56 protein-coding genes and 1 other RNA gene (2 of these 57 running past the window's edge) are annotated in these 55632 nt (G+C 65.1%); 30 read left to right on the forward strand and 27 right to left on the reverse strand.

Annotated elements, in window-relative coordinates; all coding sequences use genetic code 11:
• Window positions 1-108: the end of a 23S rRNA (cytidine(2498)-2'-O)-methyltransferase RlmM gene (gene rlmM / locus ABQZ00_RS15795; protein WP_323538813.1), read on the forward strand. It extends 936 nt beyond the left edge of the window; 108 of the gene's 1044 nt are visible here — the last part of the coding sequence; the start codon falls outside the window, past its left edge; its stop codon occupies window positions 106-108.
• 413 nt (window positions 109-521) lie between these two features.
• On the opposite strand, the gene ABQZ00_RS15800 is transcribed toward rlmM, so the two are convergent.
• Complete coding sequence (locus ABQZ00_RS15800) at window positions 522-1631, reverse strand: Gfo/Idh/MocA family protein (RefSeq protein ID WP_115527161.1); 1110 nt, start codon at window positions 1629-1631, stop codon at window positions 522-524.
• Window positions 1632-1887: 256 nt separating this feature from the next.
• On the opposite strand from ABQZ00_RS15800, the gene ABQZ00_RS15805 reads away from it, so the two are divergent.
• From ABQZ00_RS15805 to ABQZ00_RS15835, 7 genes are all read left to right on the forward strand, one after another.
• Window positions 1888-2793 carry an SMP-30/gluconolactonase/LRE family protein gene (locus tag ABQZ00_RS15805; protein ID WP_323538812.1) on the forward strand — a complete coding sequence of 302 codons (906 nt, stop codon included), beginning with the start codon at window positions 1888-1890 and terminating at the stop codon, window positions 2791-2793.
• 82 nt (window positions 2794-2875) lie between these two features.
• The gene (locus ABQZ00_RS15810; RefSeq protein WP_115512455.1) at window positions 2876-3598 is read left to right on the forward strand and encodes a hypothetical protein; all 723 of its coding nucleotides are present in this window, start codon (window positions 2876-2878) and stop codon (window positions 3596-3598) included.
• Between the two features lie 187 nt (window positions 3599-3785).
• Complete coding sequence (locus ABQZ00_RS15815) at window positions 3786-4181, forward strand: EF-hand domain-containing protein (RefSeq protein WP_323538811.1); 396 nt, start codon at window positions 3786-3788, stop codon at window positions 4179-4181.
• A 141-nt stretch (window positions 4182-4322) separates the two neighbouring features.
• Window positions 4323-4796: a MarR family winged helix-turn-helix transcriptional regulator gene (locus ABQZ00_RS15820; RefSeq protein WP_323538810.1), complete on the forward strand. Its 474-nt coding sequence runs from the start codon at window positions 4323-4325 to the stop codon at window positions 4794-4796.
• Between the two features lie 32 nt (window positions 4797-4828).
• Window positions 4829-5656: a p-hydroxycinnamoyl CoA hydratase/lyase gene (locus ABQZ00_RS15825; RefSeq protein ID WP_055851179.1), complete on the forward strand. Its 828-nt coding sequence runs from the start codon at window positions 4829-4831 to the stop codon at window positions 5654-5656.
• An 83-nt stretch (window positions 5657-5739) separates the two neighbouring features.
• Complete coding sequence (locus ABQZ00_RS15830) at window positions 5740-7209, forward strand: aldehyde dehydrogenase (RefSeq protein WP_055851176.1); 1470 nt, start codon at window positions 5740-5742, stop codon at window positions 7207-7209.
• A 206-nt stretch (window positions 7210-7415) separates the two neighbouring features.
• Window positions 7416-8894 carry an AMP-binding protein gene (locus tag ABQZ00_RS15835; RefSeq protein WP_323538809.1) on the forward strand — a complete coding sequence of 493 codons (1479 nt, stop codon included), beginning with the start codon at window positions 7416-7418 and terminating at the stop codon, window positions 8892-8894.
• A 259-nt stretch (window positions 8895-9153) separates the two neighbouring features.
• On the opposite strand, the gene ABQZ00_RS15840 is transcribed toward ABQZ00_RS15835, so the two are convergent.
• From ABQZ00_RS15840 to ABQZ00_RS15850, 3 genes are all read right to left on the reverse strand, one after another.
• Entirely contained in the window at window positions 9154-10155 is a 1002-nt protein-coding gene (locus ABQZ00_RS15840; protein WP_055851169.1) for a LysR substrate-binding domain-containing protein, read from the reverse strand.
• 64 nt (window positions 10156-10219) lie between these two features.
• Window positions 10220-10579, reverse strand: coding sequence for a protocatechuate 3,4-dioxygenase (locus ABQZ00_RS15845; protein ID WP_115512460.1), 360 nt, complete (start codon window positions 10577-10579; stop codon window positions 10220-10222).
• Window positions 10580-10589: 10 nt separating this feature from the next.
• Entirely contained in the window at window positions 10590-11486 is an 897-nt protein-coding gene (locus ABQZ00_RS15850) for a gallate dioxygenase (protein ID WP_055851163.1), read from the reverse strand.
• Window positions 11487-11717: 231 nt separating this feature from the next.
• On the opposite strand from ABQZ00_RS15850, the gene ABQZ00_RS15855 reads away from it, so the two are divergent.
• Window positions 11718-12392: a GntR family transcriptional regulator gene (locus ABQZ00_RS15855; protein WP_055851160.1), complete on the forward strand. Its 675-nt coding sequence runs from the start codon at window positions 11718-11720 to the stop codon at window positions 12390-12392.
• Between the two features lie 170 nt (window positions 12393-12562).
• On the opposite strand, the gene ABQZ00_RS15860 is transcribed toward ABQZ00_RS15855, so the two are convergent.
• The 5 genes from ABQZ00_RS15860 to ubiH form a co-directional block, all read right to left on the reverse strand.
• A complete protein-coding gene (locus tag ABQZ00_RS15860; protein WP_238151781.1) occupies window positions 12563-13519 on the reverse strand; it encodes a SphA family protein in 957 nt (318 codons plus the stop codon).
• A 193-nt stretch (window positions 13520-13712) separates the two neighbouring features.
• A complete protein-coding gene (locus tag ABQZ00_RS15865) occupies window positions 13713-14144 on the reverse strand; it encodes a nuclear transport factor 2 family protein (RefSeq protein WP_323538808.1) in 432 nt (143 codons plus the stop codon).
• A gap of 108 nt (window positions 14145-14252) precedes the next feature.
• Window positions 14253-14969, reverse strand: a complete 717-nt coding sequence (locus ABQZ00_RS15870) for an alpha/beta fold hydrolase (protein WP_323538807.1) — start codon at window positions 14967-14969, stop codon at window positions 14253-14255.
• 126 nt (window positions 14970-15095) lie between these two features.
• Window positions 15096-16277: a UbiH/UbiF family hydroxylase gene (locus tag ABQZ00_RS15875; RefSeq protein WP_323538806.1), complete on the reverse strand. Its 1182-nt coding sequence runs from the start codon at window positions 16275-16277 to the stop codon at window positions 15096-15098.
• The gene (gene ubiH, locus ABQZ00_RS15880) at window positions 16274-17482 is read right to left on the reverse strand and encodes a 2-octaprenyl-6-methoxyphenyl hydroxylase (RefSeq protein ID WP_323538805.1); all 1209 of its coding nucleotides are present in this window, start codon (window positions 17480-17482) and stop codon (window positions 16274-16276) included. The genes ABQZ00_RS15875 and ubiH overlap by 4 nt, the downstream gene beginning before the upstream one ends.
• 182 nt (window positions 17483-17664) lie before the next feature.
• Here ubiH and ABQZ00_RS15885 point away from each other — a divergent pair, with 182 nt between their 5' ends.
• From ABQZ00_RS15885 to ABQZ00_RS15925, 9 genes are all read left to right on the forward strand, one after another.
• Window positions 17665-18243 (forward strand): hypothetical protein, encoded by a 579-nt coding sequence (locus ABQZ00_RS15885; RefSeq protein WP_055851139.1) that lies wholly within the window; start codon window positions 17665-17667, stop codon window positions 18241-18243.
• Window positions 18244-18246: 3 nt separating this feature from the next.
• Entirely contained in the window at window positions 18247-18804 is a 558-nt protein-coding gene (locus ABQZ00_RS15890) for a cob(I)yrinic acid a,c-diamide adenosyltransferase (RefSeq protein ID WP_115512465.1), read from the forward strand.
• Between the two features lie 38 nt (window positions 18805-18842).
• Window positions 18843-19751, forward strand: coding sequence for a histone deacetylase family protein (locus ABQZ00_RS15895; protein WP_055851131.1), 909 nt, complete (start codon window positions 18843-18845; stop codon window positions 19749-19751).
• A gap of 127 nt (window positions 19752-19878) precedes the next feature.
• The gene (lptD, locus tag ABQZ00_RS15900; protein ID WP_349775719.1) at window positions 19879-22308 is read left to right on the forward strand and encodes an LPS-assembly protein LptD; all 2430 of its coding nucleotides are present in this window, start codon (window positions 19879-19881) and stop codon (window positions 22306-22308) included.
• Window positions 22305-23696 (forward strand): peptidylprolyl isomerase, encoded by a 1392-nt coding sequence (locus ABQZ00_RS15905; protein WP_115512467.1) that lies wholly within the window; start codon window positions 22305-22307, stop codon window positions 23694-23696. Before lptD ends, ABQZ00_RS15905 begins: the two co-directional genes overlap by 4 nt.
• A 4-nt stretch (window positions 23697-23700) precedes the next feature.
• On the forward strand, window positions 23701-24672 hold the full coding sequence (gene pdxA, locus ABQZ00_RS15910; protein WP_323538803.1) for a 4-hydroxythreonine-4-phosphate dehydrogenase PdxA: 972 nt from the start codon (window positions 23701-23703) through the stop codon (window positions 24670-24672).
• 115 nt (window positions 24673-24787) lie between these two features.
• Window positions 24788-25576, forward strand: a complete 789-nt coding sequence (gene rsmA / locus ABQZ00_RS15915; protein WP_323538802.1) for a 16S rRNA (adenine(1518)-N(6)/adenine(1519)-N(6))-dimethyltransferase RsmA — start codon at window positions 24788-24790, stop codon at window positions 25574-25576.
• A gap of 36 nt (window positions 25577-25612) precedes the next feature.
• Window positions 25613-25996 carry a Co2+/Mg2+ efflux facilitator ApaG/CorD gene (gene apaG / locus ABQZ00_RS15920; protein ID WP_323538801.1) on the forward strand — a complete coding sequence of 128 codons (384 nt, stop codon included), beginning with the start codon at window positions 25613-25615 and terminating at the stop codon, window positions 25994-25996.
• Between the two features lie 28 nt (window positions 25997-26024).
• The gene (locus tag ABQZ00_RS15925) at window positions 26025-27029 is read left to right on the forward strand and encodes a symmetrical bis(5'-nucleosyl)-tetraphosphatase (protein WP_323538800.1); all 1005 of its coding nucleotides are present in this window, start codon (window positions 26025-26027) and stop codon (window positions 27027-27029) included.
• Window positions 27030-27217: 188 nt separating this feature from the next.
• On the opposite strand, the gene ABQZ00_RS15930 is transcribed toward ABQZ00_RS15925, so the two are convergent.
• The 9 genes from ABQZ00_RS15930 to ABQZ00_RS15970 form a co-directional block, all read right to left on the reverse strand.
• Window positions 27218-27712, reverse strand: coding sequence for a dihydrofolate reductase (locus tag ABQZ00_RS15930; protein ID WP_323538873.1), 495 nt, complete (start codon window positions 27710-27712; stop codon window positions 27218-27220).
• Between the two features lie 2 nt (window positions 27713-27714).
• Entirely contained in the window at window positions 27715-28263 is a 549-nt protein-coding gene (locus ABQZ00_RS15935) for a PLP-dependent aminotransferase family protein (RefSeq protein WP_323538799.1), read from the reverse strand.
• A 25-nt stretch (window positions 28264-28288) separates the two neighbouring features.
• Window positions 28289-29083, reverse strand: a complete 795-nt coding sequence (locus ABQZ00_RS15940) for a thymidylate synthase (protein ID WP_323538798.1) — start codon at window positions 29081-29083, stop codon at window positions 28289-28291.
• Window positions 29080-29970 (reverse strand): prolipoprotein diacylglyceryl transferase, encoded by an 891-nt coding sequence (gene lgt / locus ABQZ00_RS15945; protein WP_323538797.1) that lies wholly within the window; start codon window positions 29968-29970, stop codon window positions 29080-29082. The genes ABQZ00_RS15940 and lgt overlap by 4 nt, the downstream gene beginning before the upstream one ends.
• Window positions 29971-30024: 54 nt before the next feature.
• Window positions 30025-30516, reverse strand: a complete 492-nt coding sequence (locus ABQZ00_RS15950) for a TPM domain-containing protein (protein ID WP_323538796.1) — start codon at window positions 30514-30516, stop codon at window positions 30025-30027.
• Window positions 30516-31412, reverse strand: a complete 897-nt coding sequence (locus ABQZ00_RS15955) for a TPM domain-containing protein (protein ID WP_323538795.1) — start codon at window positions 31410-31412, stop codon at window positions 30516-30518. Before ABQZ00_RS15955 ends, ABQZ00_RS15950 begins: the two co-directional genes overlap by 1 nt.
• A gap of 51 nt (window positions 31413-31463) precedes the next feature.
• Window positions 31464-31540: non-coding RNA, sX9 sRNA (locus tag ABQZ00_RS15960), on the reverse strand.
• Window positions 31541-31863: 323 nt separating this feature from the next.
• Complete coding sequence (locus ABQZ00_RS15965) at window positions 31864-32505, reverse strand: LemA family protein (RefSeq protein WP_323538794.1); 642 nt, start codon at window positions 32503-32505, stop codon at window positions 31864-31866.
• Window positions 32506-32956: 451 nt separating this feature from the next.
• A complete protein-coding gene (locus ABQZ00_RS15970; protein WP_055851088.1) occupies window positions 32957-33337 on the reverse strand; it encodes a diacylglycerol kinase in 381 nt (126 codons plus the stop codon).
• A gap of 183 nt (window positions 33338-33520) precedes the next feature.
• Between ABQZ00_RS15970 and ABQZ00_RS15975 the strand changes: the two genes are divergently transcribed.
• A complete protein-coding gene (locus tag ABQZ00_RS15975) occupies window positions 33521-34231 on the forward strand; it encodes an SGNH/GDSL hydrolase family protein (protein WP_115527137.1) in 711 nt (236 codons plus the stop codon).
• Between the two features lie 81 nt (window positions 34232-34312).
• Here the strand turns inward: ABQZ00_RS15975 and ABQZ00_RS15980 are convergent, their stop codons facing one another.
• The 3 genes from ABQZ00_RS15980 to ABQZ00_RS15990 form a co-directional block, all read right to left on the reverse strand.
• Window positions 34313-35584 (reverse strand): sensor histidine kinase, encoded by a 1272-nt coding sequence (locus ABQZ00_RS15980; RefSeq protein WP_323538793.1) that lies wholly within the window; start codon window positions 35582-35584, stop codon window positions 34313-34315.
• 142 nt (window positions 35585-35726) lie between these two features.
• Window positions 35727-36440, reverse strand: a complete 714-nt coding sequence (locus ABQZ00_RS15985) for a response regulator transcription factor (RefSeq protein ID WP_002811889.1) — start codon at window positions 36438-36440, stop codon at window positions 35727-35729.
• A 91-nt stretch (window positions 36441-36531) separates the two neighbouring features.
• Window positions 36532-37200 (reverse strand): arylesterase, encoded by a 669-nt coding sequence (locus tag ABQZ00_RS15990; RefSeq protein WP_323538872.1) that lies wholly within the window; start codon window positions 37198-37200, stop codon window positions 36532-36534.
• Between the two features lie 109 nt (window positions 37201-37309).
• On the opposite strand from ABQZ00_RS15990, the gene ABQZ00_RS15995 reads away from it, so the two are divergent.
• From ABQZ00_RS15995 to ABQZ00_RS16025, 7 genes are all read left to right on the forward strand, one after another.
• Window positions 37310-37909, forward strand: coding sequence for an ABC transporter ATP-binding protein (locus ABQZ00_RS15995; RefSeq protein WP_055851076.1), 600 nt, complete (start codon window positions 37310-37312; stop codon window positions 37907-37909).
• Entirely contained in the window at window positions 37906-40389 is a 2484-nt protein-coding gene (locus ABQZ00_RS16000; RefSeq protein ID WP_323538792.1) for an ABC transporter permease, read from the forward strand. Before ABQZ00_RS15995 ends, ABQZ00_RS16000 begins: the two co-directional genes overlap by 4 nt.
• Before the next feature lie 249 nt (window positions 40390-40638).
• Window positions 40639-41556 (forward strand): TauD/TfdA dioxygenase family protein, encoded by a 918-nt coding sequence (locus tag ABQZ00_RS16005; protein WP_323538791.1) that lies wholly within the window; start codon window positions 40639-40641, stop codon window positions 41554-41556.
• A gap of 43 nt (window positions 41557-41599) precedes the next feature.
• Window positions 41600-42646, forward strand: coding sequence for an ABC transporter substrate-binding protein (locus ABQZ00_RS16010; protein ID WP_323538790.1), 1047 nt, complete (start codon window positions 41600-41602; stop codon window positions 42644-42646).
• A 3-nt stretch (window positions 42647-42649) separates the two neighbouring features.
• Entirely contained in the window at window positions 42650-43483 is an 834-nt protein-coding gene (locus tag ABQZ00_RS16015) for an ABC transporter ATP-binding protein (protein WP_115512479.1), read from the forward strand.
• Window positions 43480-44364, forward strand: coding sequence for an ABC transporter permease (locus ABQZ00_RS16020; RefSeq protein WP_316690572.1), 885 nt, complete (start codon window positions 43480-43482; stop codon window positions 44362-44364). Before ABQZ00_RS16015 ends, ABQZ00_RS16020 begins: the two co-directional genes overlap by 4 nt.
• Window positions 44365-44534: 170 nt before the next feature.
• Window positions 44535-44888 (forward strand): DMT family protein, encoded by a 354-nt coding sequence (locus ABQZ00_RS16025; RefSeq protein ID WP_055851451.1) that lies wholly within the window; start codon window positions 44535-44537, stop codon window positions 44886-44888.
• A 93-nt stretch (window positions 44889-44981) separates the two neighbouring features.
• Here ABQZ00_RS16025 and ABQZ00_RS16030 read toward each other — a convergent pair whose 3' ends face one another.
• From ABQZ00_RS16030 to ABQZ00_RS16050, 5 genes are all read right to left on the reverse strand, one after another.
• Entirely contained in the window at window positions 44982-45911 is a 930-nt protein-coding gene (locus ABQZ00_RS16030; protein WP_323538789.1) for a DUF6607 family protein, read from the reverse strand.
• 29 nt (window positions 45912-45940) lie between these two features.
• On the reverse strand, window positions 45941-46573 hold the full coding sequence (locus ABQZ00_RS16035; RefSeq protein WP_323538788.1) for a Hemin transport protein: 633 nt from the start codon (window positions 46571-46573) through the stop codon (window positions 45941-45943).
• Between the two features lie 5 nt (window positions 46574-46578).
• Entirely contained in the window at window positions 46579-48810 is a 2232-nt protein-coding gene (locus tag ABQZ00_RS16040; protein ID WP_323538787.1) for a TonB-dependent hemoglobin/transferrin/lactoferrin family receptor, read from the reverse strand.
• 269 nt (window positions 48811-49079) lie between these two features.
• On the reverse strand, window positions 49080-49319 hold the full coding sequence (gene hemP, locus ABQZ00_RS16045) for a hemin uptake protein HemP (protein WP_005991480.1): 240 nt from the start codon (window positions 49317-49319) through the stop codon (window positions 49080-49082).
• 100 nt (window positions 49320-49419) lie between these two features.
• Window positions 49420-50388 carry a potassium channel beta subunit family protein gene (locus tag ABQZ00_RS16050; protein ID WP_323538786.1) on the reverse strand — a complete coding sequence of 323 codons (969 nt, stop codon included), beginning with the start codon at window positions 50386-50388 and terminating at the stop codon, window positions 49420-49422.
• Between the two features lie 169 nt (window positions 50389-50557).
• On the opposite strand from ABQZ00_RS16050, the gene ABQZ00_RS16055 reads away from it, so the two are divergent.
• The 4 genes from ABQZ00_RS16055 to dusB all read left to right on the forward strand — a co-directional run bounded on the left by ABQZ00_RS16055 (window position 50558) and on the right by dusB (window position 54744).
• Entirely contained in the window at window positions 50558-51856 is a 1299-nt protein-coding gene (locus tag ABQZ00_RS16055; protein WP_055851040.1) for a NupC/NupG family nucleoside CNT transporter, read from the forward strand.
• A gap of 79 nt (window positions 51857-51935) precedes the next feature.
• Window positions 51936-52889, forward strand: coding sequence for a ribokinase (locus tag ABQZ00_RS16060; RefSeq protein ID WP_115512485.1), 954 nt, complete (start codon window positions 51936-51938; stop codon window positions 52887-52889).
• A gap of 104 nt (window positions 52890-52993) precedes the next feature.
• Window positions 52994-53596, forward strand: coding sequence for a DUF4893 domain-containing protein (locus ABQZ00_RS16065; protein WP_323538785.1), 603 nt, complete (start codon window positions 52994-52996; stop codon window positions 53594-53596).
• A gap of 149 nt (window positions 53597-53745) precedes the next feature.
• Complete coding sequence (gene dusB / locus ABQZ00_RS16070; RefSeq protein WP_323538784.1) at window positions 53746-54744, forward strand: tRNA dihydrouridine synthase DusB; 999 nt, start codon at window positions 53746-53748, stop codon at window positions 54742-54744.
• A gap of 214 nt (window positions 54745-54958) precedes the next feature.
• On the opposite strand, the gene ABQZ00_RS16075 is transcribed toward dusB, so the two are convergent.
• On the reverse strand, window positions 54959-55632 hold the 3' portion of the coding sequence (locus tag ABQZ00_RS16075) for a metal-dependent hydrolase (RefSeq protein WP_323538783.1). The gene runs 427 nt beyond the window's last position; only the last 674 of its 1101 coding nucleotides appear in the window; its start codon lies off the right edge, out of view; it ends in the stop codon at window positions 54959-54961.

A 55632-nucleotide genomic window follows, 5' to 3' on the forward strand; every position in this document is an offset into this window, starting at 1 on the left:
CTGTGCCTGGATCTGTTTGAACAGCAGGCCGAAAAATCGCTGACCGTGCGGGCCAAGCAGCTGTATCACGATCGCGAAGAGATCACCGTGCTGGCGATGCGTGACTGAGCTGAGCTGGGATTGGGGAGTCGGGATTAGGGAGTGGTAGAAGCGGTTGGTCGGCGCGTTGTTTGCACATGTTAGCCGTGGATTCCGGCAGTTATTGCGCAGTGAGCACTGCCTTTGTGATGCGCGTGCAGACGCTGGTGCGGATGCGGGGATGCGGGAGTTCGAGGCTCGGGATTCGCAGAAGCGGTTGATCGGCGCGTTGCCGGCACGTGTTCGCCATGAATTCCAGCAATCGTTGCGCGATGAGCTATGTGCCTAGCGTGCACAGGTGTTGGAATGGAATTGGAGCAGCGGTGGCTGGTGGTGGATCTTGAAGGGTACTGGAAGCTTCCACCCCCATGCTCCGGCCGCTAGTTGCCACGACTTGCTGCTTCATTGTTTCGGCGGCCCAGCGACCGCCGAAACCAGCCGACTTACAGCACGATGCGCTTGCTGCCTTCACGCGCGGAGCGGTAGATCGCATCGACGATACGGATATCCCGCAAACCTTCTTCGCCTGGCGCACGCAACGGCGTGCCATTGATGATCGCCAAGGCGTCTTCGTCCATCTGCAATGCCTGCTGATGCGGCACTTTGACATCGAAGACGCGGCCGTCGCTGGCCTTGCCGGTGACGCCTTGATAGCTCTGAAACGGCGACAGCTCGTACCAGCCACGCTCGCAGTCGGCGCGTAGCACGTTCATGTTGGCACCGAAGCTGGTCTTGCATGCCGCACGCACGGCATTGGGAAATTCCAGCGTGAAATCCATATGTTCGTCGACCTCGTCGAACAACTCGGGACGGTCGGTCCAGCGCTTGGCGGTCACCGCCAGGGGCTCGGCGCCCACGGTGTACCGCGCGGCATTGAGCGGATACACGCCCATGTCGTACATCGCACCGCCACCGAATTCCGAGCGTAGCCGCCACGGGCGATCGGCCTTGGTCGTATCGCGATAGCCGTTGTAGCCGGCCTCGGCACGCACGCGCTGCATCGCGCCGAACGGCTTCTCGCCGGCCATCGCGATCAGACGCCGCGTATTGGGTTCGTGCTGCATGCGGTAGCCGATCGTCAACGCCACCTTGTTGCGTTTGCAGGCCGCAATCATCGCCTCGCATTCGCCCGCATGCATCGCCATCGGCTTTTCGCACCACACGTGCTTGCCGGCCGCCGCCGCTCGCAATGCCAGCGGTGCATGCATGTGAGTCGGCGTGACGATATAGACCACATCGATGTCGTCGTTGTCGGCGATACGGTCGAAGTTGTCGTAGTTGTAGACGTTGCGATCGGCAATGCCGTACTTGGATTGCCACTGCCCAATCTTCGACGGCGTGCCGGTCACGATGCCCGCCAGCTTGCAGTGTTTGGTCAAAGCCAGGCCCGGCGCGAGTTGCTCGCTGGCATAACTTCCCAACCCTGCCAGTGCCACATTGAGCGGTTTTCCCGGCTTCTTTTTCGGCAACGCCCATGCAGGTGCGCCAAGCAGGATGCCGGCACTGCCGAAGGCGGCAAGCAAGCGGCGACGTGTCAAGGATTCCACGGACATGCAAACCTCCTTCTTAGAGAGAATAGCGACCAGCGTTTGCCAAGCGGCATCGTGCAGACAGCATTAGCGCAGCGGACGCTGCGATGCAGGCGCGACATGGCACGCATCGGCCACATCGGCTCGACGATACGCCGTCATGTATCGGCTGCTCCGATCCACTACTGCCCGCGCACCTTACTTGATCGCACGTGATCATCGCCATGGTCGCGCTGCACGGTCTGGCACACTGCCAACGATCATCTCTGGAGGATTCCGCATGACCGCTGCTGCCCGCCATCGTTTCCTGCCACTGGCGCTATTGTTGTCCAGCTCGCTCGCCATCGCTGCCGATCCGCCGTTCGTTGCGCGCGACCTGATTGGCGACGGCGCATTCACGCATAACGCCGAGGGCCCGGCAGCAGGCCCGGACGGCGCGCTGTATGCGGTGAATCTGGGCAAGGACGGCACCATTGCACGCATCGCGTTGCAAACAGACGGCAGCGCAACTGCCGAGGTGTTTGTCACCTTGCCTGCCGGCAGCACCGGCAACGGCATTCGCTTTCGCGACGGCGCAATGTACGTGGCCGATTACACCAGCCACAAGATCCTGCAAGTGAATTTGCCCACGCGCGCGGTGAGCACCTTCGCCTCGCTGCCCGATTCCGATGGTCCCAACGATCTGGCACTGGCACCCGATGGCAGTTTCTATGCCAGCGACCCGAACTGGAAAGACAACAGCGGCCGTTTGTGGCACATCGGTCGCGATGGCGCAGTGCGGCTGCTGGAATCGGGCATGACCACGCCGAATGGACTGGACGTCAGCCCGGACGGCAAGCACCTCTACGTCAACGAAAGCATGTCGCGCAAAGTGTGGGTGTACGACCGCCTGGACGATGGCAGCGTGCGCAACAAGCGTCTGCTGATCGCGTTTCCCGATTTCGGTATGGACGGCATGCGCTGCGATGCCGACGGCAATCTGTATATCGCCCGTTACGATGCCGGACAGATCGCGGTGGTGTCGCCGGCGGGCAAGTTGCTGCGCACGGTCGCGCTGAAAGGCCGCAAGGCCAGCAACGTCGCCTTCGGTGGCAGCGATGGCAAACAGGTGTTCGTCACTCTGCAGGATCGCGGCGCAGTTGAAACGTTCAGATCCGATCGCCCCGGGCGCGAAACCGGGCTCTGAAACTGCTGCGCGCGTCGCATTGGTTCTCAGGCCGCGCAACAGCATCCTGGCATCCTGCAGGTCACCCGCGGAGGACTCCCCCATGCAACCCATCGAACTCAAGGATGCGGCCGCCTTTGGCAGCGAATTCCTGCGACTGACCCTGTTGCAGGGGTTTCAGTCGCTGACCAAACGCGACCTGGAACTGTTGATCTTCGTGCTGCTGGAGCGCGATGGCGCCATCTCGCGCAATAGCTCCAACGCCCTTGTCGCACTGCAGCTACGTGTCACCTCGGCCAAGGTCAAGGCCTTGCGTCGCGATGGCTATGCGCGTTGGCGCGCGTTGGTGCCCGAAGAAGGCGACGCGGCGATGCAGCGCATCGTGGCCAACGTGCTGACCGAAGACAACCTGCGCTCCGGTGCCAAACACGTCAGCGAACGCAGCCGCAAGGAAGGTTTTCTGGCGGTGCGAATCGAACATCCCGACGACGCACAGCAATTCGAGCAAGCCATTCTCGATGTCGGCGCGTTGCCGGTATACGAACGCAATCGCGAAGTGGTGGCGGTGCGCTTCGACACGCTACTGAAAATCGCCGAACGCTGGGGCTATCTGCAGCAGGATCCGCAGGCGGCGGTACGCGAATTGCAAAAGCTCACGCCCACCGCCGAAGAAGTGGCGGATTTGCTGAAAAAGGACATTGCGCAGCTGCGCTGGGACGATGTGCGTCGCGCACTCAACAGTCTGGGCGCCAAAGCGGTGGCCAGCACCGCGGAAGGCGGCTTGAAGGGCTTGCTCAAGATCGTATTTCCCTTCATCCCCGGCTGAGTGACCTGCAAGGCGACGGCAACGTGCCGTCGCCCCGCTAGATCCAGCGTTGATGCCGACTGCCCCGCCCGCTGCGCCCAGCTTGCGCAAGGGATCTGGCGATGCGCCACATCCCACCCGCATGCCACCCACCGCAAGCTGCCCACACCCTCTATCCTTACCGGCTGTTCTACATCAGGGGGATCTGATGACCATCCGCCGTATCGCCACACTCACCGCACTGCTGCTCGTTTGCGGCATCGCCTCCGCCCAGCAGGCACCTACCCCGGCCAGCAGCATGCCGCTGATCGATGTGCCCAACGTCATCCGCACCCAACCGCTGTCCAGCGGTGAAATCACGCACCAGACCCAACTGGAACGCCCGCGCGGCGAATCGAGCGTGATCGTGCGCTCGATCCAGCCCAGCAGCGTGGTCGGCAGCTACCGCATCGATTTCCAGGCGATGGACGTGGATGGCGATGGCCGCATCAGCCGTGCCGAAGCCCAGGCCAACCCCGCGCTGGCCGATGAATTCGATGCGCTCGACACCCGCCACAGCGGCTATCTGACCCGCGAGCAGCTGGCCGGCTGGCTGACCCAGTAATCACGTCGCACACCTCCGCGGCACGCAGGCGCGCCGGCACTAAGCGGGCGCGCACCGCACTTCAGTTTTCAACGCATGCCCCTTGCAGCGCCCGCTTCGGTCGGCTAGATTGTATTTAACGGATACAATTTGGATGGATCGATGACCGCTCGCCTGGCACTTGCCAAAGACCTCGGCTACCAACTGCAACTGGCCACCTTGGCGTCCAGCCATGCCGCCCGCCAGGAACTGGCCGAGCTGCATCTCACCCCGGCACGCGTCACTGCGTTGATCCACATCCGCGACCAGCCCGGTTGCGACCAGACTGAACTCGGCAACCGCCTGCTGGTCAACCGCGCCGCCGGCATGAAGATCGCCAACGCGCTGGCCGAGCAAGGCCTGATCGAACGCCTGGCCGGCCGCGACCGTCGCAGTAAAGGCCTGTATCTGACCGAGCAGGGCCACCGCACGCTCGAGGTGGGACAGGCCTGCCTGGCGCGCGCCGTCGCGCGTACCTGTACCGGCCTGCAGGCCGCCGAGCAACAAACCCTGCTCCGCCTGCTCTGCAAATTGAACGCCAGCGCCACGCTGGAGCGGACAACCGTGGCAGAGACCGCGTTGGCCGAAGACCTCTGAACCCGCAGCCCCCGACTTGAAGGAGACGCCGCTTGAACGAGCATGACGTGGTATCGGTTCGCATCGAAAACCGCATTGCCTGGGTGAAGTTTGCACGCCCGGACAAGCGCAACGCGATGAGCCCGGCGCTCAACCGCCGCATGATGGATGTACTGGACGAGCTGGAATTCGACGACAGCGTCGGCGTGCTGGTACTCGGCGGCGAAGGCACTGCCTGGTCGGCCGGTATGGATCTGAAAGAGTACTTCCGCGAAACCGAAGCACAGGGCCTGCGCGGCGTACGCCGTTCACAACGCGAGTCCTACGGCTGGTTCCGGCGCCTGCGCTGGTATCAAAAGCCCACCATCGCGATGGTCAACGGCTGGTGTTTCGGTGGCGGCTTCGGCCCTTTGTTCGCCTGCGATCTGGCCATTGCCGCCGATGAAGCGCAGTTCGGCCTGTCGGAGATCAACTGGGGCATCCTGCCGGGCGGCGGCGTGACCAAGGTGGCGGTCGAACTGCTGTCCATGCGCGATGCGATGTGGATGACGCTGACCGGCGAAATGGTCGACGGCAAGAAAGCGGCCGAATGGCGCCTGGTCAACGAAAGCGTGCCGCTGGAGCGACTGGAAGCACGCACGCGCGAAGTGGCCGAGTTGTTGCTACGCAAGAACCCGATCGCGCTGAAGTACGCCAAAGACGCCGTGCGCCGCGTGGGCACCATGACCTACGACGAAGCCGAAGATTATCTGGTGCGCATGCAGGAAGCGGCCAACTCGTTCGACAACAACGCCCGCAAGGAAGGCATCCGTCAATTCATCGACGAGAAAAGCTACAAGCCTGGCCTGGGCGAATACGACCTCAAGAAAAACAGCGCCTAAGCACGTCCTACGGCGCCTGAAGCGATGCGTGCAACCCACGCATCGCTGGCGCTGCCAGTGGTTTTCTGCACCGAGGAGGGAGTATGGAAGCCTTATCCGCAACACTGCGCGGGATTGCCGCGCGTGGGCCGTTGGGCCTGTTCATCGACGGCCAGTGGCGCGCAAGCACCGGCGATCGCCATGTCGATGTGATCGCCCCGCATACCGAAGAACGCCTGCTGCGCTACACCGAACCATCGCATGCAGATACCGAAGCCGCGGTGGCTGCGGCACGTGCCGCCTTCGACACCGGCCCCTGGCCGCAGCTGTCGCCACCCGAGCGCGGGGTGATACTCAAGCGCGTCGCCGACCAGCTGCGCGCACGCATGCCGGAGCTGGCTGAAGCCTGGACCGGCCAGGTTGGCGCCACCATCGGTTTCAGCCGGCGCGCCTCGCAACAGGCGCCCGGCCTGTTCGACTACTACGGCGATCTGATCGCCATGCATCCGTTCGTCGAGCCGCGCGCACGCGCCAATGGCGGCCGCGTGCATGTGGTGCAGGAACCGGTCGGTGTGGTCGTGGCGATCACGCCCTGGAACGCGCCACTAGTCTTGCTCTGTTACAAGGTCGCCGCTGCGCTGGCCGCCGGATGCACGGTGGTGGCCAAGCCCTCGCCAGAGACCCCGATCGATGCGTACATCCTGGCCGAATGCATCAGCGCCGCAGGCGTGCCCGATGGAGTGTTCAATCTGTTGCCGGCCGGCCGCGAGGTCGGCGAACAGCTGATCCGGCACCCGCTGGTCGACAAGGTCAGCTTCACCGGCTCCACCCAGGCCGGGCGACTGATCGGCGTGGCCTGCGCAGAACGCCTGGCGAGGGTCGGCCTGGAGCTGGGCGGCAAGTCGGCCGCCATCGTGCTCGAAGACGCCGACCTCGCCAAAGTGCTGCCCAGCCTGGTGCCCTACTCCATGCCGATCACCGGGCAGGTATGTTTCGCACTGACCCGCGTACTGGTGCCGGCGCAGCGGCGCGACGAAGTTCTGCAGGCATATTGCGCGGCACTGAGCGCAGTTAAGCTCGGCGACCCGTTCGCCGCCGACACCGGCATGGGTCCGCTGGCGCTCGGCCGGCAACTGGAACGCGTGCAGTCCTACATCGCACAGGGCAGCGCCGAAGGTGCGCAGCTGGTGATGGGCGGCAACCGCCCGGCGCATTTGCCGCGTGGATTCTTCATCGAGCCGACGGTGTTCGCCAACGTCACGCCGGACATGACCATTGCCCGCGAAGAAATCTTCGGCCCGGTGGTGAGCTTCATCGACTATCACGACGAGGCCGACATGATCGCCAAGGCCAATGCAAGCGACTACGGCTTGCACGGCACCGTCTATAGCGAGGATGTTGATCGCGCGTATCGCATTGCACGACGCGTGCGCAGCGGCAGCCATTCGATCAATGGCATGTGGGTGGATATCGAGATGCCGTTCGGCGGGGTCAAGCATTCCGGAATTGGTCGCGAAGGCGGCATCGAAGGACTGCATGCATTTCTCGAAACCAAGACCGTCTATCTCGGTTGAGTTTTACGTCACCGGCTACGCGGCGAGCATGTCTGCGTAGCCGCAATGCAACGTGCCGTACACCACGGCACGTCATCTCCGCTGGTGTGTTGGCAACGTGTCTGTGAACGCGTAATGCGTGGTTGCGCGCACGCGTCAACCTTCCTGCCATCTCCGTCGCACTCACGCACGTCACTCCCCCATTCTGCATTCGGAAAGACAGCGCCATGACCATGCCGACCGACTCGATTTCCTTCCATGCCCGCCTCACACCGCACCGGCTTGCCGCGCGCGACCTGTTGCTGGAGCAGGAATGGACATATGCCGAACTGGACACCCTGATCGGCCAGCTCGCCGCCCTGCTGCAGACGCGCGGCTGTGTCGACGGCGAACGGCTGGCTGTGCTCGCCCGCAATTCGGTCTGGCAGGTCGCGCTGCACTTCGCCTGTGCACGGGTCGGCGCGATCTATGTGCCGCTCAACTGGCGGCTGAGCGGCGCCGAGCTGGACACCTTGCTGCAACGTGCGCAGCCGCATCTATTGCTGGGCGACGATGTCGCTGCCGGACGCGCGCATGCCGAAGCGCTATCGCGCTTCATCGACAGTGCCAAGGCGCTGGCACCCGCCGAAACGTCCTACATCCCGCCCGAGCGCGTGAGCCTGATCCTGTTCACCTCGGGCACGTCCGGCCAGCCCAAGGGCGTGATGTTGAATGAGCAAAACCTGCAGCAGGTGGCGCACAACTTCGGCGTGACCACACGTGTGGATGGCAACAGCAGTTTCCTGTGCGAAGCGCCGATGTTCCACATCATCGGCCTGGCGACCAATGTGCGGCCGGCGCTGGCGCTGGGCGGGTCGATCCAGGTGTCGAGCGGCTTCGAACCGAAGCGTACATTGAGCTGGCTCGGCAACCCGGCGCTGGGCATTACCCACTACGTCGGCGTGCCGCAGATGATGCAGGCGTTCCGCAGCCAGCCCGGTTTCGATCCGTCAACGCTGCGTCACCTCACCGCGCTGGTCAGCGGCGGCGCGCCGCATGCCAGCGACGATCTGCTCGGTTGGCTGGACGATGGCATCCCCATGGTCTGCGGCTTCGGCATGAGCGAAGCCGGCACGGTGTTCGGCATGTCGGTGGATTGCGACGTGATTCGTCGCAAGCTCGGTGCGGCGGGGATTTCGTCACCGGGCGTGCAAACGCGGGTGGTGGATGGCGATGGCAACGACTGCCTGGCGGGCATGCCTGGCGAACTGTTGTTGCGCGGCCCCAACCTCAGCCCCGGCTATTGGCGCGACCCGCAGGCCACTGCGGAGATGCGCGACGCACAGGGCTGGTTCCGCACCGGCGATATCGTCAAGCGCGATGCCGACGGCTTTTTCTGGGTGGTGGACCGCAAGAAGGACATGTTCATTTCCGGCGGCGAAAACGTGTATCCCGCCGAGATCGAAGCGGTACTGGCGGATCATCCGGACATCCGCGAATGCGCCGTGGTCGGCATCGCCGACCCACAATGGGGCGAGGTGGGCTACCTGGCGATCGTGCCAGCCGCTGAGGCGACGGATCTGGAGCAGATCCGCAGCTATCTGGTCGAGCGCCTGGCTAAGTACAAGGTCCCCAAACACCTACGCCTGGTCGAGGCCTTGCCACGTACGGCAACCGGCAAGCTGCAGAAGGCGCGGTTGAAGGATGCCTTGGCCAACGATGCCTGATAGCGGTAGCAACCGTGCGGCGTGGGCGTGCGTATTGCCGCCCACACTTGGACTTTGCTTACTCGGATCACCGCGATGAATACCGCTCGAGTACTCCGGCGCGGGACCAGCCGGGCACGATGCAGCGTTCAATCCAGCGCGCCTCGCATCCCTGCGCATTCCGCGAATACGGCCGAACAGTGCAACTCCCCAGGCCAGTGCTGCATCGCATCCGTCCCGGTCGACGATGCAGCTCCCGCTTGTGGGATTCCATCGTCGGTTATGCAGACGCATCCAGCAGGATATCGTGCTCGCCAATCTGGTCGTCCACCCACACCGCGCCTTGCTGGGCCATGAGCGCCAGCTGGTGTTCCAGCTCGCGCATCAACAAACGCACACCGGGTTTGAGGATGGCGCTGCTGTCGCGATAGATCACGCCACCTGCGCGCGCCTGCGACGGCTGCTGCAGCTGGAAGGCCCGCAACTCGCCGCGTGCGATGTCGCCGGCCACCATCATGCTTGGCATCACCGCAATGCTGTCGGTGCCGAGCAGAATCTCGCGCGTGAAGCTTGCAGAGCTGGAACGCAGTTGATCGCGTGTGGCCAGCCCATGTTCGCGCATGACCTGCGCCACGTCGCGCTCCACATGCTGACTCAAGGTCGGCAATACCTGTCGGTACGCGGCCGCTTCGGCGATGCGCACAGGACCATTGGCAAACAAGGGATGGTCGCTCCGCGCCACCAGCGCAATCGGATCCTGGTACAGCACCTTGCGGACCAACGCATCGTAGCGGGCCAGCGGATACAACCGGCCAACGACCAGATCCACCTCGTTTCCGGCGAGCTTGGGCAGCAATTCATCGGTACGGCCATGCAGCAGGCGCACACGCAGCGTGGGCTCGGCACGGTACAAGGCGGCCAGCACCGACGGTAGCAGGCCGCTCGCCGCCACCGGCAACGCGCCGACGGTGATAGTGAGCGCATCGTCCTGCAGCAGCCCTTCGAAGGTGTCCTGTGCGCGGCGCAGCTGGCCGAGCACGACGTGCGCGGTCTGCACCAGCACCTCGCCCATCGCATTGGGACGCACGCCACGCGAATGGCGTTCGAACAGGGGCGCACCGACGATCTCTTCGATCTCCTGCAAGGCACGCGTGAGTGCAGGCTGGGTGACGTTCAATACGCGTGAGGCGCGGAGCAGGCTTTTTTGCCGATCCAGCGCCTCAATGACACGTAGATGCCGGACCTTGATGCGGTGTTCGAAGAACACGGAGGACATGGTCATAGGGGGTGGGCCTTACGTTGGAAAGTCGGGTGGCAACGCCCGGCCAGTGACCGGGACGCGCAGCTCAGCGTGCCTCGGGCACACGCCGGGTCTGCATGAAGTCTTCGAACGACTCGCCGCGCATGATGGCGTAGACCTGCAGATTGGTCGTGCGCACCACGCGGGCGAACTTTTCGATCACAAAAAAATTGGCGCCGTACTGCACCAGTCCGAGCCAGTCGCGCGCACGGATCAGCGCTTTCTCGTGTTCGGTGAGCTCGGCTTCCTGCATCAACACTTCCGCGTCCTGCAAAAAGCGGTCGCGCCACGGGGCGCGGATCATATGCCAGAAAAAACGATTGAGGCGCAGTGCGCGATTGCTGGTGCGCAGATCGAACAGGTAGGTGCCGTCGATCTTGTCCATGCCGTGTACTTGCGGATTCATATGCAGGCCCTCATGCCGCGTTGGCGGTGCGCGCCAGCAGCTCTGCCGAGCGCGGCGCATCGGCGCGTTCTTCGCCCGGCTCGTACAGCACCACGGTCATCGCGGTCGTCGTCATCAGGTAGTAGTTCTGATGCAGTTTGCGGATCGGCCCATCCAACGCACCGCGCATGGCCAGCCACATGATCTGCTCCACGCTCTCGGCACCGCCCAGGCGCACATAGTCGGTATGGGTGAGATCGGTCAGCGTTTCCGGCGCATGCTGAAAGCGATCCAGAAACTCCATGTCCCAGTCGGTGTTGTTGAAACCGGTGCGCTCGCCATGGATCTGGTGCGACAACCCACCGGTACCGACCACCACCACTCTGAGATCTTCCGGGTATGACTCGATCGCACGGCGCACAGCCTGGCCCAGGCGAAAACAGCGGCGCGCGGTCGGCAGCGGGTATTGCAGGACGTTGATCGCAATCGGCACCACCGTGCCCGGCCAGTCCGGCACATGCGGCCACAGCAGCGGCAACGGCGCCGCGCAGCCGTGGTCGATCGGCTTGTCCTGAAACACGGTCAGGTCGAATTCGTCGTTGACCAGGCATTCGGCGATATGCGCCTGCAGCTGTACATCGCCACGGATCGGAGGCAGGTTGCGCAGCCCTGCGCCCTCGTCGGCGACCGGAAAGCGCTCGCCCACGCCCAGGGCGAAGGTCGGATAGAGGTCGAAGAAGAAGGTCGTGCAGTGGTCGTTGTAAAAAAACACCAGCACGTCGGCCCGTTGTTCGGCCAGCCACTCGGCCACCGGCGTGTAGCCGTCGAACAACGGCTTCCACACTGGATCCTGTTGCTTGCCCTTGTCGTAGGCCACCCCGATGGTGGGAACGTGCGAGGTTCCGATGCCGCCGATGATGCTAGCCATGCTTTGCTCCTGCTGCGCACCACTGCCAGGAGAGGCAGAGCGCACGTCATTGATTGGGTCAGGATCGACGATGCAATGGATCCCAACACGGACGACCAACCACTGCGGATCTCCAAAACGGTATCCTTGGGATCCAAAGTGCCATCAAGCGATCTCATCCGCAAGGTTTTTATACAAGTAATTGCTAGTTTCCCCTTCGAAGGAACGTGCGCTGCGGTACGGCGCGAGAGAATGGAGCCAATGGCGAACAACCACCGATTGCAAGCGGTCCAGCAGCTACGCGAATTGATCCTGTGCGGCGCCTTTGCCCCGGGCGAGCGCATCACCGAGGCGGCCCTGGCCGAGCGCCTGGCCATCTCGCGCACGCCTATTCGCCAGGCATTGCCGGCGTTGTGCCAGGAGGGCCTGCTGGTGCAGGTCGGCAACCGTGGCTATGCGGTACGGCGTTTCAGCCAACAGGAAAGCCTGGATGCACTGGAGGTGCGCGCACTGATGGAGGGCATGGCGGCACGTACGGTGGCCGAACAGGGCGCGTCGGCCGCATTGCTGTCCACCCTGCACGCCTGTCTGTGCGAAGGCGACCGGCTGTTTGCCAAGCGCAGCCTCGATGCCGGCGATGAGCAGACCTACGGCGCGATCAATGCCCGTTTCCATCGCGCCATCGTGGTGGCGGCGAACAAACCGATCCTCACCGAGACGGTAGACCGCTGCACGCTGGTGCCGTTCGTCAGCCCGGTCAACGTGGTGTTCGGTCAGCGCTCGGCCACCCTGGCTTACGACGATCTTTATTACGGCCACCGGCAGCATGGCGCGATCGTCTCTGCCATCGAACAACGCGATGGCGCGCGGGCGGAGTTGCTGTTCCGCGAACATGCCAATACGCAGCGGCACAGCATGGGCATGTGATGCCTCGTAGTTGCACGGGGCCGCGCGCCGAGCAGTGGCAATGGCATCGATGCGCGTGGAGCGGATGTCGGTCGTACCTGCGACGCAGGATCACGCATAGAGCAAAACGTGGCTACATTCGACCCTGCACGCCGACCAAGACGGTCGGTGCGCAGGGCAGCTTGCTTGCGCTATAGCGAGTGCACGAACATCAGGTTGAAGGTGTTTCCGGCCACCGAGTTTTTGACCTCGACCGGCAGGTAGACATTGAAATTGAGCACGTTCTTCGGATCCAACCGCCACGAGAGCCCTGGCCCCATGTAGAACTGCGTGCGTTTGCTGTCGGGCACGCGCTGGCCATTGGTCCGGTTGTCTTGCAGCTGCCGCAGGTAGAAGCCGTTGACACCGACCCGCAGCTGCTCGGTCACCTTGACCGAGCTGGCAAAATTCAGCCACGCCAGATCGCCTGCCTGGCCGTTGCGGAATTGGAAACCGGGAATTGGCGGCACTCCACCGGCACGGTCGGTGCGGAAGTTGTACATGTAATGCAGCCGCATGCTGACCTCCCAGTTATCGGTGGGCTGTACCGTGAATGCCCAATGCGGCGAGAACGACCAGTAGCCGGTGCTCTGGTTGATCGCGATGTCGCGATCGAACTTGCCCACCGGTGCAAATGCCACCAGGGCGAAGCGCTGAAACAGCAAGATCCGGTCGTTGCGCATCACCGGCGGCATCTGCAACGCCGCCCCGACCGCAATATCGCCAACGCCGAATCCGTTGTCGCTCAACCGCACCGGGCTGTCGGCGGCAAACGAGGCATTCTGGTTGACCAGCGGCACGATGGCATCGACAGAAATCGTGCCGCCCAACCATTTGTAGGGCGTCACGTAGATGAGCTGGGTCAGCGCTGCCGAGCTGCTGATCTTTGGATCACGAAACGCCGGCGAATCGTTGCCTTGCGCATCCAGCACGGCATTCAGGTGCGCATGGCGCAGATATTCGATCACCGTCCAGCCAGGTTGGGTGGAGCCAAAACCATCGAAAAAGCTGGTGCCCCCCAGGTTGATGCCTTGCGGCACCGGAACCGTGTCAGGCACGGCCTGTGCGAAGGCCGCCGCCGGCGCCAGCGCACCCAGTAGCAGAGTCAAGCTGCCGGCGCGCAGGCAATGCGACCGGAGCGATGAGCGACGACGACCAACAGACGAACATGCGCGTTCCACTAGGCGATTCTCCAACGAAGATGGGCGATTGAGGCAACGCGACTGGGGGGAGAGCAGTGTCGAGATGTCGCCTGTAAGGGCCGGCGGCATCGTTGAACAGACAGACAGCGATCAATCTCGGTCAGTGCGCCTCGACGCGCACCAGCAATGCGCCGAGGCGTTGCTTGAACAACCATTGGTTGTCCTGGTGCACCAGCACATCGTCGAAGGTGCCGATCAGTGCAGGCGCCTGCGCCGTCCAGGGGACAGACGCGTCGGCCTGCGGTGCGCTATAGAGCAGCACATGGCTCTGCGCGTGGGCCAGCGTGCTCGATTGGACGCTGACCAGCGTATTGAGCATCAAATGACAGGTGTTGCGTGGCGCGCGAGCGCGGAAGGCCTCCAAGATCGCTTCGCGCCCATGCACGGGCACGTCCGGCGCGCTCGGTCGTGCAAAGACGCCATCGGCAGTGAACAGCGCAGCCAATGCCTGGTGCTCATGGCGGTCGTTATGCAGGGCGAACCGGCGAATCAGCTGTTCGCACGCAACGATGATCGAAATATCTGCAGACACGCAGCAGCCTCCCTTGGCGATGGAATGACACAAACAAAGCGCTAGCGATACTTCAGCGCAGGGCAATGACCGAGACGACCGAACTGCCGCCGCCTGCGGTACGGGCGATCACGTGCTCAGCCACTCGCGCAGCGCGGTGCTGACTGCAGCAGGCGCTTCCACCGGCGCCATATGCCCGCAATCTTCGAATACGACCAGGCGCGCCTGCGAAATCTGACGCGCCATGTCCTGATGCCGTGCCAGCGGGCTCCAGGCATCCTGGCGCCCGACCCCTAGCAAGGTGGGGCAGCGAATCTGCGCAAGCACCGGCGCGGCATCCGGGCGCTCCAGCAACGCGTTGACCTGGCCAGCGAAACTCTGCGCGCTCTGCCGCTGCACCATTGCGCTGAGGTCTTGCATCAAACCGCTATCGGCGCTGCGTGCGGGGTGCAGCATCGGTGGTAACCAGGCCAGCGCCAGCGCATGCATGCCTTGCGTCTGCGCCAGATCCACCAGCGCCTGGCGCTCCTCGCGCTCGCCATCGCGACGCGGTGCAATGCCGGTATCGAGCAGTGCCAGCTGCGTCACCCTCTCGGGCGCCTGACGCATGATTTCCAGCGCAACCCGCCCGCCCATCGAATGCCCGGCCAACGCAAACTGTGGCGGTGCGCCAGCAAGCACGTGGGCCGCCATCTGCCCGATGCTGTCGAATCCGGGGAAATCCAGCACCTGCACATCGGCCAGATCCGCCAGCGCGTCGCGCTGTGGTTGCCAGATGGCGGCGTCGCAGAGCAGGCCGCAGAGCAGCAGCAAGGTAGGTCTGGAGGTGTGCGAAACGGAAGTCATGGCGCGACTGTAGCCACGCCGGCCGCATGCGTCGTATGGAAGATGCGGCCTACGCTATAATCCAATAGACATAGATCGTCAGCTATGCCGGCTAGCCACAGCGCAGGCCGGCAGACGCGAGGTGGCTTACGCGCCGCCGGAGGCGCGCTTCCACAGCACATCGACCAGCGGCGGCAACCTGCCGGCGAGGCCAAGCGCGGCACCGCGCAACAGGGTCAGGTGCATTTCGTCGTTGGAGAACACCGTATTGATCGCATCGAAGCCATAGGCGGCCACGGTATTGTCGCTGCGGCGGGTGCGCGCCCAGCGTTGCAGGCGATGCGGCGCGGCCCAGTCCGCACGTTTGGCGAGCGCGCCGCGCACTTCCTCGCGCAGCGCAGCGACATCGCGCAGACCGAGGTTGACGCCCTGCCCCGCCAATGGATGCACCACATGCGCAGCGTCGCCCAGGGTCAGCACGCGGCCACTGACGTACTGCTCCACCAACTGCCGTTGCAGCGGGAATGCAGCGCGTGCGGATGTCACACGCACCTCGCCCAGACGCGCGGCAAAGGCTTGGGTCAGCTCGCGCGCGAACGCCGCATCGTCGAGCGCCAACACGCGCTCGGCCTCGCGATCGGGCAAGGTCCAGACAATCGAACTGCGGCCTTCGGCAAACGGCAGGAATGCCAGCGGCCCGGTGGTCAGAAAGCGCTGCCAGGCCGTGGCCTGGTGCGGTTGTTCGGTCTCCACGAAGGCAACCACGCCGCGTTGTGCGTAGGCGTGCCGCGACACTGGCAAGCCGGTCAAGTCGCGCAAGGTGGACGACGCGCCGTCGGCGGCGATGGCAATCGCCGCTTCCAGCCGACTGCCATCGTCCAGACGCAGGCGCACGCTGTTGGTGTCCTGCTCCAGTTCGGCCACACGCGCCGGGCAATGCACTTCGATCCCCGCGCTATGCACGGCCGCCCACAGGCGATCAACCAGCAGCGCATGCTCGACGATCCAGCCGAGTTGCTCGCGGCCCAAGGTGTCGGCGTCGAAGCGCAGCTCGCCGCCACCGCCGGCATCCCAGACCCGCATGCGCCGATACGGCTGTACGCGCCCGGCGCGCACGCTGGCCCACACGCCAAGACTGTCGAGCAGCGCGGCGTTGTCGGCGGCGAAGGCATAGACCCGCAGGTCGGGCTGATCGGCATGCCAGCGCGCGGGCTCGCGCCCTTCCACCAGCGCAACGCTCAAACCCGCGTCGGCCAGCGCCAGCGCGCAGGCAGCACCAACCACGCCACCGCCGACGATCACCGCATCGCGCGTACCGCGGCGGCTCATGCGATCCCCCGGCACAGCTGCGGCACATCGCCACGGAAACCCATCGCCCCGCCGACCAGCATCGATTGCAGCGGCGCGGCCTGCGAGGTCGCGAGCAATCCCAGGCTGCGCAGCGGCCGCAGTAACGGTGCCGGATTGCCGGTCAGCCGCGCCAGCCCGCTGGAGAAGCCGATCGTCTGCTCGCGGTCCACGCGTCGACGCGCCACATAGTCGGCCAGCAGCGCGCCGGCCCCGGCATCGCTGCGATCGTGTTCGATCAGCTCTGCCAAGGTGATCGCGTCGCGCAATCCCAGATTGAAGCCCTGCGCACCGATGGGGTGCAGCGTCTGCGCGGCGTTGCCGAGCAACACCACGCGCTCGGCGATCAGGTTGTTGGCCAGCACCTGCACCAGCGGATATGCACTGCGTTCGCCGCTGGCGACAAAGCGCCCGGCGCGCCAGCCGGCCGCGCGCTGCAGCCGGGCCAGCCAGCCGGGCTCGTCGAGCGCGGCGACCGCATCGGCCTCGGCGCGCGCCACACAGTGGATTGCGCCGTAATGGCGGTCGCCCCGTGGCAACAGCGCGGTCGGACCGTGCTCGCCGAAGCGTTCCCACGCGGTGCCGTCCGGCGGCCTGGAGGCGCGCACGCGCGCCACGAACAAGGTCTGCAGGAAATCGTGCGTGTCGGTCTCGATATGCAGCAGTTCGCGCACTGCGCTGTGGCTGCCATCGGCACCGACCACCAGCCTGGCGCAGACGCGCTGCTCGCCGTCGTCGGTCGCCAGCCGTAGCGTGCGCACGCCATCCTGCACCGGCTCCACGCCGATGCAGCGCGCCGGGCGATACCGGCGCAGCTGCGTCAATTCGTCCAGGCGTGCCTGCAGGGCGTCGCCGAAGTCGCGGGCCACCACCACTTGCCCAAAGCTGTCGCGTCCGTAATCGGCGGCGTCCAGTTGCACGCGCCCGAAGTCGCCGGCGCGGCTGACGTGGATGCGCCGGATCGGCCCGGGCGGGCTACGCAACTTGGCCATGACGCCCAGCACGCCCAAGGCGTTGACGGTGGCGGCGGCGAAACTCAGATTGCGTTGATCGAACACGGCCGGCGGCGTGCCGGCTGGCGTGGCTTCCACCAGCCCGACATCCAGGCCGAGGCGGTCCAGCGCAATCGCCAGGCTGGAGCCGACCAGGCCGCCGCCAACGATCAAAACGTCATGTGGATGTGTCATTCGCCCATGATAAGCCCTCGCCCGCAGCGCATCGCGCGCGCCGGATGAGACACGTTGACGCGTCCAGCCGGTCTGCCGTTGTCATGCCTGCCGATGCCGGGCGCAGCGCAGGCCAGGCAGTGGCGCGGGCACGCCAGGTTCCACGCTACACTCCCGCACCTGTAATCCGGCAACCCCCGCGCATGACTTCTCGCTCGCACGACACCCTGATTTTGAGCCTGCTCGCCGTCCTGATGGCGGCCACACGGATCAATCACTTCGCGCCGGTCCCGGACGCGTCCTGGGCGGTGTTTTTCATCGGCGGGTTTCATCTGGCTGCGCGCAGCAAACTGGCGTTCCCGCTGCTGATGGGCCTGGCGGTCGCGGTGGACTGGCTGGTCATCACCCAGCAGGGCATGAGCTTCTGGCAGCACTACTGTGTGTCGCCGGCGTACTGGTGCCTGATCCCGGCGTACTTCGCGCTGTGGGCCGGTGGTGTGTGGCTGCGCCGGCACTATCACGGGGCCCAATGGACTGCGCTTGTCGCGCTGGTGCCTGCCCTGCTCATCGCGGTGGCGCTGTGTCAGCTGATCGCCCAGGGCAGCTTTTACTGGATCAGCGCCAGCGTGAGCGAACCCACCCTCGCCGGCTGGTTCAAGAACTACAGCGACTGGCTCTGGCCGTACCTGCGCAGCGCCGCGCTATACGTCGCGGCCGCAGCCGTCATCCAGGTGGTTGCCGAGCGTCTGGCTGCGCCCCATCGCCAGCGCCAGGCCGGCTGAGCCATGGGCAACCGGCTCTCACGTATCTATACGCGCACCGGCGACGACGGCAGCACCGGGTTGGGCGATGGCAGCCGGACCGGCAAGGACGCCTTGCGCGTCAATGCCTACGGCACCGTGGACGAGGCCAATTCGGCGCTCGGCATGCTGCTGGCCGCGCCCGGCGTGCCTACTGCGATTGCCGAGCTACTGACCACCGTGCAGCACCAGCTGTTCGACCTGGGCGGCGAGCTCTGCATCCCCGGCCATGCTGCCATCGAGGCGGCCGACATCCAGGCCCTGGAACACCACCTGGACCACTTCAACGACAGCTTGCCGCCGCTGCAGGAGTTCATCTTGCCGGCCGGTGGCGAAGCGGCCGCGCGCTGCCACCTGGCGCGGACCATCGTGCGCCGTGCCGAGCGCGAGACCGTGGCGCTGTCGCGCCAGGAGTCGGTGCGCAGCGAGGCGATCGGCTATCTCAACCGGCTCTCCGACCTGCTGTTCGTGCTGGCCCGCGTGCTGGCACGCGTGGATGGTCAGCAGGAAGTGCTGTGGCGGCACGACCGCCGGCGCGGTTGAGCATGTGCCTGGCGCGGCGGACAGGCTAAAGTCATCTCATGCTGGTCTTTACCCATCCCGCCTGTCTCGGTCACGACGCCGGCCCTGAGCACCCCGAAAGCCCTGCCCGCCTGGAGGCGGTCGTCGACGCCCTGCGTGCCGCCTTTCCGGACCTGGACTGGCGCGAGGCGCCGCTGGCCAAGCTGGGCGACCTGTGCCGCGTGCACGAGCGCGAGCAGGTGGACGCGGTGCTGGAGACCGCGTTCGAAGGCTATCGCCAACTGGATGTGGACACCCGCATGGTGCCGGCCTCGCGCGCGGCCGCACTGCGCGCCGCCGGTGCCGGCATCGCCGCCGTGGATGCGGTGATGCAGGACCTCACCCGCACCGCCTTTTGCGCTGTCCGCCCGCCCGGCCATCACGCCACCGCGCAGGTGTCGATGGGGTTCTGCCTGTTCAACAACATCGCCGTGGCCGCCGCTCATGCACGCGACCGCCATGGCCTGGAGCGCATCACCATCGTCGATTTCGACGTGCACCACGGCAACGGCACCCAGGCGATCTTCGAACGCGACCCGGCCGTGCAGTATCTGAGCACGCATCAGTCCGGGCTCTACCCGCACTCGGGCAGCGTCCATGAGCGCGGCGTTGGCAATATCCACAATCTGTTGCTGCCGCCCGGCAGCGATGGCTTGCGCTTCCGCAACGTGTGGGAAGACGAGATGCTGCCGCTGATCGATGCCTTCCGCCCGCAGCTGATCCTGATTTCGGCCGGCTTCGACGCGCATCTGCGCGATCCGCTGGCCGATCTGATGCTGGACGACGATGATTTCGCCTGGCTGACCGGCGCGCTACGCACCCTGGCCGAGCGGCATGCGCGGGGTCGGGTGGTGTCCATGCTGGAAGGCGGTTATGACCTGCAGGCCTTGCGCGAAAGCAGTGTTGCCCACGTCGCCGCACTGCGCTGACCCGCAGCGGCACGCCGGTCGCGCCACGGTTTGCGATGAACCTCGTCCTCTTCACGCTGGCGCTCTTCATTGCCCCTATGCGGGGTATGCGGCAAGCTAGTCTCCATTTTACTGGTTGAATCCACGCGTGCGCCGAGTTCTCCGCCTGCTGCCCCTGCCCTTGAGCATCGCCATCTGCCTTCCGGCCATGGCTGCCGACAAGCCGTTGAATTGGGGACTGTGCCCGGCCGTGGACCCGCTGCCTGGTTTCGATGGCGCGCCCGCCGCCGACCCCAAGGCCGCCGAAATGCGCCAGCAGCTGCCGACCGACATCGAAGGCGACCAGCTGTCCGGCACCAGCACCACTCCTCAGTACCAGGGCAACGTGGCGCTCAAGCGCGGCGACCAGTTCCTGGGCGCGGACAACCTGCGCATGGATACCGAGACCGGCAACTACATCGCCGAAGGCAATGTCCGCTACCAGGACACCTCCTTCCGCATGGTCGCCGACCGCGCCGAGGGTAATCAGGACACCGACGCCCACAAGGTCTCCAACATCCAGTATCAGATGGTGGACCGCCGCGGCAATGGCGTGGCGGAATCGGTGGACCTGCAAGGCCAGGTCGGCCAGATGCATCGCTCGACCTACACCACCTGCGATCCCTCGCAGCCGATCTGGCGGGTACGCGCGCCCGAGATCGACGTCGACAACGAAGAAGGCTTCGGTACCGCGCGTAACGCCGTGCTGCAGATCGGCAAGGTGCCGGTGCTGTACTTCCCGTGGTTCAAGTTCCCGATCGACGACCGTCGCCAGACCGGCCTGCTATTTCCGCAGTTCGGCCTGTCCGGGCGTAACGGGTTCGACTACCTGCAGCCGATCTACCTGAATCTGGCGCCCAATTACGATGCCACCTTGTTGCCGCGCTACATGAGCAAGCGTGGTTTCATGTTCGGCACCGAGTTCCGGTATCTGTACGACGGTGGTCGCGGCGAAATCACCGGCAACTACCTGCCCAACGACAAGTTGCGCGAGAAGGACCGTGGCAGCGTTTTCTATAGCGGCTACCACAACGTCAACAGCCATTGGCAGGCCCGCAGCAGCATTTCCTGGGTCAGCGACACCCGCTATGTTGAGGACTTCACCAGCCGCTTGAACGGCATGGGCTCGGCGTCCAGCCTGCAGAGCACCATCGGGATTTACGGCACCGGCGAAACCTGGACCGCCGGCCTGATGGCCGACCGCTGGCAGCTGACCGACTACACCCTGGACGAGCGAGCCCTGCCCTATAACCGGCAGCCGCGTGCCTTTTTCACCTGGGAAAAGCCGTTCGGCATTTTCGAAGCCGGTGTGTATGCCGAGGCGGTGCGGTTTACGCATGACGACTCATACCAGGTGAACGTCGTCCAGAACACCAACGGCAACAACAACAACGGCGACGAATACGTCCGGACCAATATCCGTAACTTTGACTATGGCAGCGGCTCGCGCCTGGACGTCAAACCCTATATCTCGATGCCGTTGTCGGGTGCGGCCTGGTTCGTGACGCCGACGGTGGCCTGGCGTTACACCGCCTACCAGTTGGACTCGACCTTGGCCAACACGGCGCCGCTGACCGGTGACCGTTCGCCCACGCGCAGCCTGCCGATCGCTTCGCTGGACGCCGGCCTGTATTTCGATCGCGAGACCTCGTTGTTCGGCACCAACTATCTCAATACGCTGGAACCGCGCATGTACTACCTGTACGTGCCCTACCGCGACCAGGACGACCTGCCGGTCTTCGACACCCGTCCGTTCACCTTCAGCTATGGTCAGCTGTTCCGCGACAGCCGCTATACCGGCGCCGACCGTCAGAACGATGCCAACCAGCTGACCCTGGCGGTGACGTCGCGTTGGCTGCGCCAGGACGACGGCCGCGAGAAATTGTCGCTGAGCGCTGGCCAGATCCTGTACTTCAACGACTCGCTGGTCACCATCAACAACAGCACCAATTCCGCTGCCGGCAGCGAACAGCCCATCGAGCAGGGCAAGTCCGCCTGGGTGGCCGATGCCAACTACATGATCAACGACCGCTGGTCGATGGGCGCCACGTATCAGTGGAACCCGAACTCGCGCAAGGAAGATCTTGCCAGCCTGCGCACACGCTATTTGCTCAACAACGACGGCATCATCAACCTGGCCTACCGCTACCGTCGCAACCTCATCGACAACAGCGACCAGCTCAAGCAGGCCGACTTCTCATTCCTGTATCCGATCAATCCCACCTGGAGTGCGGTCGGTCGCTACTACTACTCGCTGCTGGACCGCACACCGCTGGAAATCATCGGCGGCGTGCAATGGGACAGCTGCTGCCTGGCAGTGCGCGCGCTGGTACGCCGGTTCGTGCGTAACCGCGACGGCGAGATGGACAACTCCATCCAGTTCGAGTTCGTACTCAAGGGCTTGAGCTCGTTTGGCCAGAACACGGACCGCACTTTGCGCCGTGCTATTCTCGGCTATTACCGCGACGACCTGTACCTGGTCCCGCCCAGCAACACCACGACCAATCCGGACGATTACGATCCGAACCTGATTCCATGACCAAGCCTTTCTCTGTTCTTCTTGCCTCGTTGCTGGTAATCACCAGCACGGTATCGCCGGTGGCATCGGCGCAGCAATCCCAGCCGCTGGATCGTATCGCCGCTATCGTGGACGAGGACGTGGTGCTGCAGAGCGAGCTCGATCGCGCTGTGCGCAACGTCAAGTCGCAGTACGCAGGTCGTGAAAACCAGCTGCCGCCGGACGATGTCTTGCAGCGGCAGGTGCTCGAGCGCCTGGTACTGGTCAAGCTGCAGATCGGCCGTGCCGACGGCAGCGGCATCCGCGTCAGCGACGAGGAACTCAACCGCGCCGTTGCCAGCATCGCCCAGCAAAACGGCACCACCGTGGATGGCTTACGCCAGAAGCTAGCCGCCGACGGCATGGCCTATGGCGATTTCCGCGCCTCGGTGCGCGACGAAATCATCGTGCAGCGCCTGCGCCAGAGCTTTGCGCAGAGCCGTATCAGCGTGAGCGAAGGCGAGGTGGATACCGCACTGGCCCAGCAGGCCACGACCGGTAGCCAGTACCACCTGGCGCATATTCTGGTGGGCTTGCCGGAAGGCGCGAACGCCGACCAGATCGCCACCGGTCAAAAGAAGGTCGATGGCGTCAAGGCCTTGATCGACAAGGGCGAGTTGGACTTCTCCGCCGCAGCGGTGCGTTATTCGGATAGCCCGAATGCACTGGAAGGCGGCGACCTGGGCTGGCGCAGCCTGGACGAAATCCCCAACGCATTTGCCCAGCTGATCCGCGACATGCAGCCTGGCCAGGTGGCCGGCCCGCTGCGTGGTCCAAGCGGTTTCCAGCTGCTCAAGCTGGTGGAAATGCGCGACGCCAATGCCGGCGGCGAAAAGAAGATGGTCACCGAGTACAACGCGCGCCACATCCTGGTCCGCATCGGTGACAACCAGACCGACGCGCAGGCCAAGGCCAAGATCGACACACTGCGGGCCCGCGTTGCCGGCGGCGCTGATTTCCAGGCAACGGCCAAGGAGTCCTCCGAGGACACCAACAGCCGCGGCCAGGGTGGCGACCTGGGTTGGTTCCCGGCCGATGCGTTCGGCCCGGATTTCGGCAAGCAGGTTGAGGGCTTGGCCGATGGCGCGGTGTCCGAGCCGTTCCGCACGCAAGCCGGTTGGCATGTCGTGCAGCGCGTCGGCAGCCGCCAGACCGACGTCAGTGCCGAAAACCAACGTGCGCAGGTCCGTGAAACGATCGGCCGTCGCAAGCTGGAAGAGGAATACAACCGCTACCTGCAGGAACTGCGTGGCGAGGCCTATGTGAGCTACCGCACCGGCGATCGCGCCGACGGCAATGCCACCGCCGAGCCGACCAAGAGCGCAGAACCCGCTGCCCCGACCCCGCCGCCGGCACAGCCGGCGCGCTGAGTCGATGATGGTCCCGTCGCTCGCGCTGGTGCCAGGCGAGCCGGCCGGGATCGGGCCGGAGCTGTGCATCCGGCTCGCCCAGCAGCTGCGCTCCGATGCACAGCTGGTTGCATATGCCGATCCCGACACCCTGAACAGCGCCGCAAAGGCGCTGTCTTTGTCTGTGCGCCTGCTCGACCCCGATCAGCCGGCACGCATGCCGGGCGACCTACCGCTGTTTCCGATTCGCCAGCCCGTCCCGACCCGCTTCGGCACTGCTGACCCGGCCAATGCAGCGGCCGTGATTGCCGGCCTGCTTACCGCTGCCGGCGACTGTCTTGCCGGCCGACGGCAAGGCATCGTGACCGGCCCGGTGCACAAGGCAGTCATCAACGCCGGCGGGATCGCCTACACCGGCACCACCGAATTGCTGGCCGATCAGGCCGACTGCCCGGTGGTGATGATGCTGGCCAACAGCATCGTGCGCGTGGCACTGGTGACCACACACCTGCCGCTGCGTGCAGTGGCCGATGCGATCACCGCCGACGCCGTTGCGCGCTGCTTGCGCATCACCCACGCCGCGATGCGTCGCGACTTCGGCCTGGAGCACCCACGTATCGCCGTGCTCGGCCTCAATCCCCACGCGGGCGAAGACGGCCACCTGGGCCGCGAAGAACTGGACATCATCATCCCGTTGCTGGAGCAGCTGCGCGGCGAAGGCATGCAGCTGATCGGCCCGTTGCCGGCGGACACCGCATTCCTGCCACAGAAACTGAGCGGCTTCGACGCGGTGGTGGCGATGTACCACGACCAGGGCCTGCCGGTGCTCAAGTACAGCGGTTTCGAGCAGGCGGTGAACATCACCCTGGGTCTGCCCTACCCGCGCGTGGCGGTGGATCACGGCACCGCACTGGAACTGGCCGGACGCGGCATCGCCGATCCATCCAGCCTGATGGCGGCAACCGCGTTGTGCGCACGCTTGGCGGCACGCGGCTAAGCGCGCGCCCCACCTGCGCGATCGCCGCAGGTTATGAGCGTCCTACCTTACTGTTACAGCCTGGACGCGCAGCACCGACACCGCGTGCAGCCGCCGGCTCCGTTAAACTGCGCGCATGAATTATTCCTTCAGCGCACCGGCCAAGAAGTCGCTTGGCCAGCACTTTCTTGCCGACCGGTATTACATCGACCGGATCGTCCAGGCGGTGGACCCGCGCGCCGGCCAGCACCTGGTCGAAATCGGCCCCGGTCAGGGCGCGATCACCTTCCCGCTGCTGCGCAAGCATGGCGCGTTGACGGTGATCGAGTTCGATCGCGACCTGATCGCACCGTTGACCGAGGCCGCTGCACCGATCGGCGAACTGAGCATCATCCATCGCGACGTGCTCAGCGTGGATTTCACCGAACTGGCCAACGGCACGCCGATCCGGTTGGTCGGCAACCTGCCTTACAACATCTCCTCGCCGATCCTGTTCCATGCGCTGGACCATGCCGCTGCGGTGGCCGACATGCACTTCATGCTGCAGAAGGAAGTGGTCGACCGCATGGCCGCCGGTCCCGGCAGCAAGGTCTACGGCCGGCTCAGTGTGATGCTGCAGGCGTACTGCGAGGTCAACGCGCTGTTCGTGGTGCCGCCTGGCGCGTTCCGGCCGCCACCGAAGGTGGACTCGGCAGTGGTGCGACTGGTGCCGCGCGACCCGGCCACGGTGATGATCAACGACCGCCGCCGCTTCGCCGATGTGGTGCGCGCCGGCTTCGGGCAGCGCCGCAAGACCCTGCGCAATGCCATGTCCACCGTCTGCGAACCCGCGCATTTCGAGGCAGCCGGCGTGCGTCCGGATGCCCGCGCCGAACAACTCGAGGTCGCCGATTTCATTCGGCTGGCCAATGTCGAGCTGGCTTGAGCGCCGCTCCCACACCGTTTTATTTAGACTTTTCCCATGCAAGATGATCCGCGCTATCGGGTCGAGGTCGAGGTGTCGCCGCGCTTCCTCGCTCATCAATCGACCCCGGAAGAAGGCCGCTATGCCTTCGCCTACAGCATCCGCATCCACAACGCGGGCGCCGTGCCTGCACGCCTGATCGCGCGCCATTGGCGGATCACCGACGCCAACGGCCGCACCGAGCAGGTGGATGGCGAAGGCGTGGTCGGCGAGCAGCCATGGCTGCGCCCCGGCGAAGCCTTTCATTACACCTCCGGTGTGCTGCTGGAAACCGAGCAGGGACAGATGCAAGGTCACTACGACATGGTGGCCGACGATGGCACCGAATTCACCGCCCCGATCGCCGCCTTCGTGCTGAGCGTACCCAGGACGCTGCACTGATGACTGCTGGATTGATGGAGCGCACGCGATGAGCGTCTGGGCAATTGGCGACCTGCAAGGGTGCTACGACATTACCCAGCGGTTGCTGGAAAAGATCAATTTCGACCCCGCACAGGACACGCTGTGGTTCTGCGGCGATCTGGTCAACCGCGGCGGGCAATCGCTGGAAACGCTGCGTCTGGTGCATTCGCTGCGCGCGCACAGCGTGGTGGTGCTGGGCAATCACGATCTGTCGCTGCTGGCGATCGGTGCGCGCTCGGAGGAAGAGCAGCGCAAGGTCAATCCGGATCTGCAGCGCGTCGTGCTGGCCGAGGACCGCGACCTGCTGCTGGACTGGCTGCGCATGCAGAAGCTGGCCCACGTGGATCGCGAGCTGGGCTGGATGATGGTCCACGCCGGGCTGGCGCCGAAGTGGACCACGCAGCTGGCCGAAAAACATGCGCGCGAAGTCGAGCAGCAGCTGCAAGGCGGCGGCTATCGCAAACTGTTGCGCAACATGTACGGCGATCAGCCGGGATGGTCGCCGGGCCTGAGCGGGTACGACCGCAGCCGCGCGATCATCAACCTGTTCACGCGCATGCGCTATTGCACGCCGCGCGGCCGCATCGCCACCGACGACAAGGGCACGCCGGGCACGCAGGCACAAGGACTCTACCCGTGGTTCGAGGTACCGGGCCGGGTCGAGCGCGATCTCAAGATCGTGTGCGGGCATTGGTCCGCGCTGGGATTGACGATCACCCAGGGCGTGCATGCCATCGATACGGGCGCGGTGTGGGGCGGCAAGCTCACCGCCCTGCAACTGGATACCGACGAATTGCGCGTGGTGCAGGTTCCGGGGCGCGAAGTCACTGCCCCGACCGCACCTGCCGCGAATGCACCACGGCGTCCACGCGAAGGTCAGGGCCGCCCGCGCGGGCGTGGCCGAGGTCGTGGCAATGGTGGCGGCAATGGCGGTGGCGGCAACAACGCGGGAAATGCGGGTAGCGGCACTGCTGCACCGGCCAAACCACAGGGTGGCGTCGTTACCGAGTAAGAGCGACTCACCAAACGGCTGCGCCCCATGCGGGCGCAGCCGGTGCTCGGACCGGCATGTGCCACGCGTACGCTGCGCTCCGGTGCGCCGTCCACGGTCACCGGGCAGCCGCTCGCTAGGTTTTTTCTTTAGCTGGTTTTAGTTGTATGGAATCGGTCGCACTGATCGCGCGCTGCGTCCTTGCCGGCTCAGCGACGCAGGTAATCCACAAAGGAAAACGCAAACGCATGGCGGTCATCGGCCACATGCGTCTGGCGATGCACTGGCACCCATACCGCCGGGTCGATCGGTGGAAAGTGCGTATCGCCACCATCCACCGCGGTGTCGACCTCGGTCACCGCCAGCACGTCGGCACGCGCCATCGTCAGGCGATATACCTCGCCGCCGCCGATCACGCATAACTCCTGCGCGCCCTCCTGCTCGGCACGTTCGATCGCCTGATCGACCGACGCCACCGCCTGCATGCCCTCGAACGGCACTTGCCCCGAGCGCGTCAGCACCAGGTTCAAGCGCCCCGGCAATGCACGCCCGAGCGATTGCGCCGTCTTGCGCCCCATCAGGATCGGCTTGCCCATCGTCAGCGCCTTGAAGCGCTTGAGATCGTCCGGCAGGTTCCACGGCAGATCGTTATCGCGACCAATGGCGTTGTTGCGGTCCAGCGCCACGACGAGCGAAAGCTTCAACATCACTGGACCTTCTTGTTTTCAGCCATGGAACCGCACAGGAGTTTGATCCCGGAGATGGCATCCAGCACGTCCTGCTGCAGTGGCGCTGCGCCCGGCCTGTCGAATTTGATCCAGGCAAACGAGGTACCCAAGGGCACCAGCCACTGCGTCAGCCGCGTGCCATCGGCACGCGAGGCATCGGTACGGTAAGTCTGCTGCGCATCGAGCTCGACCCACTCGGCCTTTTCACGTGTCAGCGTCTTGTCCAACTGAAACATCACGGCGGCCAATCGCTCCATGCCCTTGGCCGAATTCAGTTGGCCGATTGCCGGTGGGCAACTCATTTCAATCGTGACCGGCCCGATCGCACCGGGTTGCACGTTGGTCAGCGTGATGATCGCGCTGGCGTCGACATTCGGATGCGTCGGATTGGATGGCGCGACCGTCGCAGTCACACCATCGGGCAGCTGCAGGCGACCGGCCGGACCACGCACGGTTTCGGCGAACGCCACTGCATTCGTCGACGCCAGCCCGATCAAACCGATGAAAACCAGCAAACACCTCTGCATACGTTCCTCCTTGACGACGTGATTCCTAAACCGCCACCGGCGCCTTGATCGCCGGATGCGGGTCGTAGCCTTCGATAGCGATGTCATCGAAGCGAAACGCAAACAGGTCGGTGACATCGGGATTCAGGCGCAAGGTCGGCAATGCGCGCGGGGTGCGCGTGAGTTGCTCGCGCGCCTGTTCGAAGTGATTCGAATACAGATGCGCATCGCCCAGCGTATGCACGAAATCGCCCACGCCCAGGCCGGTGGCCTGCGCCACCAGATGAGTCAGCAGCGCGTAACTGGCAATATTGAACGGCACGCCCAGAAAAATGTCGCCGCTACGTTGGTAGAGCTGGCAACTGAGTTTGCCGTCGATCACATAGAACTGGAACAGGCTGTGGCACGGCATCAATGCCATCTGCGGCAGCTCGCCGACGTTCCAGGCGCTGATCACCAGCCGGCGCGAATCCGGGTTACGTTTGATCTCATCGACCAGCCACTGCATCTGGTCGATCTCGACGCCGTCCGGGCCGGTCCAGCGCCGCCACTGCTTGCCGTACACCGGGCCAAGGTCGCCATTGTCGTCGGCCCATTCGTCCCAGATGCGGACCTGGTTGTCCTTCAGATACCCGATGTTGGTATCACCCTGCAAAAACCACAGCAGCTCGTGGATGATCGAGCGCAGATGCAGCTTCTTGGTGGTGACCAGCGGAAAACCGGCATTGAGATCGAAGCGCATCTGCCAGCCGAACACGCTGCGCGTGCCGGTACCGGTGCGGTCGGACTTTTCGGCGCCGTGTTCCAGCACGTGCTGCAGCAGATCCAGATACGGCTTCACTTCGCCGCCTCCACCGTTGCGGCGGCCGGCACCACCGGCTGCAACACCGGCGCACGACGCGACATCGCCAGCAAGACCAGGCCCACCGCGATCAACGGCAAGCTCAGAATCTGGCCCATCGTCAGCCAGTTGAAGGCCAGATAGCCGATCGGCGCATCCGGCACACGCACGAATTCCACGATGAAGCGGAACACGCCATACAGCAGCGCAAACAGCCCCGACACCGCATAGCGTGCGCGCGGCTTCATCGAGAACGCCCACAACACGACAAACATCACCACGCCTTCCAACGCGGCTTCGTACAGCTGCGACGGGTGACGCGCGAACCGATCCAATGCGCCGGCGGCGTATTGCGCGTGAATCTGCACTGGTGCGATATCGGCCAGTTCCGGCGCATGCGGGAAGATCACGCCCCAGCCGGCCTGTGTGAACTTGCCCCACAACTCGCCGCCGACAAAATTGCCGAGCCTCCCGAAACCAAGGCCCAACGGCACCAACGGCGCGACAAAATCCATCACGTCGAAGAAGTGCAGGCGATGCTTGCGCGCCCACAGCCAGCAGGCGATCAACACGCCCAGCAGCCCACCGTGGAAGCTCATGCCGCCTTCCCACACCTTGAACAAAATCAGCGGATTGGCCAGAAAGGTCTCGAACGCATAAAACAGCATGTAGCCAATGCGCCCACCCAGCACCACGCCGAGCATGCCGTAGAACAACAGGTCGGAAAAACCGTCCATGTCCACGCCGGGCAGACGGCCGCGCAGGATGCGCGAGCGGCCCAGCGCCCAGGCCGAGAAGAAGGCGGCCAGATACATCAAGCCGTACCAGTGCACCTGCACCGGGCCAAGCGAGAAGGCGATGGGGTCGATGGCGTGCAGATAGATCATGCGGACCGCGTATCACAAAAAAGCGAGGCGTCTATTCTGACACCTCGCACGCCTTCAGCCTAAGAGCTGGGGCCGATCGGGCAGCTCGTCTTCATGCTGCATCTCCGCGCCACGCGGGAAATGCTCGACCAGCAGCTCGGTCACCGCTTCGATCCCCGCCAGGACGGCCACCTCGTACTGGCGCTCGCGCAGGAATTGCTGCATGCGCCGGCACACTTCCTCCCACTGCGCCTCCGGCACCTGGCTGCGCAAGCCACGGTCGGCAACCACTTCGATGGCGTGGTCGGCCAGCAACAGATAGATCAGCACTCCGTTATTGGCTTCGGTGTCCCAGGTGCGCAGCTGCGCGAACGCCTGATCGGCGCGCTGGCGAGCGGTGTGTGCGCTCCACAGCGCCCCGAGCGGCAGGTCCGCTTCGACTGCCACCATGATCTGGCCGGTATGGCTGCGCTCGCTGGCGGCCACCGCCGCCGTGATCGCATCCATGCAACTGGTCGGAAACCTGCGCTGCGCCGACGGCGCGCAAAGATGCCTGAGCCACCGCATTACCAACTCCCCGAGGCGCCACCGCCTCCCGATGATCCACCGCCGCCGCCCCAGCCGCCACCGCCAAAACCACCACGGCCACCGCCCCCGAATCCTCCGAATCCACCACCGCCCCAGCCACCGCCGCCGACAAAGCGCCCCGGCGAGCCGGAGACCAGGCCCGCCAACAGACCGATGACGGCTGCACCGGCGCTGGCGAACAGCAACGAGGTAAACAGCAAGGCGGCGCCCCCGGCCGCGACGCCGGTCAGCACGGCGCGCAGCGGACGCGGCAGGGCGCCAAGGATGCCGCGCGCCACCATCGCGACCACAAAGCCGATAAACAGCGCCATGATCCAACCGCCCCCACCTGCCCCATTGCCGACGCCACCATCGGCGTGCCCGCTGACCGGTTCCGGGAGAGCTTCTCCTTCGATCAGGCCCGCCAGCGTCGCGGTCGCATCGCGGATACCGCCGCCGTAGTCGCCCTCGCGGAACCTCGGCGCCAGATACTCCTGGATGATCCGGTTGGCCACGATGTCGGGGATGGCGCCTTCCAGGCCATAACCGGGCTGGATGCGCACGCGGCGATCGTCCTTGGCCACCAGCAGCAGCACGCCGTCGTCCACGCCCTTGCGCCCGATCTTCCATTGATCGAACACGCGCTGGGTGTACTGCTCGATCGCCTCCGGCTGTGTGGTCGGCACGATCAGGATCTGCAGCTGCGCGCCCTTGCGTTGCTGCAATGCCAGCGCCTGCTGCTCAAGTTGCTGGAGCTGCGCCGCATCCAAAGTGCCGGTGACATCGACCACCGGCGAGCGCAGTGGTGGGATGGCTGCAGGATCCTGCGCCAGCACCGAAGCGGGCAGCAGGAGTAGCGCCATGATCCAAAACACCCACATGTGCGTTTTCCGCATTACCAACTCCTTGATAAGTACTGACAGTGAATCAGCAATGACACTTAGCTTGGCTCACACAACGTAGCGAGCAGTCGTCAGGTGGATATGGACGGCACGCTCAGAACCGGAGTGTACGCGTGGCACATGCCGCACCGAGCACCGGCCGCGCCCGCCTGGCGGTGAGCACAGTCGTTGTGCTAGCCGCTCTTGGCTTTCCCTTCTCCCTGCGGAGAAGGTGTCCCGAAGGGGCAGATGAAGGCACGAGCGAAGCTACGTGCAGTGTCGTTACACGACGGCTTCGCCCCTCACACCCACCCCGCTCTTTTAGGGGAGAGGGGCTTGATGCCGCGCATTTGAACGTTGGTTGATCACGCAGGCGATAGGTTGCTTGCCATCGCACACGTCGCGATTGCCTCGACATGCCGTGCAGCACACCGCGCAGTAGTTGAGACTGCGCAGGTGCATGTATTTACTGTGCCGGCTGTGGCTGTGGCTGTGGCTGTGGCGGTTGTTGCTGCGGCGCTTGCTGACTGCCGAAGTCCACCTGCGGCGCGCGCGAAATCTGCGCTTCGTTCTCCACGCTGAAATTCGGCTTGGGCTGGTAGCCGAAGATCTTGGCAGTGATCACCTGCGGAAACGAGCGGATATAGGTGTTGTAGTCCTGCACGGTCTGGATATAACGGCCGCGGGCCACGGTGATGCGATTCTCGGTGCCTTCCAGCTGCACCTGCAGATCGCGGAACGACTGGTCGGACTTGAGCTGCGGGTAGTTTTCGCTGACCACCAGCAACCGCGACAGCGCACTGCCCAGTTCGCCCTGCGCCTGCTGAAAACTCTTGAGCGAGGCTTCGTCATCGGCATTGACCTGAATCTGCCCGACGCGTGCGCGCGCATTGGTGACTTCGGTCAGCACCTGACGCTCCTGCTGCGCATAGCCCTGCACGGTGCGTACCAGGTTGGGAATCAGGTCGGCACGGCGCTGGTACTGGTTGAGGACTTCCGACCAACCGGCTTTGACGCCTTCTTCTTTTTGCTGGATCGCGTTGTACCCGCAACCCGACAGCGAGGCTGTCAGGATCAGCAACACCACAGCGCGCATCAGGACAGACATGCAGGCGATTCCGTTGAAAGAGAGCCGCAGCATGCCACGCGCCAAGTCAAACCCGCATGCACATGCGCCTGCCAGGCGTGCGAGGGGTAGTGCGCCCCGAAACGACCGGCAGTCCCTGATGAGCAACCAGGTCGATCTGCGGTCCGTGGCGACGGTGCTCGCACCCTGAGGCGAGCCGGCCGACGCATCGCGCCGCGCATTGACAGGCCATGCGTGCCGCGCGAGCTCATGCCCCTCTCCACCCTGAGTGCCCCAAGCGCAAGGTGCGAATGTCGTGTGTTGGAGCAACACGTGGCGCGCGCATGGTCGAGCACGACGTGCCCATCCCTGCCGAGCACAGCAGCGCGCGGCTGCCGACGCAGGAGATCGCCTTGCGTCGGGCCGTCTGCGTGTCTGCGTGATGAATCAGGATGTGGCGCGCAACCGGATGCCCGTCAAGATCGCACCCGTTTCAAAACACCCGCGGCAGCAGAATCAACCCCCAGCACAACAGCACATTGATCAGCAGCAGAAACACTGCTGCCGATCCCATGTCCTTGGCACGGCCGGCGAGCACGTGGTGCTCGGGGCCATAGCGTTCGATCACCGCTTCGATGGCCGAATTCAACAGCTCGGCGGCCAACACGATCAACAACGGCGCGATCAGCGCGATGCGTTCCAGCGGCGACTGGCCGAGCCAGATGCCCAATGGAGCCATCACCACGGCCAGGCAGACTTCCAGCCGGAATGAGGATTCATGCAGCCAGGCTGCACGTAAGCCCTGCCACGACCAGATCGCAGCCTTGAGCATGCGGCGCGGTCCGCGCGGCACGTGTCCCAATTGATCGGCCATGCGTCAGTGCTTCCGGCCGCGAGGGCACGTCAGGGGACAAGAAGAACGCATGGCATGATCGCTGCTTGGGAAAGTGCGAATCTTGCACCGTGACGCCGCGCATCGCCAGCCACGGCCCGGTTTGCCCTCAGCTTGCAGACTGCTGCACCATGGGCAGCCCGCTCTCTCGCTGCAGGTTTCCGTATGACTCGACGCGTCTTGCGCACACTGCTGTGCACCCTCGCACTGCTGTCCAGCCAGGCCATCGCGCAGGCCCATCAGGCCCCACACGCCGCGCCCGCGGTGCCCGCGCAGGTGTCCAATGCGGCCTGGGAAGACGATATGCAGCGCTTTGCCGCCAGCGATGCGCGCCAGCCGCCGCCCAAGCATGGCATCGTGTTTGTCGGTAGTTCGTCGATCCGCTTCTGGGACACGCTGGCGCAGGATTTCCCAGGTAAACCGGTGATCAATCGCGGCTTCGGCGGCTCGGAGGTGCGTGACAGCACCTGGTACGCCGACCGCATCGTGATTCCGTATGCGCCACGCCAGGTGCTGCTGTATGCCGGCGATAACGATCTCAACAGCGGCCGCACGCCCGAGCAGGTCCGCGATGACGTGGTGGCGTTCGTTGCGCGCATTCGGCGAGACCTGCCCGATACGCGCATCAGTTATCTGTCGATCAAACCCAGTCCCTCGCGTGCGCAGTTGCTGCCGTCGGTCATCGCCGCCAATCGTCTGATCAAGGACGCACTTGCTCCGCTGCCGCGCGTGGATTTTGTGGATGTCTACACGCCCATGCTCGATGCCAATGGCAAGCCGCGCCCTGCGCTGTTTCGCGAGGACATGCTGCACATGACTGCAGACGGCTATGCGCTCTGGCGCAAGGCCGTGGCGCCGGTGTTGGAGCAAAAATAAGGATCAGCGAAGCGATCTGGTGGAACAGCTCATGCCGACGCTATCGAGCAGCGACAACGCGCCTGGCAAGCACCAACCGACCTACGCCACCACCACCGCCACCGAGGTCCCTAGACCTGCCTCGCTGTGCAGCTCGATCCGCCAACCGAAGCGGTCGCAAAGACGCCGTACGATCGACAAGCCCAGACCGGTGCCCTGCGGGCGCGTAGGGTCGGCACGAAAGAACGGCTCGAACGCGCGCGCGCGCGCCTCTTCGCTCATGCCGATGCCGGTATCGCGCACCACGATGCGGTCCTGGCTGACTTCCACTTCGATGCTGCCGGTGTCGGTGTAGGCACAGGCGTTGCGCAGCAGATTGCTGAGCACCACCCGCATCACCCGCGGCGGCGCGAACATCTGCAGGCTGCCGTCGCCGATCATCTGCAGCGATACCGGCTTGTCGCCGAGTAACTCGCGGGCGCTTTCGACTTCTTCGCCCGCCAGTTCGGCCGCATCGAAGGTTTCGCTTTGCGGATCGATCTCCGCTTCGCGCGCCAGGATCAGAAACGCGTCGATCACCGCTTCCATGTCGCGGCCGGCACGCTGGATGCGGCGCAGGCTGCGCTGGGTACGTTGCGACAGCTCGTCGTCGGCCAGCGCCATGTCGCTGGCCACACGGATCACCGTCAACGGCGTGCGCAATTCATGACTGGCATCGCGGGTGAAGTTGCGCTCGCGCGCGACGTGATCGCTGACCTTTTGCCCGAGCGTGTGCAAAGCCGCAGCCAATTGCCGCGTTTCTCCCTGCAGTTCCGCAGGCAGCCGCTCAGGTGCCAGTTCGTCTACATCGGGGTTGCGTGGATCCCACTGCGAAACGCGCCGCGCCAGCCAGCTGATCGGCGACACCAGGCGTTTGGAAACCCGGTAAGTAAACCAGGACACCCCGTAGATTCCCAACAGCACCACGATCGCCGGCACCACGCCAAACCACAGCGTCAGGTGGGCCGCGCGCGCGCGCGGAAACACCAGATACAACCGGCCTTCGGGGCGTTGATCGACATACACCAGCGCATCGGCTGCGGCGACTTCGCTAAAGCCGGGCGACAACCGCTGCAGCACGCGCGGCGCGGTGTCGCGGCCGGCACCGGCCGGCGAGAAATACCCTTGAATATTGCGCGTATCCGGCGGCGGATGATCCGGCGCGCTGCGCTGCATGCGCCAGAAGTGCACTGCCTCGTCGGCGAGCACGGTGCGCACCAGGCTGTACTTGATCACGAAGGAAATCAGATACCCGCCCAGCACAATCGCCAAGCTCGCCAGCGCGACCTGCAGCAGGAAGGCGAGACGTATTTTTCGCGGGAGCCCGTGTGGCATTGCTGCATCCAGGGGAGAGCGCCGGATTATAGGCAACGCTTCCGTGAGTCCGTCGTGCAGCCAGTCGGGAGCACGGGAGAACGAGCGGCGCGTGTGCGCCTACAGGAGCGGCCGGCCGCCAGTCGGCAGCCGGCCGGCGACATCAGGCCATCGGTTGGGCGATGTCGGCAATGCGATAGCCGGCGCTCTGCACGGTATGCAGCAGCGGGCGGTCGAACGGCTTGTCGATGATCTTGCGCAGGTTGTACAGATGGCTGCGCAGGGTGTCCGAGTCCGGCAACCCATTGCCCCAGATTTCGCGTTCGATTTCCTGACGGGTCACCACGCGCGGCGATTCGCGCATCAGGATGGTGAGCAGACGCAGACCGATCGGCGAGAGCTGCAGCTCGGTGCCGGCACGGGTGGCGCGCATGCTCACCGGGTCGAGCACCAGGTCGGCGACCTTGAGCACTTCCGAGCCTACCTGACGACGCTCGCGGCGGATCAGTGCACGCAGTCGCGCTTCCAGTTCCTGAATCGCGAAAGGCTTTGTCAGGTAATCGTCGGCGCCAAAACCCAGGCCGGTGAGCTTGTCGTCCAGCGTGTCGCGGGCGGTCAGCATCAGCACCGGAGTGGACTTGCGTGCGTCGTTACGCAGACGGCGGCACACTTCGATCCCGTCCAGGCGTGGCAGCATGAGGTCCAGCACGACCACGTCGTAGCTGTTCTCGGCGGCCAGACGGTAACCGTCCAGTCCGTCCTGCGCATAGTCGACCTCGAAGCCACGGCCTTCCAGGTACTCGCCGATCATTTCGGAGATATTGCGGTTGTCTTCGACGACCAGCACGAGGCCGGACGTTTCCTTGGTCTGACGCATGGACTTTCCTCGGTCTTCAGCTTTGTGAAACATGCCGGATCGGCGGTGGAAAGCATGTGAAGACCAAATAACGTTACATGACGCGCCTAGTTCAGCGCGCCAGCAACGGGCGCAGCGCGGGCCACACCGTTTCCAGCACCTTGGGCTGCGCCGCCGCGGTCGGGTGCAGCCCGTCGGCCTGCATCAAGCCGGGCTGCAATGCGACCTTCTCCAGGAAGAACGGCACCAACGCGGTTTTGTATTGTTTAGACAGGTCGGCGTAGGCAGCTTTCAGGCGCTCGCGATAGGCCGGGCCGTAGTTCGGTGGCACATCGATGCCCAGCAACAGCACCTTGGCGCCGGCCTGCTGGCTGAGCTGGATCATCTTTTCCAGGTTGCCCTTGAGCTGGGCCGGGGTCAGCCCGCGCAGGGCATCGTTGCCACCCAATTCGATCACCACGACGCCGGGGTGGTGCTTTTGCAGCAGGCCAGGCAACCGGGTCAGCGCGCCCGATGTGGTCTCGCCGCTGATGCTGGCATTGACGACCGGCGGTGGCGTCGCCATGTCACGTTTCAGGCGTTGGTCGAGCAAGGTGACCCAGCCGGACTGCACCGGGATGTTGTGCGCAGCGCTGAGGCTGTCGCCGACCACCAGGATCGGTGCGGTCGCAGCCGGACTTTTGGCAGAGGCAATTCCCGGCACAAGCAGGGACAGTGTCAGCAGCCACAGGGCCAGCGCGCCATATCGCAGTGTTCTTTCACGCATTCGGAGATTCCTCATCGACAGTCTGGCCCCCCGCTCCAGCACCCGCACCGCCATCGACGTCCGCGAGGTCGGCAAATCCGTCAGTGGACCGGAGGGAACACTCCACATCCTCGACAACGTCAGCTTGACGGTCAGTGAAGGCGACAGCATCGCCATCGTTGGGGCGTCCGGTTCGGGCAAGACCACCCTGCTCGGCCTGCTCGCCGGGCTGGACCTGCCCACCCGCGGCAGCATTGCGCTGTCCGGGCAGGACCTGGGCCAGCTCGACGAGGAAGCGCGCGCGGCCCTGCGCGCGCGTGAGGTCGGCTTCGTGTTCCAGAGCTTTCATCTATTGCCGGCGCTCACCGCCGAGGAAAACATCGCGCTGCCGCTGGAACTGGCCGGGCGCGAAGATCCGGCGCGAGTGCGTGAAGTGCTGGAGGCGGTCGGCCTGAGCGCACGTGCGCGGCATTACCCGCGCCAGCTGTCCGGCGGCGAGCAGCAGCGCGTGGCGCTGGCGCGCGCGTTCGTGGCCAAGCCGCGCATCCTGTTTGCCGACGAGCCTACCGGTAGCCTGGACCAAACCACCGGCGCGCAGATCAGCGACCTGTTGTTCGCGCTCAACGCCACCAGCGACACCACCCTGGTGCTGGTGACCCACGACATGACCCTGGCGCAGCGCTGCCATCACATCTACCGCATCGACAGCGGCCGTTTGCACGCACAGACCGGCCCGACCGCATGAACGTACTGCGGCAGGCCGCACGTGCGGTACGGCGGGAATTCCTGGCAGGCGACCTGCTGACCGTGTTCGCGGCGTTGGTGCTGGGCGTGGCGGTGATGACTGCGGTCGGGACCCTGGTGGACCGGGTGACCCTGGCGCTGACCTCCAGCGCGGCCGAAGTGCTGGGCGGCGATCTGGGTGTCACCGGACGCCAGGAGATCCCGGCCAACTTCACCGACGAGGCGCAGCGACGTGGGCTGCAAAGCACGCGCATGGTCAGCTTTCCGAGCGTGTTGTTTCATGGCGAGGCCAGCCAGATGGCCAATATCCGCGGCGTGGGTCCCGGCTATCCGCTGCGCGGTCAGTTGCTGGTCTCCAAAGGCGCTAGCGACCCGGAAGGCACCCCCGCCACTGCACCGCCGCCGGGCCAGGCCTATGCCGACCCGCGCCTGCTGGAAGCCCTGGGCCTGCGCGTAGGCGAACAGCTGGAGTTCGGCGCCGGCCATCTGACCATTACCGGCGTGCTGCGCGCCGAGCCGGATGCCTCCGGCGAATTGATGCAGCTGTCACCGCCGCTGCTGGTCAACCGCACCGACATCGAGGGCGCCGGCCTGCTGGGCCCGGGCAGTCGCGCCTCATACCGGTTGATGTTTGCCGGTGCGCCGAACGCGATCGCCGACCTGCGCGCGTGGCTCAAGCCGCGCGCCAGCGAGTACCGCCTGGTCGGCATCGAGGACACCCAGCGCGGCATGCGCGCCGCGTTCGATCGCGCCGGGCGTTTCCTGGCCTTGTCGGCGTTGCTGGCGGTATTGCTGTCCGGCGTGGCCACCGCACTGGCGGCCAACCGCTTTGCGATGCGGCGCATCGACACCGTGGCGGTGCTGCGCTGCCTGGGCGCAAAACAGCGCGACATCCTGGCGATGCTGTCGCTGCAATTGCTGTTGACCGCCATCCCGGCCTGCCTGGTCGGCATTGGCTTGGGCATGCTGGCGCAGGAAGGCCTGGTGCAGGCGCTGGGCAGTCTGATCCCGAACCGGCTGCCGCTGCCGCAGGCCACCCCTGCGCTGGCGGGTGCGGGCATCGGCCTGGTGCTGCTGCTGGGCTTCGGCCTGCCGCCGCTGCTGCGGCTGCGCAACGTGCCGCCGATGCGCGTGCTCAACCGCAGCTTTGCCGCGGTGCCGCCGAGTTCGTTGCTGGTGTATGCGGCCGCGTTGGCCGCCACACTGGCGCTCACCGTCTATGCTACCGGCAACCTGGTGCTGGCCGGCTGGGTGTTGGGCGGCCTGGCCGCGCTGGCGGTGGTGGCGATGCTGCTGGGGCTGGGATTGCTGACGTTGTTACGGCCGATCCAGCACCGCCTGCGCGGAGCCTGGAAGCTGGGCTTGGCCTCGCTGACGCGCCGACGCGGGTTGAGCGTGGTGCAGTTGGTCGGCCTGTCGCTGTCGTTGTGCGCGCTGTTATTGCTAGCGGTGGTCGGCCCGGGCCTGCTTGGTCAATGGCGCGACCGCCTGCCTGCGGACACACCCAACTACTTCCTGATGAACATCCAGCCCGAGCAGACCGAGCCGGTGCTGCAGACCTTGCGCGGCCTGGGCGTGGACAACGCGGCGGTGGAGCCGTTTTCCACCGGGCGGCTGATCGCGATCAACGACAAGCCGCCGGTGCGCGGCGACCGCGACCCGCAGGACGATGGCGACGGCGACAACCGGCCGGTCAATTTTTCCTGGCGGCATGCGTTTCCGCCGGCCAACACCTTGTTGCAAGGCAAATTCTGGAGCGCCGACAGCACGCAGGCCGAGGCGTCGGTGGAAGAAGGCTGGGCACTGCGCTATCAGCTCAAGCTCGGCGACCGCATCACCTTGTTGCTGGGCGAACAGCAGCGCAGTTTCACCGTCACCAGCATCCGCAAGGCCGACTGGGATTCGTTCCGGGTCAACTTCTTCCTGCTGCTCAACCAGGGCGCGGTGGGCGATGCGCCGTACAACCTGATTTCCGCCTTTCATCTGCCACCCGGCAATGCACCCAAGCTGGCATCGCTGAGCCGCGACTACCCCAATATTTCGGTCTTGGATATCGAGGCGATTCTTGGCCGTGTGCGCGAGGTGATCGACCAGGTGGCGCAGGCCGTGCAACTGGTGATGGGCTTCAGCCTGCTGGCCGGTGTGCTGGTGCTGCTGGCCGCGTTGCAGGCCACGGCAGGCGAGCGCCGCTACGACAGCGCGGTGCTGCGTACCTTGGGCGCACGGCGCGGTCAGCTGCGTGGCGCGGTGTTGGTGGAATTCGGCGCATTGGGGCTGCTGGCCGCGGGCCTTGCGGTCACGGCTGCCGCCGTCATCGGCGCGGTGGTCGGGCAGCAGGCGTTCGACATCGCACTTGCGCCGGATTGGCCGCGGTTGCTGCTGGGCGGCGCATTCGGGTTGGCGTTGAGCCTGTTGGCGGGCTGGTCGGGCACCCGACGCATTTTGTCCACGCCACCTGCGTTGGCGCTGCGTACGGAGTAAGGCCGGTGATAGACGCGGCCGAGTGTTGGCTATCGGCTAAGTAATACGCCACCAGATGCGCTGCATGACCCACTGTCATGGAGCGCTGCGCCTTACGACGCGATCGGCATCGCCCGTGTCGCAACGCATATACCTGCAGCGCATAAGCACCTTGCCAATCGTACGTTCGCAGCGGCGGCACGACTGCCTAGAGTGACCAGTCCGGTCGCCGTTCGGGCGGCCTTTAGCTGTCGTCGAGGTGCCACCGTCATGGCCAGCGTGAGTTCTGCAGCGCGCGTGCAATCGCCGCGCAACGATGCCGCCGCCGTGCAGACGTCCGGCGTGCGAATCGTGCCATTCGACGCGCCACTGGGTGCGGAAGTCATCGGGCTGGATCTGTCGCAGCCGCTGGATGCCGCCACCTTTGCGCGCATCCATCAGGCACATCTGGACCACCACGTGCTGGTGTTCCGCGATCAGCGCATCACGCCTGCGCAGCAGGTGGATTTCAGCCGTCGTTTCGGGCCGTTGCAGATCCATGTGCTGCGCAACTTTCAGCTGCGCGGGCATCCGGAAGTGCTGGTGGTGTCCAACATCAAGGAGAACGGTGAGCCGATCGGGCTGGGCGATGCCGGGCATTACTGGCACTCGGATCTGTCCTACAAGGAAACGCCCAGCCTGGGCTCGCTGCTGCATGCGCAGGAACTGCCCAGCGACGGCGGCGACACACTGTTCGCCAATCAGCATCTGGCCTGGCAAACGCTGCCCGAGCCGCTCAAGCGCCGCGTGCAGGACCTGCGTGCCGAACATAGTTATCTCGCCAAGTACGAAGCGCTGCGCGCACGCAATCCGTGGCGCCCGGCATTGACCCCCGAACAGATTGCCGAAGTAAAGCCGGTGCAGCACCCCATCGTGCGGACGCACCCGGAAACCAGGCAAAAAGCGCTGTTTGTCAGCGAACACTTCACCACCCGTGTCGTCGGCTTACCCGACGACGAAAGTGCTGCGTTGCTGCAGACCTTGTTCGAACACAGTACCCGCGATGCATTGGTCTACCGGCATCGATGGCAGGCGCACGACATGGTGTTCTGGGACAACCGCTCGGTGATGCATCTGGCCGCCGGCACGCCCGACCACCTGCGCCGCCGGCTCAACCGCACCACCATCGAAGGCGACGCGCCGTTCTGAGCGTGCGCCTGTCCCCTCCTCCCCCTTTCGACTGGAGCGCCGCATGCGTTTGACCGTCACTTCTCACGCACCTTCGCAGCGCCGCACAGTCTCAAGGCGCGTCGCGGTGTTGCTGCTGGCAGCACTGCCGTTGCTGCTGAGCGCCACCGCGCAGGCAGAAGGAAAGCTACGCATCGCCAAACAGTTCGGCATCGTCTATCTCCTACTTGATGTGGCACAGGACCAGAAACTGATCGAGCAGCAAGGCAAGGCCGCTGGCGTGGACATCGATGTGCAGTTCCTGCAGTTGTCCGGCGGCGCGGCGGTCAACGATGCCTTGCTCACCGGTTCGATCGATATCGCAGGCGCAGGCGTCGGGCCGTTGTTCACCATCTGGGACCGCACGCGTGGCCGGCAGAATGTGCGTGGTGTGGCCTCGCTGGGCAATTTTCCGTATTACCTGATCAGCAACAACCCACGCATCAAGAGCATCGGCGACTTCACGCCGCAGGACCGTATTGCGGTGCCGGCCACCGGCGTGTCGGTGCAATCGCGCTTTCTGCAGCATGCCTCGCAACAGCGCTGGGGCGACAAGGGCACCCATCAGCTGGACCCACTGCAGGTGGCATTGCCGCACCCGGATGCCGCCGCAGCGATCATCCGTGGCCGCACCGAAATCACTGCGCATTTCGCCAGCCCGCCGTTTCAGGAACAGGAACTGGCGCGCAACCCGGCCGCGCATATTGTGACCAGCTCCTATGACATCGAAGGCGGCCCGTCGTCGGCCACGGTGTTATACGCCACCGAAAAATTCCGCCGCGACAATCCCAAGACCTATCGCGCCTTTGTCGCCGCACTGGATCAGGCGGCGAAATTCGTCACCGCGCATCCGGAACAGGCGGCAGATATCTTCCTGCGTCGTAACGGTTCGAGCATCGACCGTGCATTGGTCTTGCAGATTCTCAAGGACCCCAAGGTGCAGTTCACCGTGGCGCCGCAGAACACGCTGAAACTGGGCAAGTTCATGCAGCACAGCGGGGCGATCAAGCAGGCGCCTGACAAGGTGGGCGACTATTTCTTCGACGACCCGCTGATTGCAGGCGGGAGCTGAGCGATGAGCACACCGTTGCTGCAAGTCGATCATGTCAGCCTGGAATACGCGTCCGCGCAGCGCGTGGTGCGCGCGACGCATCGGGTGCGCTTCGATGTGCATGAAGCCGATCGTTTTGTGCTGCTGGGGCCGTCGGGGTGCGGCAAGTCCACCTTGCTCAAGGCGGTGGCCGGCTTCGTCAGTCCGCGCGAAGGACAGATCCGTCTGGACGGGCGTGCAGTGACCGGACCGGGGCCGGATCGAGTGGTGGTGTTCCAGGAGTTCGATCAACTGGCACCGTGGAAGACCGTGCGCGAAAACGTGATCTTCGGCCTGCGCGCAGCGCGCAAGCTCAGCCGCGCCGAAGCGCGCGAACGCGCCGACGAAAGTCTGGCGCAGGTCGGGTTGAGCGCGTTTGCCGAGGCCTACCCGCACACCTTGTCCGGTGGCATGAAGCAACGCGTTGCCATTGCACGCGCACTGGCGATGCGTCCACGTGTGCTGTTGATGGACGAGCCGTTCGCTGCGCTGGACGCGCTGACGCGCTCGCGCATGCAGGAGCAGGTGCTGGAACTGTGGGAGCAATTGCGCTTCACGCTGTTGTTCGTCACCCATTCCATCGAAGAAGCGCTGGTGGTCGGTAACCGCGTGTTGCTGCTGTCGCCGCACCCCGGTCAGGTACGCGCCGAACTCAACGCGCACGCGTTTGGCCCGCACAGCGCCGGCAGCGTGGCGTTTCAGCAGACCGCGCAGCGCATTCACCGCTTGCTGTTCGACCTGCCCGACGCCACGCTCGACAACGACAAGGTGGCGCCTTTGCGTCGCCCGGCCATGCGTCAACGCGAGGCGCTGCCATGAGCCGCAGCCCTGCCGCCAGGCTGCCACCGCTCCCGCCGGTGCGCGCCGAGTACGAACTGGCCGTCCAGCCGCTGGACCCCGCACTGATCGCCACGGCCGCGCCAGCGCGCTGGCAGGCGCCGCCATGGCTGCGCAAGGCGCTGGTGCTGGCGGTGCTGGTGGCGGTATGGGAAATCGCCGCACGCGTGGTCGGCGACGATCTGATGCTGCCCAGCGCATGGCAGACCGCACGCGCGTTTTTTGAGGGACTGCTGTCGGGCGAATTGCTGCGCCGCGTGGGTGCCTCGCTAAAGGTGCTGGCGCAGGGCTATGTGCTCGGCGTGGTGCTGGCCTTCGTGCTCACCGCCTTGGCCGCCTCCACACGCTGGGGCCGCGATGTGCTGGGCACGCTGACGGCGATGTTCAACCCGTTGCCGGCCATTGCGCTGTTGCCGCTGGCCTTGCTGTGGTTCGGGCTGGGCACCGGTAGCCTGGTGTTCGTGCTGGTGCATTCGGTGCTGTGGCCGCTGGCGCTGACCACCTACGCCGGCTTCCAGGCGGTGCCTGAGACCCTGCGCATGGCCGGCCGCAACTACGGCTTGCGTGGTCCACGCTATGTGGCGCAGTTGCTGATCCCGGCCGCGCTGCCGGCGATCCTGTCCGGCCTGAAGATCGGTTGGGCGTTCGCCTGGCGCACCCTGATCGCAGCGGAGCTGGTGTTCGGCGCCACCTCCGGCCAGGGCGGCCTGGGCTGGTACATCTTCCAGAACCGCAACGAGCTGTACACCGACAAGGTGTTCGCCGGCCTGGCCATGGTGATCGTACTGGGCCTGCTGGTGGAAGGCGTGGTGTTCCAGGCCATCGAACGGCTCACCGTGCGGCGTTGGGGTATGCAGCGCTAGCAGGGTGAGCGTGGGAGCCGCGTCGCAGGGCCAGTCGTTTTGCATGGACCTGCTCCAGCGTTTCCCACAGGCCTCCGACCGCCTTAGCCTGCGCCCGACGCATCGAAACGGTCGCGTGCGCTTAACGGCGCTGGCTTATGCTGCCGGCCCCTTTCCTGCCGTCCGCCGTCATGCCCACGACCGCCTTCACTGCGTACCTGTACCCAATCCTGCTGCTGCTCGCCAGCAACGTGTTCATGACCTTCGCCTGGTACGGGCATCTGAAGTACAAAAGCACGCCGCTGATGATCGCGATCCTGGTCAGCTGGGGTATCGCGTTTTTCGAATACTGCCTGCAGGTCCCGGGTAACCGCATGGGCAGCGCGGTGTATTCGGCGCCGCAGCTCAAGGGCATGCAGGAAGTGATCACGTTGCTGGTATTCGCCGGCTTCTCGACCTTCTACCTGGGCCAGTCGCTGAAGTGGAATCACTGGGCCGCGTTCGGCCTGATCCTGGTGGCGGCGTTTTTGATGTTCAAGGAATAACGTCTGTCTCGCGCGTAGGAGCGCACCTGGGCGCGACGGGCATTACCAGGAAACCCGCATCGCGCCCGGGTGCGCTCCTACGATAGCCGGTGGTTAGTTCGCAGGTTCCACCCACTGCGCGAAGACCGCGTCGAGTTGCGCGTCCTTGACCGGCTTGCCCTTCTGCACGGTGTCGGCCTGTTCGAACATCGGCATGATCATCGCCATGCCATCGGGTTTGGTTTTCAGATGCAGGCCCGGTGGCGTGTCCAGGAAGGTGGCCCAGCGCGTGCGCACCTTGGCCCAGTAGCCTTGCGTGCCCTTCCAGTAGGCGTAGGCCGGAGCGAAGTCGACGTCGCTGGTCTTGCGGTAATCGTTGAAGCCGAACTCACGTGCGATGGCCTGCTGGCTTCCATCGGGCTTGCGCAGCACCTTGGTGTTGAACTGTTCGTGCGTCCAGCCGTTAGGCGTGAGCGTGTGGCGATTGATCACCGACAGCGCGTTGTAGTCGCTGCGCTTGGTGTATTCGCGGCGAGGTAACGGGCGCCAGCTCAGATCGCTGGTCCAGGTCGGGTGGCCATCGGCGTAGTCCCAGCGTCCGCTGCCGCAATAACGCGGCGCATCGCTCACCTCGAACACGCATTGCGTCCATGCACCTGCAGTCGTCGTCGCCGGCACTGCGCGCACCCGCCAGGTCTGGTCGGAGCTGAATTCAAAACGCTGCGGCGCTTGGTAGACCCAATCCTGCCGCCAGTGCTTGGTCACATGTTTGGTTTTTTCATCCACCAGCAAGTGTTGCAACACGATCTTGTGTGGCGTGTCTTCCACCACGATCACCACTTCGTTGGCAGCGCTGCGCATCGCCGATGCGCGCTCGTAACCGGGCTTGAGCAACACGGTTTCGTCGAAGGCGAAATCCACCGCGTATTCGCCCTGCATCGCCAAAATGCTCTGGCGATCGCGTTCGGGCTCTGCGGCCGCAGTGGCGACCACCGGTAACAGGCTCAGCATCACTGCAGGAAAATACGGAAACAATCGGCTCATCGGAACTCTCGGTCGTGGTCGTGGGAACGTCAGCGGCGCAGGCGCAGCAGCGACGTGGTCATATCGGTGGGATCGGTACCGCGTGAGGTAGCCTGCGCAGCGCGCGAGGCGGCAGCGCGTGCGCAGCAGCAATCGTCCACTGCCACACGTCCGTCGATGCCTTCTTCGCGGGCCAGGCGCGCGGCGACGTCCGCACCCAGCGCAGACACGGTCGCAAGATTGGCGGCCAGCGGCTGCTGGCGGTTGGCAGTGGACTGCAGGCGCAGTGCGCTCAAGCGCCAGCTCTCACCGCGCAGGCGTCCGGCCAGACGACGCCATAAGCGTTCGCCGACGCCCAGGCCGTGCGTCTCCGCCGGCAGTGGCGGCAAGCGCGAGACCAGGCGATCCCAACTCAAAAAATCGCTATCCGGCAACAGATACAGCCGCCAGCAACATTGGCCGTCGGCGCCGAAGAACCAGATGCTTTCGCGCACGCCATCGCTGTCCACCTGGCGCGAGGCGGCGGCATCGACGGCGTGCTGCCAGCCATCGAGTTCATTGCCCAGCGCGGGACGGTACAGGCATAGCACCGTGCCCAGCGCCGACAACTGCGGTGCGCGCGGCAATGCGACGCGGTCGGCACGTGCGCCCGAGGACAACGGGAGTGAGCGGGCGATGGGCATGGCGGCTACCAACTCACCGCCAGGCTGACCGACGCCGTGCGTCCGGCGCCGGTGAACCGATCCAGCACTGTGCTGCTGGCCAGCGTGCCGTTGGGCAGCGCATTCCAGTCCACGTAGCGGCGGTCGGCCAAGTTGAAAATGCCTGCAGTGACCTTGGTGCCGGGTGCGAATTGCCAATGGCCCATCAAGTCCAGCGTGGCGTAGCCGGCCGGCGTGTAGTAGCTGTCCAGCTGCGGCCGGCGCTTGCGTGCGACAAAGGTGCCGATCAATTCCGCACCCCAAACATCGCTGTCGAAGGCGACGCCGAGCGTACCGCGCAACGGGTCGACCGAATTGAGTGGCGTGTCGTCGGTGAGGTTGTCGCCTTCCGAATAGGCCACCGCGCTGTTCAACGACCAACCCTGCCAGCCGGCCAGCGCGCCCAGATCCAGCCCGCCGCGCGCTTCGGCGCCCTTGATCACTACATCGTCGACATTGCGCGACTGGAACAGCAGTAAACCCTCCGCATTGACGCCAGCCGGCGCATACGATTCGATGAAGTTGCGGTAGTCGGTGTAGTACACGCTCACCCCCAGATAGCCGACGGCATCGTTGAAGCGCAGCCCCAGCTCGCCGCCGCGACTGGTCTCCGATTTCAACTCCGGGTTGGCGATGGCGGTGTAACGCGCCTGCAGATTGGTAAAGCCGATATTGACATCGTTGTACGGCGGCGCGCGAAAGCCGTGCGCATAGTTGGCATACGCCGACCAGGCTTGCGAGAAACGCCACACCGCGCCGAATTTCGGCGACACCTGCGTCTGGTCGATGGTTGCCACCGCCACGCCGGGATTGTCTTCGCGAAAGATGTCGTCCAGCTGCGGCGCCAGACGGAAATAATCCACGCGCACGCCTGGAGTCAGCGACAACCTGCCATCAAGTAGCTCGATTTCGTCCTGCGCATACAGACCGAGCTTGGTGGTTTCGCTCTTGGGGAAATCGCGCACCGGAAACACGTCCTGGCCAACGCGGTTGGTGATCGCGCCACTGGCCAGATTCACCGAATACCCATCGCGCTTGGCACGCGTATCGGTCCAGGTGCCGTCCAGGCCGTAGGTGATGTCGTGGGTCAGCGCCGCGGTTTCGATGCGCTTGTGCGCATTGATCAGCAACCCGTACACGCGCTGGTCGAAAGTGTGTTCGTTGTGGCGACGCGTGTTGTTGCCACGCAATTCGTCGGTGCGTTGCAGGCTGTCGCTATCCTGGCGATAGAGCTGCCATTGCAGATCGTCGGCGAGCGCCGCGTCCAGCGCGTCCAGCTCATGCCGCAACGACACCCGCGCACGGGTCTGATGATCGCGGCCGTCCTGCGACAGGATGCGCAGCGATGGCGTGGTCACACGCGGGTCGATGCCGCTCAACGCGTCGATGCTGCCATAGTCCTCATTACCTTCGACAGTGAGCTTGAACCGCTGCTGCGCGTTCGGTGCGTACACCAGTTTGGCCAGCACGCTGCGCCCGTCGATGGTCTGCGGATTGGCGGCGGTGCGCGTGAAGTCGCGGCTGCGGTTATCGCCCTGGTTTTGCGCTTCCTGGCCCTGGCGATGCGCTACGGCCACCATGCCGCTCCAGCGCTCGCCACCAAATGCGGCGGACGCACCGGCAAACAAACCATTCCAGTCGCCTTCGTAACCGAACTTCAGCCCGACATAGCTACGCTTATCGGTGCTCAGATAATCCGACGGGTCCTTGGTGACAAAGGCCACCACGCCACCCAGCGCATCGGAGCCATACAGCGAGCTGGCCGGCCCACGGACGACCTCTACCCGCTTGAGCGTTTCGAGGTCGACAAAATTGCGGTTGGCATTGAGATAGCTGCCGAAGGCGAAGGTGTCCGACACCGGCACGTTGTCCACCAGGATCGCGACGCGGTTGCCATCCAGTCCACGAATGCGAATGCCGCTGGCGCCGGCAAAGCGACCGCTGTTGCTGGTCACCGACACCCCGGGCGTGTAACGGAACAGGTCCTTGAGTTCGCGCACCAGCTGGTTATCCAGTTGTTCGCGGTCGATCACATCCACCGTGGCCGGCACATCGATCAGTGCGCGCTGGGTGCGCGTGGCGGTGACCTGCAGGCGATCGAAGTCGTGCACCTCGCGCGCAGCATCGCCGCCGGCGTCTGAGTCGGCAGCATGGGCACACAACGGAACAGCAGGCAGCGCAAGCGACAGCGCGACCACCAGCGGATGCAGGCGAATCATCTAGGAACCTTTGCGGGAGCCCCCGGCAGCGCACGCTGCGGCATGCCGCATGCGGCAAGGGGGTGGAGAGGTCAGTGGTGGGCAGCGGCGGCGTGCCCACATCGGTCGTGTTGTGCGGATGCCGGTCGGCACGGCCGCACTGCGCAGCGCAACGTCGGCTGCGAACACGCAATCACTGCGTGGCGCGCCTGGAGCGGTTGCGCGACGCGTCTGCCTCAGGGCCGCGGCCGGACGACCCACACGGGTCGCCGGCGTCGGCTCGGCAGGACTTACTTGGTCAGAATGAGCTTGTCGTTGCTGGTATGGCGCAAGCGATAGACGCGGTCGCCGTGCTGGATCAGCACTTCGCGACGTCCCTTGAGCAGCGCCTCGCTGCTGATGAGGTCTTCGGCAGGCACAACACGCGGCACGGCACGGTCGCGCAGGTTGACCGGTTCGGAGCGGAGCAGCACGGGATGAGCGGTCATGATCTGGTTCTCCAGTCGGTTGGCCAGACAAATAATAACCATTCTCATTTAATGATCAAGAGCCATTCTCATTTGCGGTTCTCGATCTTTGCATCGCTTTACACCTTTCGATTGACCTAACCAATCGTTTGCGGCGCATCGCTCAACGCGTCGCCGCGTCCACCCGCTCCCAGCCCGCGGCATCCACCTGCACCAAGGTCTCCAGCGCCCCCAGGTTTTCTTCCAGTTGAGAGACCCGGCTCGCGCCCAGGATCACGGTGGATACATGCGGGTTGCGCAGGCACCAGGCGATGGCCAGCCGCGCCGGGGACTGCCCGAGCTCGGCAGCCACCGCGCAAAACGCGCGGGCCCGCTCGAGTCGGCGCGACTCCGGTGTGCCCAGCACTTCGTCCTGCAGCCAGGCATTCTCCGGCTGGCCCAGGCGGCTGTCGGCCTCCACCCCGCCGTTGTATTTACCGGTCAACAAGCCCGACGCCAGCGGCGACCAGATGGTGGTCCCCAGCCCGGCCTCGCACAGTGGCGCGTACTCGCGCTCCAGCCGCTGCCGGTGCAGCAGGTTGTACTGCGGCTGCTCCATCGCCGGCGCATGCAGGTGTTCCTGCTCGGCGATGGCGATGGCCGCACGCAACTGCTCGGCGCTCCACTCGGAGGTGCCCCAGTACAACACCTTGCCCTGACGGATCAGCGCGTCCATCGCGCGTACGGTTTCCTGGATCGGCGTGTCCGGGTCGGGCCGGTGGCAGAGATACAGATCCAGATAGTCCACACGCAAGCGCTTGAGCGCCGCGTGGCAGGCGTCGGTGACGTGCTTGCGCGAGAGCCCGCGCTGGGTCGGGCGCGGGCTGTCCACCGCACCGAAGAACACCTTGCTCGACACGCAGTAGCCATCGCGCGGCAGGCGCAGGTCGGCGATCACATCGCCCATCACCTCTTCGGCGCGGCCACGTGCGTAGACCTCGGCGTTGTCGAAGAAATTGATGCCGTTGTCCCAGGCGGCGGCGATCAGGTTGCGCGCCTCGCCGCGCCCGATCTGCTTGCCGAAGGTCACCCAGGCCCCGAACGACACGGCCGATAGCTGCAGCCCGGTGGAACCCAGACGACGGTAAAGCATGGCGAACTCCTGCGACCTCCGGGGCGCCTGCCCCGGACCGGCTTGCGCAGTTTACCGGGCCGGGCGCCCGCGCAACCCTGTGCCGGCCTTCTGAATGCCGCTCGCCTTGCCCGCCGACACCCCCTGCTCTAGGCTTCATCGTTTTGCCGTTGGCAGCCCGGGGAATGGAATGGTCGAAGGTTTAGGAAGGATCGGTTTCGGCCTGTTCGGTCTGGCGGTGCTCATCGGCATCACCTGGCTGTTTTCGACCAACCGCCGCGCGATCGACTGGAAGCTGGTCGGCACCGGCCTGTTGCTGCAGATCTCGTTCGCCTCGCTGGTGCTGCTGGTGCCGGGCGGGCGCGACGTGTTCGACTCGCTGGGCAAGGGCTTCGTGAAGGTGCTGAGCTTCGTCAATGAAGGCTCCACCTTCATTTTCGGCAGCCTGATGAACATCGAAAGCTACGGCTTTATCTTTGCGTTTCAGGTGCTGCCCACCATCATCTTCTTCTCCGCGCTGATGGGCGTGCTGTACCACCTGGGCGTGATGCAGGTGGTGGTGCGTGCGATGGCCTGGGCGATCACCAAGGTGATGCGCGTGTCTGGCGCAGAAACCACCAGCGTCTGCGCCAGCGTCTTCATCGGCCAGACCGAGGCGCCGCTGACGGTGCGCCCCTACATCCCCAAGATGACCCAGTCCGAATTGCTGACGATGATGATCGGCGGCATGGCGCATATCGCCGGCGGCGTGCTGGCCGCATACGTGGGCATGCTCGGCGGCAGCGATCCTGCGCAGCAGGCGTTCTACGCCAAGCATCTGCTGGCCGCCAGCATCATGGCCGCGCCGGCCACGCTGGTGGTCGCCAAGCTGCTGGTGCCGGAAACCGGCACGCCGCTGACCCGCGGCACGGTCAAGATGGAAGTGGAAAAAACCACTAGCAACATCATCGATGCGGCTGCGGCCGGCGCCGGCGATGGCCTGCGCCTGGCGCTGAACATCGGCGCGATGCTGCTGGCCTTCATCGCGCTGATCGCGCTGATCAATGCGCCGCTGACCTGGCTGGGCGAGGTGACTGGCGCGGCAGCGGCGCTGGGGCGGCCGACCAACCTGTCGACGATCTTCGGTTACGTGCTGGCGCCGATCGCCTGGGTGATCGGCACGCCGTGGGTGGATGCCACCACGGTCGGGTCGCTGATCGGCCAGAAAGTGGTGATCAACGAGTTCGTCGCCTACAGCGAGCTGTCGCGGATCGTGAAGGGCGAAGTGCCGGGCGTGGGCCTGAGCGACGAAGGCCGCCTGATTGCCACGTATGCCCTGTGCGGCTTTGCCAACTTCAGCTCGATCGCGATCCAGATCGGCGGCATTGGCGGGCTGGCGCCGGAACGTCGTCACGATCTGGCCAAATTCGGCCTGCGTGCGGTGCTCGGCGGTTCGATCGCCACCTTCATGACCGCTACCATTGCCGGCGTGCTCTCGCACTTCGGTTGAGGCGGCGCGGGTTCATCGGCGTCACGGTCTAATCGCCGGACGCCACGTTTCTTCAAGTCATTCAAGCAAGCAGGTATTTATGAGTTCGGTCGTCGTTGTCGGGTCTTTCAATGTCGATCACGTGTGGCGCTGCGATGTGCTGCCTGCGCCAGGTGCCACCATCGCCGGCCGCTACAGCACCGGCCCGGGTGGCAAAGGGTTCAATCAGGCGGTCGCGGCCGCACGTGCCGGTGCCAAGACGCACTTTTTGTGCGCGCTGGGCGACGATGCCGGCGGCGCGCTGGCGCGCTCGCTGGCGGCGCACGACGGCTTTACGCTGATCGCCGAACCGAGCAATGAACCCACCGGCACCGGCGGCATCTATGTCGACGGCCACGGGCGCAACACGATTGTGATCGGCGCCGGCGCCAACTCGGTGCTGAGCCCCGGTTTTGTCGAGAACCAGCGCGCGCTGGTCGCCTCGGCACGCGTGCTGCTGGCGCAGCTGGAATCGCCGGCCGAGACGATCGAGTCGGCGCTGGCACTGGCCCGCGAATGCGGCGTACTGACCGTGCTCAATGCCGCGCCGGCCAACGCCCCGACCTCGATCGGCCTGCTCAAACTGTCCGACGTATTGACCCCCAACGAAACCGAATTTGCCGCGCTGCTCGGCCGCCACGTCGGCGAGCGCATCAACGCCGACGATGTCGCGGCGCTGGACGGCAACACGCTGCATTCGCTGTGCCGCAAGTTGTTGCCGGGCGGCACCGTGGTGGTGACGTTGGGCGCGGTGGGCGCCTTCATCTCGCACGCCGAAGAACAGCTGCGCGGCGATACGGCCGCGCATTACCGCGTGGGCGCAGAAAGCGCGCAGACGGTGGACACCACCGGTGCCGGCGACGCCTTCAATGGCGCGTTGGTGGCCTCGCTGGCGCAGTCGCCGGGCGCCAGCTTCATTACTCACGTGCGCTTTGCCACCCGCTACGCAGCGCGCTCCACCGAAGTGGAAGGTGCGGCCGCGTCGATGCCGAGACTGCTGCCGGACGCCGGCTAACTGCCTGCGCCTGTGGCGGCATCGGTTTGCGTTCACTCACCCCGCCACGCCATAACTGACCGCCCGTCACCGCGACGGGCCTGCATCACGACAAGGAGTGTTCGATGCGTCGTTGTTCCCTGATTCCGTTGGTTGCGCTGTGCGCCCTGCTTGTCCCGCTGTCGGCCGCTGCGCAGCGCTGTGACTGGAACAGTACTGCCAGCGATGCCGACCGCGCCGCGGTGACCGTGTCTGCAGGCAGCCTGCAACAGGCGATCGCGCCGCACTACGACGATGCCGAGCAGGAAGATGGCGCCGCGCTGGCGCGCACGCTGCTGCAGCGTGCGCAGTCGCCGCAGCTGCCCGGCAAACTGGACGGACGCTGGAAGGTGCGCTCGATCCAGGTCGACCAGCGGTTCGCCTATGCCTACCCGTACTTCAAGGCCGAGATCAGCCGCGATGCCTGCGGCTATCGTTTCAGCAAGGTCAGCGGCTCGCAGCGCCGCAGCGGCACGCTGTATCCACTGGCCAAGGACAGCCGCGAGTTCGCATTCCTTGGTGCCAGCACGGTCAACGACGAACCGGAAGGCCGCTACGCGCTCGGCAACATCTCCGACGGCACCAACGGCAACAGCGTCGGCCGCTTGGTCGCACTGGGACCGGACGAACTACTGCTGATCCTGGACGGCGGCGCCAAGGGCTTCGAGCTGTATCAGCTGATCCGCTGATCCCGGAATGTTCGGCCCGGCCGCGTCCGCGCGATCCGGCGGGCGCATGCGCTGGCTTGCTGCAGTCTTAGGTCAGCGTTCGCTACTGCATGCGCCACTCCGGCGGCGCCCGAGTTGGCAGCAGCGGCAACCGCAGTGACAATGCCCGCATGCAGATCGGCCCCTACTCCATCGCCCCCAAGGTGATCCTCGCGCCCATGGCGGGCGTCACCGACAAGCCGTTCCGGCTGCTGTGCAAGCGGCTGGGCGCCGGGCTGGCAGTGTCGGAGATGACCATTTCCGATCCGCGCTTCTGGGGCACGCGCAAGTCGCTGCACCGCATGGACCATGCCGGTGAGCCCGACCCGATCAGCGTGCAGATCGCCGGTACCGAGCCGCAGCAGCTGGCCGACGCGGCGCGCTACAACGTGGACCATGGCGCGCAGCTGATCGACATCAATATGGGCTGCCCGGCCAAGAAGGTCTGCAATGCCTGGGCGGGCTCGGCGTTGATGCGCGACGAGGCGTTGGTGGCGCGGATCCTGCGCGCAGTGGTGCAGGCGGTGGATGTGCCGGTGACGCTGAAGATCCGCACCGGCTGGGATTGCGACCATCGCAACGGCCCGACCATCGCACGCATCGCGCAGGAGTGCGGCATCGCTGCGCTGGCGGTGCACGGACGCACCCGCGACCAGCAGTACACCGGCAGCGCCGAGTACGCGACGATTGCGCAGATCAAGGCCGCGCTGCAGATCCCGGTGATCGCCAACGGCGATATCGATTCGCCGCAGAAGGCGGCGCAGGTACTGCGCGAGACCGGCGTGGATGCGGTGATGATCGGCCGCGCCGCGCAGGGGAGGCCGTGGATCTTCGGCGAGGTGGCGCATTACCTGGCCACCGGCACGCTGTTGCCGCCACCGACGTTGTCCTTCGTCCGCGACACCTTGCTCGAGCATCTACACGCGCTGCACGCGTTTTACGGCCAACCGCAGGGCGTGCGCATCGCGCGCAAGCATCTGGGCTGGTACGCAAAGGATCACCCGCAAAGCGCCGACTTCCGCGCGGTGGTCAATCGCGCCGAAACGCCCGAAGCGCAGCTGGCGCTGACCCGCGATTACTTCGACGCCTTGATTGCCGGCGTCGCGCCGCCGCTGCCGAACGCAGCCTGAGCTATCCAGGCTGCGCTCGAGCGCGCGCGCCTGCACGATGCGTGCGCCGCGTGCTGCCATCCGCTGCGCGCCATGGCGTGGAGTGGCTAACCCACCTGGCGCGCAGGCGTCAGCTGGGCGTAGCCGGCGCGCCCAAGCGGAGTGCGAGTGCCACATGCCGCACCGGACACATGCAGCGCGCCTGGCGGCTGCGCAGTCGTTTTGTGAGCGACTCTTATTGCGTCGACGCTGCCGGTGTAGCCACCGGCGTGTCGGCCTGTTCCAGATCGCCGGTCAGCGCCGTGCCGGCCGGCGCATGCCAGATGCGGTGCCACATCTGCGCCAGCACCGCACCGATCTGATCGCGTGCCACCGGTGCGCGATAGGCCGCCTGGACCTGACGCGGGACGATGGGCTGCCACTGCCCACCGTCGCGATGCGCCACAACGAAGTTGAAGTTGTAGTCCGGCTCCAGGCCCATGCGCAGATCGCTGAGCATCAAATCGTCGTCGACCAGGCGTGCACGCATGAAGCCGCGATTGAACCAGGTCAACCGGCGCACCGAATCGAATGCCGCCACTTCGCCCAGTGCCTGGGTATTGCTGGAAAATCCACGGAACTGCATCGGTCCGGTGTCGGCCACCAGCGAACGCTCGCCGATCACATAGCCATTGGGCGTCATCGCCACCACCCGCCACAGCAAGGTGTTGAGCGGCATCGGCACCGAGAAGCGTGGCGCATCGACCAGCCCCATCGCCGCCAGCGCGCGGTCGGCTTCCTGATCGACCAGATGCTTGGCGATCAGCGACCAGCCCAGATAGGCCGAACTTGCCACCAACCCGATCACCAGCACGTGCTGCGCCAGCGGGCGCGCGCGCGCGAACCAGGCAACCGCGCAAGCCAGCAGCA

The organism is Xanthomonas sp. WHRI 10204, assembly GCF_040202875.1.
GTDB lineage: Bacteria > Pseudomonadota > Gammaproteobacteria > Xanthomonadales > Xanthomonadaceae > Xanthomonas.

What these genes read in the sequence shown, in the direction of transcription:
- ubiH (WP_323538805.1), bottom strand. Translation starts at nt 17,482, where the DNA reads ATGACACATCCACATGACGTTTTGATCGTTGGCGGCGGCCTGGTCGGC.
- ABQZ00_RS15845 (WP_115512460.1), bottom strand. Translation starts at nt 10,579, where the DNA reads ATGAATCCGCAAGTACACGGCATGGACAAGATCGACGGCACCTACCTG.
- ABQZ00_RS15830 (WP_055851176.1), top strand. Translation starts at nt 5,740, where the DNA reads ATGGAAGCCTTATCCGCAACACTGCGCGGGATTGCCGCGCGTGGGCCG.
- ABQZ00_RS16060 (WP_115512485.1), top strand. Translation starts at nt 51,936, where the DNA reads ATGAGTTCGGTCGTCGTTGTCGGGTCTTTCAATGTCGATCACGTGTGG.
- ABQZ00_RS16010 (WP_323538790.1), top strand. Translation starts at nt 41,600, where the DNA reads ATGCGTTTGACCGTCACTTCTCACGCACCTTCGCAGCGCCGCACAGTC.
- hemP (WP_005991480.1), bottom strand. Translation starts at nt 49,319, where the DNA reads ATGGTTATTATTTGTCTGGCCAACCGACTGGAGAACCAGATCATGACC.
- ABQZ00_RS15870 (WP_323538807.1), bottom strand. Translation starts at nt 14,969, where the DNA reads ATGACTTCCGTTTCGCACACCTCCAGACCTACCTTGCTGCTGCTCTGC.
- ABQZ00_RS16025 (WP_055851451.1), top strand. Translation starts at nt 44,535, where the DNA reads ATGCCCACGACCGCCTTCACTGCGTACCTGTACCCAATCCTGCTGCTG.
- ABQZ00_RS15840 (WP_055851169.1), bottom strand. Translation starts at nt 10,155, where the DNA reads ATGACCATGTCCTCCGTGTTCTTCGAACACCGCATCAAGGTCCGGCAT.
- ABQZ00_RS15970 (WP_055851088.1), bottom strand. Translation starts at nt 33,337, where the DNA reads ATGGCCGATCAATTGGGACACGTGCCGCGCGGACCGCGCCGCATGCTC.
- ABQZ00_RS15820 (WP_323538810.1), top strand. Translation starts at nt 4,323, where the DNA reads ATGACCGCTCGCCTGGCACTTGCCAAAGACCTCGGCTACCAACTGCAA.
- rsmA (WP_323538802.1), top strand. Translation starts at nt 24,788, where the DNA reads ATGAATTATTCCTTCAGCGCACCGGCCAAGAAGTCGCTTGGCCAGCAC.
- ABQZ00_RS15855 (WP_055851160.1), top strand. Translation starts at nt 11,718, where the DNA reads ATGGAGCCAATGGCGAACAACCACCGATTGCAAGCGGTCCAGCAGCTA.
- ABQZ00_RS16065 (WP_323538785.1), top strand. Translation starts at nt 52,994, where the DNA reads ATGCGTCGTTGTTCCCTGATTCCGTTGGTTGCGCTGTGCGCCCTGCTT.
- ABQZ00_RS15885 (WP_055851139.1), top strand. Translation starts at nt 17,665, where the DNA reads ATGACTTCTCGCTCGCACGACACCCTGATTTTGAGCCTGCTCGCCGTC.
- lgt (WP_323538797.1), bottom strand. Translation starts at nt 29,970, where the DNA reads ATGATCTATCTGCACGCCATCGACCCCATCGCCTTCTCGCTTGGCCCG.
- ABQZ00_RS16040 (WP_323538787.1), bottom strand. Translation starts at nt 48,810, where the DNA reads ATGATTCGCCTGCATCCGCTGGTGGTCGCGCTGTCGCTTGCGCTGCCT.
- ABQZ00_RS15895 (WP_055851131.1), top strand. Translation starts at nt 18,843, where the DNA reads ATGCTGGTCTTTACCCATCCCGCCTGTCTCGGTCACGACGCCGGCCCT.
- ABQZ00_RS15810 (WP_115512455.1), top strand. Translation starts at nt 2,876, where the DNA reads ATGCAACCCATCGAACTCAAGGATGCGGCCGCCTTTGGCAGCGAATTC.
- ABQZ00_RS15835 (WP_323538809.1), top strand. Translation starts at nt 7,416, where the DNA reads ATGACCATGCCGACCGACTCGATTTCCTTCCATGCCCGCCTCACACCG.
- ABQZ00_RS15850 (WP_055851163.1), bottom strand. Translation starts at nt 11,486, where the DNA reads ATGGCTAGCATCATCGGCGGCATCGGAACCTCGCACGTTCCCACCATC.
- ABQZ00_RS16000 (WP_323538792.1), top strand. Translation starts at nt 37,906, where the DNA reads ATGAACGTACTGCGGCAGGCCGCACGTGCGGTACGGCGGGAATTCCTG.
- ABQZ00_RS16055 (WP_055851040.1), top strand. Translation starts at nt 50,558, where the DNA reads ATGGTCGAAGGTTTAGGAAGGATCGGTTTCGGCCTGTTCGGTCTGGCG.
- pdxA (WP_323538803.1), top strand. Translation starts at nt 23,701, where the DNA reads ATGATGGTCCCGTCGCTCGCGCTGGTGCCAGGCGAGCCGGCCGGGATC.
- ABQZ00_RS15980 (WP_323538793.1), bottom strand. Translation starts at nt 35,584, where the DNA reads ATGCCACACGGGCTCCCGCGAAAAATACGTCTCGCCTTCCTGCTGCAG.
- ABQZ00_RS15905 (WP_115512467.1), top strand. Translation starts at nt 22,305, where the DNA reads ATGACCAAGCCTTTCTCTGTTCTTCTTGCCTCGTTGCTGGTAATCACC.
- ABQZ00_RS15990 (WP_323538872.1), bottom strand. Translation starts at nt 37,200, where the DNA reads ATGAGGAATCTCCGAATGCGTGAAAGAACACTGCGATATGGCGCGCTG.
- ABQZ00_RS15925 (WP_323538800.1), top strand. Translation starts at nt 26,025, where the DNA reads ATGAGCGTCTGGGCAATTGGCGACCTGCAAGGGTGCTACGACATTACC.
- ABQZ00_RS15985 (WP_002811889.1), bottom strand. Translation starts at nt 36,440, where the DNA reads ATGCGTCAGACCAAGGAAACGTCCGGCCTCGTGCTGGTCGTCGAAGAC.
- ABQZ00_RS15815 (WP_323538811.1), top strand. Translation starts at nt 3,786, where the DNA reads ATGACCATCCGCCGTATCGCCACACTCACCGCACTGCTGCTCGTTTGC.
- ABQZ00_RS15955 (WP_323538795.1), bottom strand. Translation starts at nt 31,412, where the DNA reads ATGCGGAAAACGCACATGTGGGTGTTTTGGATCATGGCGCTACTCCTG.
- ABQZ00_RS15875 (WP_323538806.1), bottom strand. Translation starts at nt 16,277, where the DNA reads ATGAGCCGCCGCGGTACGCGCGATGCGGTGATCGTCGGCGGTGGCGTG.
- ABQZ00_RS16050 (WP_323538786.1), bottom strand. Translation starts at nt 50,388, where the DNA reads ATGCTTTACCGTCGTCTGGGTTCCACCGGGCTGCAGCTATCGGCCGTG.
- apaG (WP_323538801.1), top strand. Translation starts at nt 25,613, where the DNA reads ATGCAAGATGATCCGCGCTATCGGGTCGAGGTCGAGGTGTCGCCGCGC.
- ABQZ00_RS16015 (WP_115512479.1), top strand. Translation starts at nt 42,650, where the DNA reads ATGAGCACACCGTTGCTGCAAGTCGATCATGTCAGCCTGGAATACGCG.
- ABQZ00_RS16035 (WP_323538788.1), bottom strand. Translation starts at nt 46,573, where the DNA reads ATGCCCATCGCCCGCTCACTCCCGTTGTCCTCGGGCGCACGTGCCGAC.
- ABQZ00_RS16020 (WP_316690572.1), top strand. Translation starts at nt 43,480, where the DNA reads ATGAGCCGCAGCCCTGCCGCCAGGCTGCCACCGCTCCCGCCGGTGCGC.
- dusB (WP_323538784.1), top strand. Translation starts at nt 53,746, where the DNA reads ATGCAGATCGGCCCCTACTCCATCGCCCCCAAGGTGATCCTCGCGCCC.
- ABQZ00_RS15935 (WP_323538799.1), bottom strand. Translation starts at nt 28,263, where the DNA reads ATGCAGAGGTGTTTGCTGGTTTTCATCGGTTTGATCGGGCTGGCGTCG.
- ABQZ00_RS16005 (WP_323538791.1), top strand. Translation starts at nt 40,639, where the DNA reads ATGGCCAGCGTGAGTTCTGCAGCGCGCGTGCAATCGCCGCGCAACGAT.
- ABQZ00_RS15975 (WP_115527137.1), top strand. Translation starts at nt 33,521, where the DNA reads ATGACTCGACGCGTCTTGCGCACACTGCTGTGCACCCTCGCACTGCTG.
- ABQZ00_RS15805 (WP_323538812.1), top strand. Translation starts at nt 1,888, where the DNA reads ATGACCGCTGCTGCCCGCCATCGTTTCCTGCCACTGGCGCTATTGTTG.
- ABQZ00_RS15800 (WP_115527161.1), bottom strand. Translation starts at nt 1,631, where the DNA reads ATGTCCGTGGAATCCTTGACACGTCGCCGCTTGCTTGCCGCCTTCGGC.
- ABQZ00_RS15890 (WP_115512465.1), top strand. Translation starts at nt 18,247, where the DNA reads ATGGGCAACCGGCTCTCACGTATCTATACGCGCACCGGCGACGACGGC.
- ABQZ00_RS15965 (WP_323538794.1), bottom strand. Translation starts at nt 32,505, where the DNA reads ATGTCTGTCCTGATGCGCGCTGTGGTGTTGCTGATCCTGACAGCCTCG.
- ABQZ00_RS15950 (WP_323538796.1), bottom strand. Translation starts at nt 30,516, where the DNA reads ATGCGGTGGCTCAGGCATCTTTGCGCGCCGTCGGCGCAGCGCAGGTTT.
- ABQZ00_RS16030 (WP_323538789.1), bottom strand. Translation starts at nt 45,911, where the DNA reads ATGAGCCGATTGTTTCCGTATTTTCCTGCAGTGATGCTGAGCCTGTTA.